Source organism: Streptomyces sp. NPDC003691 (genome assembly GCF_053981115.1).
Genome location: NZ_JBSFNQ010000036.1, coordinates 1 through 57671, shown reverse-complemented (window position 1 = coordinate 57671; position 57671 = coordinate 1). Strand labels below are relative to the sequence as shown.

Annotated in this window: 37 protein-coding genes and 1 pseudogene (1 of these 38 running past the window's edge); 9 read left to right on the top strand and 29 right to left on the bottom strand. The window is 71.9% G+C overall.

Annotated features, from left to right (window positions below):
* From ACWDR0_RS18625 to ACWDR0_RS18600, 6 genes are all read right to left on the bottom strand, one after another.
* Nucleotides 1–2670: the 5' portion of a TIGR02680 family protein gene (locus tag ACWDR0_RS18625; protein ID WP_456352771.1), read on the bottom strand. Its footprint begins 1482 nt before the window's first position; the window shows 2670 of its 4152 coding nt (coding positions 1–2670); the start codon lies at nucleotides 2668–2670; its stop codon lies off the left edge, out of view.
* A 61-nt stretch (nucleotides 2671–2731) separates the two neighbouring features.
* The gene (locus ACWDR0_RS18620) at nucleotides 2732–3952 is read right to left on the bottom strand and encodes a TIGR02678 family protein (protein ID WP_456352770.1); all 1221 of its coding nucleotides are present in this window, start codon (nucleotides 3950–3952) and stop codon (nucleotides 2732–2734) included.
* Nucleotides 3945–5582: a TIGR02677 family protein gene (locus ACWDR0_RS18615; protein ID WP_456352769.1), complete on the bottom strand. Its 1638-nt coding sequence runs from the start codon at nucleotides 5580–5582 to the stop codon at nucleotides 3945–3947. Before ACWDR0_RS18615 ends, ACWDR0_RS18620 begins: the two co-directional genes overlap by 8 nt.
* 112 nt (nucleotides 5583–5694) lie before the next feature.
* Nucleotides 5695–7140 (bottom strand): McrC family protein, encoded by a 1446-nt coding sequence (locus ACWDR0_RS18610; protein ID WP_456352768.1) that lies wholly within the window; start codon nucleotides 7138–7140, stop codon nucleotides 5695–5697.
* Nucleotides 7141–7184: 44 nt separating this feature from the next.
* Entirely contained in the window at nucleotides 7185–9491 is a 2307-nt protein-coding gene (locus ACWDR0_RS18605; RefSeq protein WP_456352767.1) for an McrB family protein, read from the bottom strand.
* Between the two features lie 173 nt (nucleotides 9492–9664).
* Entirely contained in the window at nucleotides 9665–9841 is a 177-nt protein-coding gene (locus ACWDR0_RS18600; RefSeq protein WP_456352766.1) for a hypothetical protein, read from the bottom strand.
* Between ACWDR0_RS18600 and ACWDR0_RS18595 the strand changes: the two genes are divergently transcribed.
* On the top strand, nucleotides 9836–9970 hold the full coding sequence (locus tag ACWDR0_RS18595) for a DUF397 domain-containing protein (protein ID WP_456352765.1): 135 nt from the start codon (nucleotides 9836–9838) through the stop codon (nucleotides 9968–9970). The two genes, ACWDR0_RS18600 and ACWDR0_RS18595, sit on opposite strands and share 6 nt — an antisense overlap.
* 31 nt (nucleotides 9971–10001) lie before the next feature.
* Here the strand turns inward: ACWDR0_RS18595 and ACWDR0_RS18590 are convergent, their stop codons facing one another.
* From ACWDR0_RS18590 to ACWDR0_RS18570, 5 genes are all read right to left on the bottom strand, one after another.
* The gene (locus tag ACWDR0_RS18590; protein ID WP_456352764.1) at nucleotides 10002–14423 is read right to left on the bottom strand and encodes an Eco57I restriction-modification methylase domain-containing protein; all 4422 of its coding nucleotides are present in this window, start codon (nucleotides 14421–14423) and stop codon (nucleotides 10002–10004) included.
* A complete protein-coding gene (locus tag ACWDR0_RS18585) occupies nucleotides 14420–17524 on the bottom strand; it encodes a helicase-related protein (protein WP_456352763.1) in 3105 nt (1034 codons plus the stop codon). The genes ACWDR0_RS18590 and ACWDR0_RS18585 overlap by 4 nt, the downstream gene beginning before the upstream one ends.
* The gene (locus ACWDR0_RS18580; protein WP_456352762.1) at nucleotides 17521–22839 is read right to left on the bottom strand and encodes a DEAD/DEAH box helicase; all 5319 of its coding nucleotides are present in this window, start codon (nucleotides 22837–22839) and stop codon (nucleotides 17521–17523) included. Before ACWDR0_RS18580 ends, ACWDR0_RS18585 begins: the two co-directional genes overlap by 4 nt.
* 505 nt (nucleotides 22840–23344) lie before the next feature.
* Nucleotides 23345–24694: a class I SAM-dependent RNA methyltransferase gene (locus ACWDR0_RS18575; RefSeq protein ID WP_456352761.1), complete on the bottom strand. Its 1350-nt coding sequence runs from the start codon at nucleotides 24692–24694 to the stop codon at nucleotides 23345–23347.
* A gap of 253 nt (nucleotides 24695–24947) precedes the next feature.
* Entirely contained in the window at nucleotides 24948–26987 is a 2040-nt protein-coding gene (locus ACWDR0_RS18570; protein WP_456352760.1) for an APC family permease, read from the bottom strand.
* Nucleotides 26988–27242: 255 nt separating this feature from the next.
* Between ACWDR0_RS18570 and ACWDR0_RS18565 the strand changes: the two genes are divergently transcribed.
* On the top strand, nucleotides 27243–27911 hold the full coding sequence (locus tag ACWDR0_RS18565; RefSeq protein WP_456352759.1) for a potassium channel family protein: 669 nt from the start codon (nucleotides 27243–27245) through the stop codon (nucleotides 27909–27911).
* On the top strand, nucleotides 27911–28579 hold the full coding sequence (locus ACWDR0_RS18560) for a potassium channel family protein (RefSeq protein WP_366264459.1): 669 nt from the start codon (nucleotides 27911–27913) through the stop codon (nucleotides 28577–28579). Before ACWDR0_RS18565 ends, ACWDR0_RS18560 begins: the two co-directional genes overlap by 1 nt.
* Nucleotides 28580–28745: 166 nt before the next feature.
* Here the strand turns inward: ACWDR0_RS18560 and ACWDR0_RS18555 are convergent, their stop codons facing one another.
* The 11 genes from ACWDR0_RS18555 to ACWDR0_RS18505 all read right to left on the bottom strand — a co-directional run bounded on the left by ACWDR0_RS18555 (nucleotide 28746) and on the right by ACWDR0_RS18505 (nucleotide 44583).
* On the bottom strand, nucleotides 28746–29732 hold the full coding sequence (locus ACWDR0_RS18555; protein ID WP_456352758.1) for an ABC transporter ATP-binding protein: 987 nt from the start codon (nucleotides 29730–29732) through the stop codon (nucleotides 28746–28748).
* The gene (locus tag ACWDR0_RS18550) at nucleotides 29729–32473 is read right to left on the bottom strand and encodes an FtsX-like permease family protein (RefSeq protein ID WP_456352757.1); all 2745 of its coding nucleotides are present in this window, start codon (nucleotides 32471–32473) and stop codon (nucleotides 29729–29731) included. The genes ACWDR0_RS18555 and ACWDR0_RS18550 overlap by 4 nt, the downstream gene beginning before the upstream one ends.
* Nucleotides 32474–32822: 349 nt before the next feature.
* Entirely contained in the window at nucleotides 32823–36338 is a 3516-nt protein-coding gene (locus ACWDR0_RS18545) for an FtsX-like permease family protein (protein WP_456352756.1), read from the bottom strand.
* Between the two features lie 283 nt (nucleotides 36339–36621).
* Nucleotides 36622–37446, bottom strand: a complete 825-nt coding sequence (locus ACWDR0_RS18540; RefSeq protein WP_456352755.1) for a DUF3159 domain-containing protein — start codon at nucleotides 37444–37446, stop codon at nucleotides 36622–36624.
* A gap of 3 nt (nucleotides 37447–37449) precedes the next feature.
* The gene (locus ACWDR0_RS18535; RefSeq protein ID WP_456352754.1) at nucleotides 37450–37800 is read right to left on the bottom strand and encodes an OB-fold nucleic acid binding domain-containing protein; all 351 of its coding nucleotides are present in this window, start codon (nucleotides 37798–37800) and stop codon (nucleotides 37450–37452) included.
* A 235-nt stretch (nucleotides 37801–38035) separates the two neighbouring features.
* Complete coding sequence (locus ACWDR0_RS18530; protein WP_384717271.1) at nucleotides 38036–38722, bottom strand: response regulator; 687 nt, start codon at nucleotides 38720–38722, stop codon at nucleotides 38036–38038.
* A 172-nt stretch (nucleotides 38723–38894) separates the two neighbouring features.
* On the bottom strand, nucleotides 38895–41438 hold the full coding sequence (locus ACWDR0_RS18525) for an ATP-binding protein (RefSeq protein ID WP_456352753.1): 2544 nt from the start codon (nucleotides 41436–41438) through the stop codon (nucleotides 38895–38897).
* A 291-nt stretch (nucleotides 41439–41729) separates the two neighbouring features.
* Nucleotides 41730–42470 (bottom strand): ABC transporter ATP-binding protein, encoded by a 741-nt coding sequence (locus ACWDR0_RS18520; RefSeq protein ID WP_456352752.1) that lies wholly within the window; start codon nucleotides 42468–42470, stop codon nucleotides 41730–41732.
* A 211-nt stretch (nucleotides 42471–42681) separates the two neighbouring features.
* The gene (locus tag ACWDR0_RS18515) at nucleotides 42682–43467 is read right to left on the bottom strand and encodes a DUF3710 domain-containing protein (RefSeq protein WP_456352751.1); all 786 of its coding nucleotides are present in this window, start codon (nucleotides 43465–43467) and stop codon (nucleotides 42682–42684) included.
* Nucleotide 43468: 1 nt separating this feature from the next.
* The gene (dut, locus tag ACWDR0_RS18510; RefSeq protein WP_456352750.1) at nucleotides 43469–44020 is read right to left on the bottom strand and encodes a dUTP diphosphatase; all 552 of its coding nucleotides are present in this window, start codon (nucleotides 44018–44020) and stop codon (nucleotides 43469–43471) included.
* Nucleotides 44020–44583 (bottom strand): PaaI family thioesterase, encoded by a 564-nt coding sequence (locus ACWDR0_RS18505; protein ID WP_456352788.1) that lies wholly within the window; start codon nucleotides 44581–44583, stop codon nucleotides 44020–44022. Before ACWDR0_RS18505 ends, dut begins: the two co-directional genes overlap by 1 nt.
* A gap of 456 nt (nucleotides 44584–45039) precedes the next feature.
* On the opposite strand from ACWDR0_RS18505, the gene ACWDR0_RS18500 reads away from it, so the two are divergent.
* On the top strand, nucleotides 45040–45513 hold the full coding sequence (locus tag ACWDR0_RS18500; protein ID WP_456352749.1) for a DUF3093 domain-containing protein: 474 nt from the start codon (nucleotides 45040–45042) through the stop codon (nucleotides 45511–45513).
* A 334-nt stretch (nucleotides 45514–45847) separates the two neighbouring features.
* Here the strand turns inward: ACWDR0_RS18500 and ACWDR0_RS18495 are convergent, their stop codons facing one another.
* From ACWDR0_RS18495 to ACWDR0_RS18480, 4 genes are all read right to left on the bottom strand, one after another.
* Nucleotides 45848–46828, bottom strand: coding sequence for a hypothetical protein (locus ACWDR0_RS18495; RefSeq protein WP_456352748.1), 981 nt, complete (start codon nucleotides 46826–46828; stop codon nucleotides 45848–45850).
* Between the two features lie 13 nt (nucleotides 46829–46841).
* Nucleotides 46842–47138, bottom strand: a complete 297-nt coding sequence (locus tag ACWDR0_RS18490) for a DUF4193 domain-containing protein (RefSeq protein ID WP_006345898.1) — start codon at nucleotides 47136–47138, stop codon at nucleotides 46842–46844.
* 409 nt (nucleotides 47139–47547) lie between these two features.
* Nucleotides 47548–48780, bottom strand: coding sequence for a sensor histidine kinase (locus ACWDR0_RS18485; protein WP_456352747.1), 1233 nt, complete (start codon nucleotides 48778–48780; stop codon nucleotides 47548–47550).
* A gap of 3 nt (nucleotides 48781–48783) precedes the next feature.
* Nucleotides 48784–49437, bottom strand: a complete 654-nt coding sequence (locus ACWDR0_RS18480; RefSeq protein WP_146482805.1) for a response regulator transcription factor — start codon at nucleotides 49435–49437, stop codon at nucleotides 48784–48786.
* 370 nt (nucleotides 49438–49807) lie between these two features.
* Here ACWDR0_RS18480 and ACWDR0_RS18475 point away from each other — a divergent pair, with 370 nt between their 5' ends.
* Nucleotides 49808–49975: a hypothetical protein gene (locus ACWDR0_RS18475; protein WP_456352746.1), complete on the top strand. Its 168-nt coding sequence runs from the start codon at nucleotides 49808–49810 to the stop codon at nucleotides 49973–49975.
* A 152-nt stretch (nucleotides 49976–50127) separates the two neighbouring features.
* On the opposite strand, the gene ACWDR0_RS18470 is transcribed toward ACWDR0_RS18475, so the two are convergent.
* Nucleotides 50128–50937: an inositol monophosphatase family protein gene (locus ACWDR0_RS18470; RefSeq protein ID WP_456352745.1), complete on the bottom strand. Its 810-nt coding sequence runs from the start codon at nucleotides 50935–50937 to the stop codon at nucleotides 50128–50130.
* A 171-nt stretch (nucleotides 50938–51108) separates the two neighbouring features.
* Nucleotides 51109–52236, bottom strand: a complete 1128-nt coding sequence (locus tag ACWDR0_RS18465; protein ID WP_456352744.1) for a ferrochelatase — start codon at nucleotides 52234–52236, stop codon at nucleotides 51109–51111.
* 217 nt (nucleotides 52237–52453) lie between these two features.
* Between ACWDR0_RS18465 and ACWDR0_RS18460 the strand changes: the two genes are divergently transcribed.
* The gene (locus ACWDR0_RS18460; RefSeq protein ID WP_456352743.1) at nucleotides 52454–53701 is read left to right on the top strand and encodes an MFS transporter; all 1248 of its coding nucleotides are present in this window, start codon (nucleotides 52454–52456) and stop codon (nucleotides 53699–53701) included.
* Nucleotides 53658–54980, top strand: coding sequence for a D-arabinono-1,4-lactone oxidase (locus tag ACWDR0_RS18455; protein ID WP_456352742.1), 1323 nt, complete (start codon nucleotides 53658–53660; stop codon nucleotides 54978–54980). Before ACWDR0_RS18460 ends, ACWDR0_RS18455 begins: the two co-directional genes overlap by 44 nt.
* A 198-nt stretch (nucleotides 54981–55178) precedes the next feature.
* On the opposite strand, the gene ACWDR0_RS18450 is transcribed toward ACWDR0_RS18455, so the two are convergent.
* On the bottom strand, nucleotides 55179–56057 hold the full coding sequence (locus ACWDR0_RS18450) for a hypothetical protein (protein ID WP_456352741.1): 879 nt from the start codon (nucleotides 56055–56057) through the stop codon (nucleotides 55179–55181).
* Nucleotides 56058–56523: 466 nt separating this feature from the next.
* Here ACWDR0_RS18450 and sepH point away from each other — a divergent pair.
* Together sepH and ACWDR0_RS18440 are read left to right on the top strand one after the other, a co-directional pair.
* Nucleotides 56524–57597, top strand: a pseudogene (sepH, locus tag ACWDR0_RS18445) (septation protein SepH); the annotation flags it as partial.
* A gap of 6 nt (nucleotides 57598–57603) precedes the next feature.
* Nucleotides 57604–57671: molybdopterin-dependent oxidoreductase (locus ACWDR0_RS18440; RefSeq protein WP_456352787.1), on the top strand; the 68-nt coding region annotated here is incomplete at its 3' end.

The following is a 57671-nucleotide window of genomic DNA, read 5'->3' as shown; positions in this document are numbered from 1 at the left end:
CCGTTCCGCGGCCCGGTCGCTCTCCACTCGCTCGGCGGCGACGGCCCCCTCGGCTTCGGCCCCCTCCCGCAGCGCGGGCCAGAGCGTGGCCAGCTGCGTGGTGAGTTCGGTGAGGGATCGTCGTACGACGGCCAGGGCCTCCCGGTCGGCGGGGAGCCCGACTTCCGAGGCGGTGTCGGTCAGTTCCGCCGTCGCCGCGTCCGCGACACGGATGGCCTCGGCCAGGTCCCGGGTCCGTGCCTCGTGCCGCGCGCGGGCCCGGTGTGTGGCGTCCACGGCCGCCGCGACGAGCGCGTGGGCGGTGCGTAGGGTGTCGTCGTCGGGGAAGGACGCCAGTTCGTCGTCGAGGGTACGGCGGAGCAGGACCGTCGCCCGCAGGGCATCCAGTACCGCCTCCGTCCGCTCGCTCAGAGCAGCGAGTTCCACGTGCAGTTCCTCGATACGTGACCGGCGGGCCGCCTCCCGCGCACCCTCGCCCACGTACTCGGCGGCGGGCTTGGTCCAGCTTCCGGTCAGCGCGCCGGACCGGAAGCGGCCGTCGCCGGACACCCAGGTTCCCGCGACGCGGGCTTCGGGTGGTTCGCCACCACTCGGCACCAGGCCGATTGCGGCGAGCAGGCGTCGCACCACCGACTCGCCCACGGTGGCCGTCGGCCCCTCGTCATGATCCACCATCGGACGCAATGCATCCGCGAGGCTCGGTCCGAAGACGGCTGCGTTCGGCTCCAGGAGAATGTCGTGGCCGTCCGCCGCCTCCGCCGTGCCGTCCGGCCGAACCCATGCGTCGAGCAGGCCGGACGCCTCCAACGCGGCTTCCAAGCCTGCTCGCTCGCGGTCGTCGACGGTGTCGTGGAACTCGACGAGCCGCCACAGCGGTGCTCCGTCCAGCCGGTCCCGCACACCCGGTGTGCGGGTGTGAGGCGGTTCGGGAACAGGCTGTCCGCCCTGCTCAAGGGAGGCCAGCTCACGCTCGAACAGCGCCTGTCGGTCTGCGAGTTCGGCGCGCTGGCGGCTCAGTTCGGCGCTGTGGTCAGCCAGTTCCGCGGCACGGGTCCGGTGGGCTCCGGCCGCGGTGGCACGGGCGGGGTTGGGCCCGTCCAGGGTGACCACCCAGTCCTGGAGGCCGTCCAGCAGCCCAGGAAGATCGGGGAGCGGCAGTTCCCGGCAACCGGTGAGGTGGGCCCGGACCCGGTCGATCAGGGCCTGTCCCTGGCCGACGGCGTTCTCCTCGGCCTCGGCCTGTCGGAAGCCGCTGTGCACGACCTCCTCCTGCGCTTCGTCGGCCCGCCGCACAGCCGCCCGGCGTTCGCCTTCCGCCTGCTCCACGCGGACTGTGAGCTGCTCCAGGTGTTCGACCGTACGGCGTCGGCGGTCGGCCGACTCCCCGGTCGTGCGGCGCAGTTCGGCCTCGGTAACACCGTCCGGCACGAGCGGGCCGTCGATGCGGGCGGCTCTGGCGGTCTCCTCGATCAGGTCCCGCAGGCCGGTCAGCGCCCGCTCGGCGGCGGCCTGCCGGTTCCCGGCGGCGGCCAGCCGGCCCGCGGCCCGGCTCTGCGCGGCCTCGGCCTGCCCGAGGTCCTCGTCGGCCCGGACCCGCTCGGCGGCGGTACGCGAGGCGTCGGCCGCCGCCTGTTCGAGTGCTCGCGCGTCACGCATCTCCGGTCCGGCCCGCAGTGCCGCTTCCTGCGCGGCGAGACGGGCGATGCGCTCCTCCAGCGCCCCGGACCTCTCCTCGGTCGCCGCCCGGTCCGCCACGGCACGTTCATGGTCGGCGTGCGCGTGCGTGAGGTCGCGTTGCAGTTGCTCGTACCGGGCGTGCTCGCTGCGGGGCAGCCGGGCTCGCCTGCGGGCGGCGACGCGCGCGTAACGCCGATAGTGGTCGAGGAAGGCGGTGGCCGCCCGCTCCGCCTCGCTCGCCGCCCGCAGCTCCCCCTTCTCCTCGTCCAGGGACCGGAACGCCTCGGCCACGTCGGCGATCACCGCCTGGTCCATGGGCGGGAGCGCCTCCGTGAGCGCGCGGGAGAGTGCCGCCTCGTTGGGCCGCTTGGACAGCTGCGGCTGACGCAGTTGGATCAGCAGGTCCACCAGCGCACCGTAGCGCCGCTCGCCCAGGCCGAAGAGAGCCTCGTCGACGGCCCTGCGGTACGCCTTGGCCGTGTCGTAGACCATGCCGTGCGCGCCGATGGCCTCGGCGAGCCGATCCCGGGACAGCGCGGTTCCCGTGGCGTCCAGGAGACCGAGCCCGGGGCCCACGCGCTGGTCGGTGACGGCGAACCAGTGCCGGGCGATACCCCGCCCGCTCACCGCCTTCATTCCGCACAGCAGAGTGCAGAAGTGTTCCTCTCCGGTCGTGTCGTCCCGGCGCCCGAACTCGATCCAGGTGTAACCGAGCCGCTCGGGGTGCGGATGCTCCCCGCCGAGCAGCAGGTTCCATTCCATGCGTTTGGCCGGATCGCCGTCGGGTTCCACCCGGCGGGCCGAGAGGTCACCGTCGAGGAGGAAGGGGAGGGTCAGCGCGAGCACCTTCGACTTGCCGGTGCCGTTGTTGCCGCGCAGCAGGAGTCTGCCGTCGTGGAACCAGAACTCTTCGACGTCGTAGTGGAAGAGGTCGACGAGCCCGATACGCAGGGGGCGCCACCGGCCGGGGGCTGGGGTGGGCAGGGCGGTCACCGGCGGGCCTTTCGTCGTACGTCTCGTTGTGCGGGGATGGGGTGAATGGTCGGTCGAGGAGTCACCGGCGGCCTCCACTGTCACGGTTTCCGCTATCCCGGATCTGCGGGGCGCCGACCGCGTAGCGGGCCAGGGCGGGCCGGGCCAGGATTCCGTCGGCCGTCCGGGTCACCAGCCCGAGGGCCACGAGCCGTTCCACGGCCCACGCGACCGACTCGGACTCGGCCCCGGGCTCCTTGGCCGACTTCGACCAGAAACTCCCGTACTCCACGGCCAGTTCGCGCACCTTGTGCTCCAGTTCCTCCAGGCCGACGCGTCCCTCGCGTGCGGCCAGCTGTCCGGCGAGCAGCAGGGTGATGTGACCGCGGGTGCCCTGTTCCGGCATGCGTACGTCGGTGAGGTCGTCCAGCGGGTCGACCATGGCGATGCCCTCGGCGCGCACCTCGGGGACGAGTCCGGTCATCTGGGTGACGCGTGCGGTGAGGAATCCGCGCTGCCGGGTGAGGTAGGAGAGCTCGTCCTCGGTCAGCTCGTCGTAGTAGAGCACGGGGTCGTCGAGCAGGCGGCGGGTCAGCTTCCAGCGGATCGCCCGGAACCGGAGTTCGTCACTGTCCAGCGCGGCCTCGGCGGTCAGTTCCGTCAGCCGGTCGTCGAGGCTGGTGGCGGTTACCATGGACGGCCCCCGGCGGGTCGCGAGCAGCCCGGCCAGCACTCTGCGCTGCACGTCGTAGAGCACGTCGCCCGCCCCGTTGACGTACGCCTCCTCGTCGCCGGCCACCCGGCGCAGCACTCCGAACCGCAGCAGCAGCCGTACGACGGCCGCCAGGTCGAGGCGTTCGTCCCGGCGCTCCAGGGTGAACGTGATCCCCGCGGCGGCCAGATGAGGGTCGGCGGCGGCCAGCACCACCTGCTCGGCGAGCCTGCCCAGGGCGACCTGTGTCTCGCCGCGTTCGAGCGAGGCCAGGGTGAGGCAGAGCAGCACATAGCGGCGGCGGGTGAAGGGCAGCGCCGCACGGCTCGGCTCGCGGGCCGGGTGGGTGGCGTCGGTGAGGGTCCCCGGGTTCTTGCGCAGCCGGGCGGCCTCCGCGTCCACGCGCAGGGACCAGCCGACGTTACGGTCGAACCACTCGCGCAGCTCCGTCTCGTACCGGCGGACCAGGCGGAACTCGTCCGGATACGGGCCGTCGACGGTCAGCAGTGGTTCCTTCAGCAGCGCGCGGGTCGCCCTCTGGAGGTCGGCGGCGCGCTGGCCTTCCAGTACCTCGCCGAGCTGCTCAGCCATGGCCGTCCTCCCGGTCGTGCCGGTCTTCCGGGTCACGGTCGCCCTGCCGTTCCTCGGCCAGGTCGATGATCTCCACGAGGTGGTCCGGCCCCCGGAACACCCCGACCGGGGTACGGATCTCGGCCCGGCTCCCGTCGTCGAGGGCGGTCAACCGGATCTCCATCGAGCCGTCGCCGCTGGTGGCCACCGTCCGGGTCATACCGGGCCGCCAAGTCGAGAGCGCGTCGCCCAGCAGCCGCAGGAACAGGGCGAAGGCCGTCGGGTCCAGTTCGCCGAGCCGGGACAGCCGGGTCTCGCCGCCGGTGGCGAGGGCCGCGCGGGCCTCGGCCGTCTGCCGGGTCTGCCGCGCGGCGAGTTCGGCCAGTTGCCGTCGAGCCTCGGAACGGTCGGCCACCCGGCGCGGCTTGCCCCGGCGTTCGTAGCTGCCGGTGCGGCGCAACTGCGGGCTGATACGGACCGGTTCGGCCTCCCGCCAAGGGGTGGCGGCGGGCACCGGTCCGTCCGCGCGGGCCGCCAGGGTATCGCCGTCCACGGTCAGGTGCCGCGCGGGATGCAGTCCGAAAGCCACCCGCCACAGACGGTGCCGCGCCTCGTCGTCAGGGGCTTCGGCGAACCATCGGGCCAGCTCCCGGAAGTCCGCCGAACGGTCCGTCCGCCCCGCCCGCCGGTCGTTCAACTGGCGTACGACGGACAGGAGCTGCGGAATCGACCCGAGCGCCCGTCTGCGCAGCAGGCCGGCCTGCGACTCCCTGCCCTCCTCCGACACGAACCACTCGGCGAGCCCGCGCCAGCGGACCCGCCAGCGCCGGTACGCCTCCTCCTCGGCCGCCTCAGCCTCACCGGGAGCCGCGTCGATGGCCTCCCGGGCCGCGGCCAGGCGCAACAGCGGCTCCACACCGCCCTGTTCGGCGAGCGTCCCGATGAGCGAGGCGATCCGGCCGCCCAGCGTGATCAGATCCTGGATGAACCGCTCCAGATACTGGATCAGGCGGTCCTTGTAGGCGAGGAAGGCGTCCACCTCGACGCCGTGCAGGTCGATGGTGCGTTGCAGGGAGCCCATGAAGGCGCGCGCGTTGTCGGCGAGGGCGGTGAAACGCTCCGTGAGCGCCACCAGGGTGAGATGGGTCTTCGCCGGGTCGGGTTCGTCCTGCGCGGCGATGAGGAGCAGGGCGTGCAATTGGCCGACGATGTCGTGCAGCGCCACAGCCTGGAGTTCGCCCCGCCTGCCGAGCGTCGTCTCGTACGTCCCCAGCGCGACCTCGGCGGCCTCCCCGGCCTGGGTGAGCTGGTAGATGAAGCGTTTGCGGTAGAAGTCCTCGGGGGTCGTGACCCGGGCCGTGTCCGGGTCGGCGCGGAGGTTGCCCCAGTCGGCCAGGCTGTCCAGCGCCTTGGTGAGGGCGTCGATGTCCGAGGGCCGCTCGGGCACCGCCAGCGCCGCGTACACGTCCTCCGGCCGCAGATGCACCGCGAAGCGCTCCTTGGCGTCCGTGAACACGCGCATCACACTGCGGTAGAGGGCGGTGTTGGGAACGGTCAGGTGCGCGAAGGGGCCGTAGTCGACACGCGCGGCGCCGTTCGTGCGATCCGCGTGATCGGCGTGTCCTTCGGAATCGGCTGCTGGGGACGTCATGGCGCCTCCATGCTCCTCGCGGCGAGGACGCGGCCACGCCCGAATGGCCAGATCCCACGGGTGGCTATCGGCGAGCTGTCCGGATTACGACCCCTGCACGCGCGTACGCCGGTCATGTCACCGCCCTCGCCCGGGGCCGCGGGGCGGTCGTCCGGGACGCGGCGATCGTCCGGGCCAGTTCCTGGACCCTGGAGGCGAGTTCGGGGTATGGCAGCCTCAGGTCGAGGACGTGCCGGTGCAGCGTGATCGCGCCCCCGGGGACGGGGACACGTATGGGGGTGGCGTCGAGATCGCCCGCCGCGGACACCAGGTGCCCCTCGGTCAGCCCGAAGCAGGTGCAGTACGCGAGCATCTGGTACAGATTCTCGCGTTTGATTCCCTCCTGGTACTTCGCGTCCACGACGATCGCGGGGTGAAGACCGCCGTCGGCTCCGGGAAGCCGGTGCACCAGGTCGGGCAGCAGGATGTGCTCGTTGCCGTCGTCGAGGTGGTGGGTGCGGGGATGGGGCTGACTGCGTCCGCCGATGTGCCGTTCGAGGGCCGCGCCGAGGGCGCTGGCGAGGAAGTCCTCGAAGACCTTCTCCATGTTGAACAACAGTCCGTCCACGCTGACGTGCCGCCCCTCCTCGTATTCGAACGAGGCCCCTCGCAGAACGATCTCCGCGAGCCGCAGCGCCGGAACGTAGTGGGCGTTGAGCCGGTTCGGCGTCCAGACGGCCACGGGGGCGCCGAGCGAAGGCGCGGTGACGCCTTCGAGCCGGGCGTCGAGCCGACGCAGCTTGGCGCGCAGGCCGGGTGGGACGTCCGCCCGGCGGGCGAGGCGGCGGGCGGCGCCGAGCAGGAGCTGGTTCTCGGGGATGTCGGGGGTGTGTTCGTCGTAGGCGATCTCCAGCGGCAGGGCGAGACCGGGGCGTCGACGGAGCTGGGCGGCGGCGCGGAGCCGGCCGCGCAGCATCATCGCGGTGTCCTCACGACTGCTGTAGCCGGAGAGCGGGCCGGTTCGGAGGGCCTGTTCGGCGGCGCGGGTGAAGAGGGTCGCGATCGCGGGGAAGAGCTGGTTCCGCACCGAGGCATCGACGGGGTCCGGCTGCCAGCGCAGTCGTCTGTCCTGGGCGTGGGCCAGCAGGTACAGCAGCCGGTCGATCGTGATCTTCGGGGCGATGCGCAGCATGACGGTCCCGTCGCCCTGGCCGAGTCTGACGGATCCGACGGTTCGTCTGGCCTGGACTTCCCAGCAGGCGCCGCCTTGTCGGTTTCGGACGGGACGGACATCGACGAGTTTCCGGGCCTCCTTCGTGCTGAGGGTGTCGACCTGGGCGTCGGTCAGCGGCCGGGCCTGCCAGCCCGCGCCTTCCCTGACGTCGACGGGCTGGAGGGCACGTCTTCGTGTCGGCCGTCCCGTACCCGCTGGGTGAGTCGGAGACGAGGAGGACGCAAGTGGCGCAGTGAGTGCTCGACTTGACGTGTCCAGCGGGCGACGCGGATCCGGTACGGCCGGGGTCCCGGAAGCGGCCGGAGGAGTCGTGGGCGGCGGCACGCCCGGTCGGACGATCGCCATCTCCGCGCCTCCTGAAGCGGCCTGCGTATCGTCTCCCGCAGCGGTCACTCGGCGGCTCCCGGCACCACCGGGGCACCGCTCAGCGGCGCGGCCCGCACCGCACTGTCCGTGTCACCGGCCTCCCCGGTCAAGCCTGTCTCAGCCCGCAGCACGTCCAGGCCGTACTCGGCCTTCACGTCCACATCGTCGCCCCAGTGGAGCTCCGCAAGAAGCGGGAGGATCTGGTGCTTCCAGACCCGCTCCAGCCCCTTGGGGTGGGTGTACACGGCTGGCCGCATGAAGTAGGAGGGGCCGATCCGGAATTCCCGGTCGTCCAGCCGGACCTGCTCGATACGGGCGTTGAGTGCGTCGAGCAGGACAGCGGCGTCGGGCGGGAGCTGCTTCCGCTCCAGCCACTCCGCCAGGAAGAGGCTGACCGGCTTCCGGGCCGGGTGGAGCTCCATGAAGGAGAAGCGTCGGCGCATGGCCGCGTCCATGAGGGCGATGGAGCGGTCGCTGGTGTTCATCGTGCCGATGATGACGAGATTGGGGGGCAGCCGGAAACGGTGACCCTTGTCCGAGCCGTAGAGCAACTGCACGAACTCCTTGCGGTATTCGAGCAGGAAGTACAGCTCGCCGAAGACCTTGGCGAGATGGCCTCGGTTGATCTCGTCGATGACCAGGACGAACGTCTCGCCCTTGCTCTTCTCGGCGTTCCTGGCGAGTGTTTTGAGAGGGCCCTCTACAAGGTCGAACACGATGCCCGAGCCGGCGTCGGACAGTCCCCGCCCATCGGCCGAACCACCCGGGGAGCGGTCATGCCCTGCACGTGGACCGGCTGCCCCTTTCTTACCCCCTTCCTCCGGGAGGGGAACGGCACGCGGCCGGAAGCCCTCGAAGAAGTCCTCGTAGGAATAGGCCGGGTGGAACTGCACCAACCGGATGTTGGCCTCACGTCCGCCGGTGAGATGGCGGGCCAGAGCGAGGGCTGTGTACGTCTTCCCGGTGCCGGGCGGGCCGTGGAGGATCAACTGGGGCCGGTCACGCAGCAGTTCCACGCACTCCTGGAGCCACTCGGTATCCGGCATGGTCAGCTTGTCGGCCAGCTCCTGTGTGGCGTCCGGGAGTTCGGCGTCGGCGACCGAGCCGGTCGGGGTCCGGTCGGGGTCCTCATCGAGGAAGACTTCGAGGTCCGCGGTGAACTCGGAGATCTCCAGCAGGCCGGCGTTGGGATTGCCCAGGGGGCCGGTGAGGTGCCGGGGCAGGTCGTCGAGGGTGAGTGGCTTTTCGTCGAGGTTCGCCCACTTCACGGGACGTTGCAGTACCGTCCCGTCGCCGGTGGCCGTCTGCGTCACCTTGCCTTCCCCGACCTCGCCGAGGTAGATGCGGTCGCCGTCGGTCGTGATGACGATGTCGTTCGGCCGCATCCGTGAGAGGAACGCCTGGAAGGAGGCGGCGGTCTCACTACGGCGGGCCTGACTCAGATCGAAGTAGTACGTGTCGACGATCTCGCGGATCTCCTCCGGATCCGTCACCTGCCCGAGGGTGGGGATACGCTCCGCGGAGAGGGTGCAGACCTCCTTCTCCCGCCAGAGAGAGCGGATCAGGGGCGCCCCGGCGAGGTCCATGCCACGGATCAGCCAGGCACGGCGCGGCGGTTCGGGCTTCGCGGGTGCGGTGCCTTGCTCGGCCACCAGCTCGCTCAGCTGATCGTTCGACAGCTCTCGGTCGAGCTTCGCCCGCACGGCACGGCCTCCGGAGGCCGTGATGTCGTAGACACGGCTCTCCTCCAGTAGCGTGCGCCACTCGTCGTACTCGTCGTCCGTCAGCTCAAGCTGCTCAGGTACCTCTCCGCCCTGCCCCAGGGCGAGATGCCAGCCGCGCATACGACCCGCCAGGATCCAGGACCGCAACGGCTCCTCTTCCAGGCCGACGGCTTCCGCGAGATGGGCCGTGGAGACCCATTGATTCGAGTCGGGCAGCATCTCCAGCACATCGGCCGCCTGGTTGAAGGCCGCACGCTCGGTACTCCAGTACCCGTACCGCTCGAAGGCGCGCGCCAGGAGAGCGTCCCTGTCCCCCTCGTACGCGGTGAACGCCTGGCGCCCCGGTCCGGTCAGTCGCCACTTCCGGCCCGTCTTGCGGAGCCAGCCCGCCTTCACGAGGTTGATGCTGTCGTACCGCAACTTCGTCCGGGCGTTGGTGGCGAGATCCGGGAACGCCTCGTCCCACTCCGCTTTGAGCGTGGGATCGTCCTCCTGCACCCGCTCCCACACCTCGGCGAACGACAGCCCGTGCCCGGCTGGCATCCGATGCAGGACCTGCATCGCGGCATGAACCGCCCGCGCGCTCAACTCCGTGACGGCACTCATGACATCCCCCTCCCCGTGGGCCACCAGCGATCACCCACGCGGCTCCCCGAACAGATCGACTCCAGCGCGTCCAACATAGCCGCCACCACTGACAACGCACGTCCGGTGTCAATGCCGCCCCGGGAGGAGCGGTGCGCTCCCGGACATCACCGTCGCGGGTCGGCCGGTTTCGGTCACGACTCCTCGGCGGGCACCCGGCAGCGCACCTGCTTCCCGGTCGTCGAGCACGCACATGCCACCCCCGGTGCGAGCAGGTCGACCAGCCCGAGCCCCCGCCCACTCTCCGGCTCCGCGCTGTCGAGCGGAATCGCGCACTGCCGTGGCAGTACGCCGGGGTCCGGGTCGTGCACATTCAGGGCGATCTTCCCGGCGAAGCAAGGGCCGTCCGGGACTCCAAGAACCCCGGCCGCGAACCCCCGCGCTTCACCGCCTCTGAGTGGGCTACCTTCCAGGACGGAATCGTCGCTGGTGTGCTGTGACCGGCATCGGGTCACAGCTCCGCCCCGGCCCTCAGCTCCAGAAGCCCAACTGTCCGTCCGGGTCCTCCCCTTCCGGCGCCCCCGGCTCCGGCGCTTCGGTCTGCGGCGGTTCCTCACCCGCAGCCTCCTCATCCACCTTGACCGGCAGCCTGGTCAGCGGGCTCCTGCCCGGCTCGTGGCGCTGCCCCAGGCCCGGCGCCGGGGTCAGCTCCGGGTGCGCGTACCGCACACCCGACTCGGCCGCCTTCGCCATCGCCCGGTAGATCGCCAGGATCTCCTCCTTGGTCCGCGCGAACAGCTCCGGCTTCTTGTTGCGGAACGCCCGGAAACTGTCCAGCACGAGCGCGACCTCCGCCTCGGACAGCCCGTACAGGTGGAAGTACGCGGCGTCCAGCTCCGCCCGCATGAGGAAGCGGCGCTCGTCGTCCCAGACGAACGGGGGTCCCTCGTCGCCGGAATGGCGGGCGAAGGGGGCCAGGTCGTGGGAGGTGTAGGTGAGTTCGAGCACTCTGGCGCGGATCCAGGTGGCCGGGGGGTCACCTGCGAGCCAGGGCGCGGGGGTGGCGTACTTGTCGGGGCTGAGGACGGGGAGTTGTTCGAGTACGAAGTACGTCAAGGACGCACCCGCATACTTCTGTCGTGCCGCGAAGTCGAGTGCCCGACTGGACAGGTTGGCCAGGAGCAACTCGGGCTTGTCCTTCGCCAACAGCAGTGGGAACTTGTGCCCCACCGCCGTCCTTGGCCCCACCGAAGCAATCACCGTCCGCTCGTCCGACGCCCGGCACACATCACGCCAGCCCATTAGCCAGTCGTACGGCCACTCCGTATCCGGCAGCGACGGGTGCTCAGCCGCCAGACGGGCGTCGACGAGTTCCTCCCGGACCCAGTAGCGGGGTAGCGGGACGGCATATGGGTCGCGGTGGGCGGCGGTGTCGAGGCGAGGCAGGGTGCCTTTGTTGATCTGGGCCTGCGTCGCGTTCTCGTACGTCGCGAAGCGGGCGTCGTAGTGGTGTAGGAACTTGCCCTCATAGAGCGGGAGAGCACGCGCGTCCCCGTTGACGAACGTCGTCCCCGCCCGCGTCCAGCCCTCGTCGTCCAAGAGGTCATCTGTCAGGAACCGCTTCGAGTCGCTGGCCATGTCGAACATCCGCATGAACCGCAACCCCCACTCATTCCGCTCACCCCCCGTCCCCTTCCCCTCCCACAACACCGGCACCCGCTCATGAATCCCCCGCAGCACCGCCAGATGCTCCGGGCTGTCACACACCGGCGAGGTCCGCGTGTTGGGGTTGATCGCCCGGAAACCGTCCGCGTCCAGCTCGAAGGTGCGGGCGTCGAGCTGGTCAGGTCTGCGGGCCCGGAAGGCGAGCCTGGCCCGCTCCTGCCGCCGCCCCGGCCCGGAGACCGTGAACAGGCAGAAGCTGTACCGGTTGGTGACGTCCGGGAACAGCTTCTCCTCGTTCTCCATGTCCAACACCGTCACCAACTCACGCCGCTCCACCAGCTCCCCGAAGAACCGCGCCGTCGTCAAATCCGTCGCGATCCCCGTCGGCAGCACCAGCCCAGACAGCCCCTTCGGCGCCAGCAACGTCCGCGCCCGCTCCGCGAACACCGCGTAGGTGTTCACATCGCCATGCCCGGTCAACGGGAAGATCCCGGACCCCCGGAGCATCAGCGTCGTACCGGCCGCCTCACGCAACGCGATCTGGAACTGCTCGTAGTGCTCACGGTCGACGTGATCCTCACTGGTCTCCAGCCCGGCGATGAGCTTCTTCCGCTCATGGGCGTTCAGGGCGTCGGCAACAGTCTCGTCGCGGGACGCGAACCACTCCTTCTCCTGGATCTTGACACGCTCCCAGGGCGGGTTGCCGAGGACGCAGTCGAAACCGCCCTGCCAGCCGGTGACGGGGTTGTGGTCCTTGTCCTCGTCGTTCTCGACGCGGAAGACGCGCGGGAATTCGAGGTGCCAGTGGAAGAACTGGTTACGCGAGGCGATGTTCCGCAGCGCCTCCTCACCGTCCGGGGGCAGGGCGCCACCCTCGGCGATGTGGACCAGCGTGCTGCTGGTGAGGGCGACCGGCGCGCCCACGTACTTGGGCCAGAGGAAGGCCGCGCACCAGGCGTCCGCGACCCGCTGGTGCCGTCGGCGCTCCTCCGACTCCGCGACGAACTTCTTGTAGCGGCGGGCCTGTTCGCGTACGGCCGCCAGGCTGCCGTCGGGCAGTTCGGCGAGTTCCTCGGCCTCCATGCGTAGCACAGCCGTGCCCATCCGCAGGGGGGTACTGCCGATGGATCCCTGCGTCCCCTGGCCTCCTGCCAGTTCCTTCTTGTTGGCGGACTTCAGCCGGGTGAGAATCTTGCTGTCGTCGCCCGCGAGCTTTTTGAACGCGCCGTCGGGAAGTCCGTCAGCGATCAGCTTCGGGGTTGTGCCGAGCAGGGCGTTGCCCGCCTTGACGCGGTCGTCGAGGTAGGCGAGGGGGCGGCCGGGTTCGAGGGATTCGAGCCAGAGGGAGACCTTGGCGATCTCCACGGCCATGGGGTTGATGTCCACGCCGTGCACGCAGTGGCGTACGACTTCGGCGAGTGCCGTCCGTACCCGCTCGGGTGCCGGTTCGGGGTCGCCGGTGTCGAGTTCCGCGTACCGGTGGGCGATACGGCGGGCGGCGGCGACCAGGACGTGTCCCGAGCCGCAGGCGGGGTCGACGAAGCGCAGGTCCAGGAGACGGCGCGGGTCGCCGGTCGCGAAACGCTCTATCACCGGGTCGAGCGCCTCGTCGAGGAGCTTCTCGATGACGGTGACAGGGGTGTAGTAGGCGCCCGTCGTCTTGCGCTTGTTGCCCGCGAGGGTCTGGACCCAGAAGCGTTCGGGCTGGGCGGTGCGCCGGGGGCGCAGCTCCAGCAGGGACTCGTAGACGCTGCCAAGTTCGTCCGCCCCCAGGTGCCGGTAGTCGACGCGCTGCCAGCGGAGCTGCTTGTCCTGGACCCGGCACAACAGCCGTACGGTCTCCAGGAGCGGTTCGTTGGCGAGGGTGGCCTTCCGCAGGGGCTCGACGGTACCGAGGCGGGTGTTGGTGACGGGGGCGGACTCGTCGGAATCGTCGTCGGCTCGGAAGTACAGGCCGCCCAGTTCGGGCAGGGCGAGGGCGGGGGCGCCGCCGTCCGTGCCCAGGGCGTTCAGGACGCGGCACAGCGCGGGCCACAGGTCGGTGTTGCGGTCACCGGGGCGACGGAAGGCGATGCGGCGCAGACGGCGGGTGGAGAAGTAGTCCCGGTAGCGTTTGCGGGCGTCGCTGACCTGCTGGGAGTCCGTCGGGTCGAGGAGGATGCCCCGGTCCTCGGCGACGAACAGGAAGATCAACTGGTAGACGAGGCGCAGGAGTTCGTGGTGGAACTCCTCAAGCGCCTCCTGGCCGCCCCGCGTGACCGTCTTCCGCAGCTCCTCGTTGCCGGAGAGGAATCCGGTGCCGAGCACACCCAGGGCTTCGGCGACCTGGTCCCGCAGGTGGTCGCGAGCACGCAGGCCGGTCTCTACGGAGTGCGCGCGCAGCCATTCGATACGGCAGTCGGCGGGGGTGAGGGCGGGGGCCTCGGGATCGTCGGTATCCTCACCGAGCTCGGGTTGCGCGGGCGTGTCGGCGACGTCACCGGGCTCTTCTTCGTCGTCCTCCGGCTCGGTCTCGCCCTCCGCCGCACCGTCGTCGGCGGTCTCCCGCGCCGTCTTCTCCTCGGCGTTGCGCGTGCGTCGCCTCTTGCGCGGCTTGGCCACCAGCTCGAAGCGCGTGGCGTGCAGCATGGAGTACAGCAGGACGAAGTCGGCGTACTGGTCGTTGTCGAAGATCGCCTCAAGGTCGAACTCCAGGTACGCCGAGCCGACGAGAGAGGTGGAGTCCCTTACGACACGCAGGAGTTGGCCGTTGGAGAGGATGCCCCACAGGTGGTCCGGGGAGACGTTGAGAAGTTCCTGGAGGACGGACTGCGGGGCACGTCGGTTGCCGACCTTGCGGTCGAGGGTCTTGCCCCAGGCCAGGAGGTGGACCGGGAGATGATCCTGCCAGCGGTGGCTGCTGTGCAGGCGCTCGCCCCTGGTGGGGTGTTCGATGGTGACGCCGTCGGTGTGCAGGGGGCCGTAACCGAGTTCCGTGAACAGGCGCAGCAGCCAAGCCCTGCGGGTCACGGTGGTGGCGGACTTCTCCCCGGGCAGCCGGGCCAGGTCGTCGCGGAAGGCCCGGTAGGCACCCGTGAGCGCGGCCCAGGCCCGCCCGGCCGCCTCGCCGATGCGCTCGCCCCGGTACAGGCCGTAGTCGGCCGGGGCGCAGCCGGGCAGTTCACGGTCGCCTGCGGTCACCCGGGCCAGCAGGTCGGCCGTGAACAGCCGGCCCTCGATCCGTACGGCGGACGTGGTTTGGGGCAGGGGGGCGAGGGCGGAGCGGAAGTCGGTCAGGATGGGGGTCAACGGCGGGCTCCGGCAGGGAGGAAGGCGTAGACACCGAGCTCGTCGGGGGGCCCGGCGGGGGTGACAGTGATGGTGCGGGCAGCAGCAGCGCCGAGTTGACGGCCCCGCTCGCCCGCGGCCTCGCGTACGCGTAGGTGCGCGTCGGTGAGCTGTTGGGCGAGTTGGTCGCCGTACTCGGTGAGATGTGTCCGTACCTCGGGCAGGCGCAGTTCGCCGAGTGCGCGGCGGATGGTGCCGAGCCGGTGTTCGGGGATCACGCTGCCCTGGGGCTCGGCGGTCAGCAGTGCGGCGGTCTCCTCATCGCTGAGCCATTCGATACCGTCGTCGTCGTCGGGGCGCCAGCCCAGGATGCGGGTGTCCTCGGCGACGAGTTCCTTGCGCTTTCCGCTGTTCTTCCGGGGGAGGCTCAGTTTGAGACGGTAGCGGGCCAGGAGGAGGACCGTGTAGATCTCCACGGACGGGGTCCGTACCACGCTCAGGCGGCGGGCGGGCCGCTCGTCGTGCGGTAGAGCCGGGTCGATGGCCGAGTCCAGCACATAGCGGGCGACGGCCCGGACCGCGGGGTCGGTGCGGACGAGTGCGTGCTCGTTCGGCGGCACCGGCAGATCACGGTGGAAGAGCAGCTCACGGGGGGTGGCGGGGGATGCCGTCGTCCGCCGGGTGGATTTCGCCGTACGCGTGCCCTTGACCGCGGTCCGGCGTGCCCTACGCCCCGTGCCAGCCGCAGCGGCGGCCTGGTCCTCCGTCTCGTACACGCCGAGGGCGTGCCGCAGACCGGCGGGCAACGGGCCCGGCTGGGCGGCGAAGCCGTGGGTGTCCGGCAGGTCGCGGACCGGGGCGTGCAGGGCGGCGAGCGACTCCCGGGTGAACTCCGTGATGTCGGCGGGGACTCCGAGGATCTGCCGGAGAGCGGTCAGTTCGTCCTCGACCTCCTGGGGCCGCATGCCGGAGTGGGAGAACTTGGTGGGTACCCTCGACTCCCGCTCGGCGGCGCTGTCCCAGGCGCGGTGGAGGGTGTCACGGGCCACGGCGATCTGCTCGTCCGACCCGAAGTCGAACGACAGCTGGCCGGTGCCGGCGGCCTGCTCGGGACGGCCCCTCAGCAGCAGGCTGTTGGTCAGGGCTTCGAGTACGCCTTCGCCCGCCTTCGGCACGGGCAGGGCGACCCCTGTCTGCTGGGCGATGTCACGGTGCTTGCGGATCAGGACGTCGAGAACCAGGCCGTCGATGCCCGTGTCGGTCTCGTAGAGGGTGACGGCCATCACGCGTTCGCTGCGCTGCCCGAAGCGGTCCACTCGGCCTTCGCGCTGCTCGTGGCGCGTCGGGTTCCAGGAGAGGTCGTAGTGGAGGACAGCGCTGAAGCGCTCCTGGAGGTTGACGCCTTCGGAGAGACAGTCGGTGGCGACCAGGATCTGGCGTCCGGGGCGCGAGGTGAGCTGTGCGATCCGTTCCTCGCGGGCCTCGGGCGGCAGGTCGCCGGTGATGGCCTCGACATGGGCCCGGCCGCCGAGCGCGTCGTGGAGGTGGGTGCGGACGTACTTCGCCGTGGGGATGTAGCGGCAGAACACGATCGGATCGTGGCCGTCGGCGATGAGGGCCTTGACCTCGTCGATCAGTAGTCGCAGTTTCGCGTCGTTCTCCGGTCCGGCCAGGGCGGCGGCGCGGAGCGCGAACTCCTTCAGCTTCGGATCCGGCTTGCGGGGCCGGGGGGCCGTCTCCCCTTCCGTCTCGGGCGCCTCCTCCAGCTCTGGAGTGGCAACCGCCCCCGCCCCGTCGAGCAGTGCTCCCGGCACCGTGTCCAGCCCCTCCGCCGCCTCCGCGTCGGATCCTTCCAGGACGGTGTCACGAGCGATGCGGTCGGCCTCCTCCGGGGTGCGGGCGGCCGCGACGGCGGAACGGGTGGTGAGTGTCGCCTTCCCCGCGTCCGGGGAGGAGAGGACACAGCGCAGCAGCGCGAGCACCGACCACCAGCTCATCCGCTGCCCCAGCTCCCCGCCGGGGCGGCGGACCTGCTCCCGGGCGTACCCGATGACATCCGTGACGAACTGGGCGTACTCGGGGTCGAGACGGTAGGGGACCTCGCGCAGCATGCGGTCGGCAGGGAAGGGGGTGTCCTCATCGAGGAAGTGACGGATGTCGCGGCGGCGCCGCTGCACCAGGTGCCGGGCGATACGGTCCCGGTGCGCCGGAACCGTGGGGTCCAGCAGGGCCAGGGCGGGGTCGAGCAGGCCGGTGAGCTTGGCGAAGGCGTCGCGGTCGCCGCTGTGCGGGGTCGCGGTGATCAGGATCAGATGGCGATCCCGCTTCGCGGACAGTTCCTTCAGCAGGTCGTAACGCTGCTGTCGGCCCGATCCGGCACCGATGCAGGTGTGCGCCTCGTCGACGATGAGAAGGTCCGGGCAGGTGCGCAGGAAGGCGTCGCGGCGCTCCCGTTGTTTGATGAAGTCGGTGGAGACGACGGTGTACGGGTAGCGGTCAAAGATCGTCTGATCATTCTCGATGATCGACCGTTCCAGCTTCTTCGCGGTGGACGGTAGCACCAGTTCGGCATCGAGGCTGAACTTGTCGCGCAGCTCGCGCTGCCATTGCTCGGCCAGTGCCGGGGAGCACAGCACGGCCAGGTTCGTCGCGGAGCCCTGTTCCAGGAGTTCCTTGGCGATCAGCGCGGCCTCGACCGTCTTGCCGATGCCGACGTCGTCACCGATGAGGAGCCGTACGGTGTCCATGCGCAGGGCGGCCATGAGCGGTACGAGCTGGTACTGGCGCGGCTGGACCGCGATCCCGGAGAGGCAGCGGAAGGGGCCGGCGCCGCTGGACGCGGAGATCCGCAAGGCGGTGCGCAGGAGGGAGGCGGAGGCGAAGTCGCCGATGTCCTCGCTGTCGACGAGAACGGAGCGGCCCGTCGCCTCGTCCGTCTCGTAGCGCAGTTCCGGAGCGGTGAAGCGCGGATCCTCAGTCTCCTCCGGGAACAGCAGGGTGTCGAACTCGCTGTCCCCGTCCAGGGAGCGGGCCAGCACGAACTCCGGGGTGCTTTCCGGCAGCACCACCCAGTCCCGGCCCCGGGCATGGACCAGTGCGCCGGGCGCGTAACCGCCGCTCATCGTGGAGTCCGTCCCGGGCCGAAGACGTTGGGGTACGCGCGCACGGTGCTGTGCCACTCCTCTTCGCTGTCGTCACTTATCTCGATCACCAGCCAGCCGCGGTTCCCCAGCCAGGTCCTGGCCTTGGTGTCACGCGACTCGTCGGGGACGCCGTGGCGGGGCAGGTCGAGGAAGACCGCCACGTCTGCGTCGGGTAGACGGTAGACGAAATCGGGCACCGCCCGTGCCGTTCCGAGGCCCTCGCCCGTCTCGTCGGGCAGCCGGTAGCCGTGTTCGGTGAGCCACTCCACGAATCCGCCGCCCTCAGCGTGCGAGGTACGGGAGGCCAGCGCGGCGGCCTGCTCCGCCGGGCTCGCCGCCTGCGGCCGGTCCTTCACCGCCTCGCACTCCGCGAGCTGGATCAGCAGTGCGACGGCCGTCTGGCGGCGGATCATGGGGTGGAAGGGCTGGTTGTGGTAGGTGAGCAGACAATCGTAGCAGCCGAACTCACATACTTCGTGCGCTCCCTTGGCGTGCCCCCGGTCTCTCCACTCCCCGTCCACCTTCTCGTAGTGGATGATCTCCAGGGCCTTGGCGGCCACCTTGGCGATCACGTCCTCATCGTCGTGCAGCAGCCGCAGCACACCGGCGCCGCCTTCCGCGCCCTCGACGAACAGCATGCGCGCCCGGTACTCCGGATCGGGGAGGTCCTCGCTCTGCAGTTCGGCGTCCTCCAGCTGGAAGTGCGCCTCGATACCCCGCTCCAGGGCGTAGCGGAGGGTCGCGGCCGTGTAGGGGTCGACCGGGACGGCAAGCCGCAGGACGGCGATGTTCTTGGTGTCGTCGGCGTACGGAACCACCTTCTCCGTCCGCGTCGTGCGCCGGAAGGTACCGAGCGCCTCCTGCTCGGCCGAGGTCTCGGCGCGCTCGGCGACCTTGCTGTCGCTGAGCCAGCGTCCGGTCACAGGGTCGAGCCAGAAGCCCTCGTCGCCCCGGGTACGGCGTCCGCGCCGGCCCAAGTTGATGACGTAGACGGCGGCGTCTCCGTAGGCGATCTCGGCCACTTCCGAGCCGCCGTTCTCCGGCCGGAAACGGGCGGTGAGCTTCCCGTGGTGGAAGCGGTAGGCGGTCTTCAGGTCGAAGGGCTCCCTGAGGCGCTCCTCCTCGTCGGAGGAGATACGGCGCCGGGGCTCGGCGTACACGGTGGTCAGCTGCATCAGTCTGCGCAGAACGGGCACGAGCCGGGCCCGGCAGTGCAGGCAGTCCTCCCGCTTCTCCCGGTTGTCGTGCCAGTAGCCGCACTCACCGCACACCTTGGCGTCGACCGTGGCGATGCTCCCCGGGGTCTCGCCCATGGGCACCTGCACGTTGGAGACGGTGTAGCGGCGGCCCTCGTGGTAGATGAGCGCGCCGGGACCGAATTCGCCGATGGCGATGAACCGCGGCCGTTGGATGTAGGCGCCGTGCTTCTGGCCGTACCTGCTCTCGCCGGGTTCTCCGGGGACGTACGCGGCCAGCGGAAGCCTCGGGAACGAGTACCCGGGCAGGAAGCCCTCGGAGGCGAAGTAGCGGTACGAGTAGAAGTCGGAGCGCACTCCGTCCGTGGCGTCCGTGTCGTTGCACAGCAGGTCCAGCTGCTGCTCCGCCTGGATACGGCGGGCCCGGGCGCGTCGGCGCTCCTGCAGCGTGACGGAGGAGTCGTTGGCGCGGCGGTCCTGTTCGTCCCGCTCGTCGTGGGCGTTGCGGTAGAGGCGGCGCCAGCGGTCGCATGCCTCGTCGAAGACGCGCAGGGCTCCTCGAACCTGGTCCTCGATCCACCCCTCGTACCACCAGGAGGTGGCGGCCAGGTCATCGCGCAGTGGGGCCAGGATCCGGGTGCAGCGGGTGATGGCGTTGCGCCGGTGTGCGTCACGCTCCAGCCCCTGCCGGAGTTTGCCCGCGAGGGGCAGCGGCAACGGACCGCCGGGCTCCCGGGGCGGGGCGGCGACATCCAGGATGTCGGTCATCCGGTGCCCCAGACCCGCCCCGGTCTCGGCCAGCCACACCGCGTGGATGTGGGAGCGCAGGAGGTCCTCGTTGGTCAGGTCGATACGCGGCGGCACGACACTGCCCGACACCATGAGCTGGGGACGCCGGAAGTAGTACTGGTCGTGGGCGCTGCCCGTGGAACAGTACGTGGTCACCAGTGCGGGTTGGCCCGAGCGTCCGGCCCGGCCCGAGCGCTGGGCGTAGTTGGCCGGGGTCGGCGGGACGTTGCGCATGGTGACGGCGTTGAGTTCGGCGATGTCGACGCCGAGTTCCATCGTCGGTGAGCAGAAGAGCAGCGGGAGGTCTCCGCTGCGGAACCCCTTCTCTCGCGCGATTCTGAGGTCCGTCTCGACCTGTGCCGTGTGTTCCCGGGCCTCAAGGTCGCGCAGTTCCCCGGCGGCATCGCGGTACAGATCGCGGAAGAAACGGTTGACCCGGCCGCCGGCACCGGGGTCGAAGGTCTTGCGCACCGGGTCCGGTTCCGCCGTCTCGCCGTCCCCGGGCAGCCAGATCAGGGAGGAGACCTTGAGCTGGTAGCCCAGGGCGCCGTCCGGTCGTTCTTCGACGATCTTGAGCAGTCCGGCCGTGTGCAGTACGCGCAGCAGGTCGCAGATGACCGCGTTGGCATCCGCCTCAGCCATCTTGCCGCCGGCGAGCTGCGGAAGCGCCGCGAACGCGTCGGGTCTGCGCAGATAACGCCCGTATCCGCCGCGGGCACTGAAGTGAACGGTCTCCGCGGAAGAGGAACGCTTCGGCCGTGGTCCGGCGTAGGCGACCCGGGCCGGGCTGCGCGGGTCGGCCTCCGGTACCGCCCAGAGACCCACCAGATGTTCCTTGCTCTGGGCGACGAGCTGTTCGTGCCCCAGCTTGGTCAGGCGCGTCTCGTTAACTGCGAGGGCCCGCCGGAGTTCGTCGAGCAGGGTCCGGGCGAGTTCCTCCCGGTGCGCAGGTTCGTCGTTTTCCAGCGCCCAGTGCGTGCCCTGCCACAGTTCGGTATCGGCGGCGACGTCGGACAGCGAGGTGTAGTCGAACCGGAGCAGGCCGGTCTGGGACAGGTTCGGCATGGTCAGCCGCCAACCGCGTTCCAGGTCGGCGTAGACGCGGTAGGTGAGTGCCGCGCGTAGGGCGGCCTTGGTGTCCTCCAGCTGCCCGTACTTCACTCCGGCGCCGCCTTGGGCATAAGCGGAGAGCGGCAGGTCCAGTGCCTCGGCCACGGCTTGCGGCAGCATGTCGTGACGCAGGCCGGTCTCTCCCGCCTTCTCCAGCGCCCGGTACAGGGCTCCCCTGATCTGGGTGACCTGGACGAAGTCGTTGAAATGGCCTGCCTGGAGGCTGGCGTCCTGCCGGTTGTCGACAAACGTCAGCAACTTCTGGGCCCGCTTCTTCAGCTCAGGCTGGCCGCGCAGCGACCGCACCACGCTGGAGGCGACGAGGGACACGGCGGAGCTGCGCCCCTCGGCGGAGAAGGTGGCGAGCTTGGCGAAGTCCCGGACGCGCAGTTGCTCGTATCCGACTCGGCAGCGCGGGCAGAAGCGGAAGGGGGCGCGGATCCACCAGGCCTGCAGGCCCGTTCCGGGTGTCGTCGGCCGTCCCTGCGGGGAGAGCCAGACTTCGACCGGGAGGTCGTCCTTGCGGGCCTTCACGACGGCGCGCTGGCCCTTGTCGTCGGTCTCGATCCAGCTGGCGGGAAGGCGGTCGAGTACTTCTTCGGGATCGCTGGGCCAGGGCCTTTCCTCGTCCACGAAGAGGTATCCGTCGCCCGCCTCCGCCGGGGCCTCGGGGTCCTTGCGCGCGAAGTAGCGTTCCTGGCGGCTGTCGTAGGTAACGGCCGGGTAGTCGTGGCCGCATTCGCGGCAGAAGTGCAGGGGTACCAGCGGCTGGTCCTGATGGCCGGGTACCCGGAGCTGGTACTGGCTGGTGAGGTGGCGAGGGGCCGAGACCGGTTCGAGGCTGGCGTAGACCGTGTCGCCCTTGGAGAGGAACTGGTGGAGGCGGAAGGCGAAGAGAGGACGCGTCGTACCAGGAACCTTGGTCCGGGCCCCTGCTTCGAGCATCGTCCGGATCGCCGCCCCGCAGTCGTCCACTGAAGGAGGTTCCGCACCGCAAGCCGCACGCAGTTGCCGTGCGGCCTCCGGGATCTGGATGGGAGCACGCCGACGCAGGCGACGGTTGGTCGCGGTGTCAGAACCGGGTTCCGGTTCCAGGCCGAAGGCGTCCTCGACCCAGACGGCGAACGGGTCGGACTTGAGCTCTTGGTACGTCGTCGGCAGCGCGTCCGGCCCGGAGAGTGCCCTGCGTACGGCTGCGAGCAGAGCGGCCCGGTGCTCCTCGGGCGGAAGCGGACGGCCCGGGTCCGTCGCCCGCTCGAGCGTCTCGCCGATCACGTTGTCCGGTTCGACCGTAGTGCCGAACAGCCGGGTCGCGACGTCGGCGACCTCCTCACGTGCCTTCTCGAAGGTCTCCGCAGTGGCCATGGTCGCCGAGGTGCCGATGCACCGCATGTCCGGGGCCTCGCAGGCATCCCGGAGCCGACGCACCAGAACACCCACGTCGGCACCCTGACGGCCACGGTAGGTGTGGAGTTCGTCCAGGACCAGGAAACGCAGCCCCTTCGCCGCCGCGATGAGTTCCTTGCGTTCGTCGGGGCGGGTGAGCAGGTACTCCAGCATCATGTAGTTGGTCAGCAGGATGTCCGGCTTGCTCGCCAGCACCGACTTCTTGTCCTTGAGCTTCTCCTGCCCCGTGTAGCGGGCGAAGGTGACCTTGCGGTCCGCGTCCGGCACACCGTCCTCAAGGTAGCGTTTGAGCTCCTCCATCTGGCTGTTCGCCAGCGCGTTCATGGGATAGACGATGATCGCGGAAATAGTGCCTGGCCGCGGATTTTTGAGGACCTCGTTCACGATGGGCAGCAGGTAGGACAGGCTCTTGCCGGACCCTGTTCCCGTCGTGAGCACATAGGAACTGTTGGACGCCGCGATCTCGACGGCCTGTTTCTGGTGGTAGTGGAGGGTGAGGGTGACGTTCTTGCGGCCGTCCACGTCCTCCACCGCTTGCTTGTCCCGGAAGTACTGGGCGCACCGCGAGGCCAGCACCGGAGGCTCGCCGTCCCGCGGCTCGGTGAGTTCCGCCACCGTGCCGCCCTTGCGGAACATCGGATTGAGCGAGATCCAGGGGGAGGGCCAGCGGGTCTTGCGGTCGCGCTCCTCTTTGAGGTGGGCACGGATGGCGGGATCGCGTACCCAGACCAGCGAACGCGTGAACTCGTCGTAGTCCTCGATGAGCTGTTCATGCGCCCTGAACACGTCCACGGTGCCCCGCCCCCTTGTCATGCCATGCGTGGAGACCCGCGCCCGCGTTGCCGAACCACTTCGTGACGGCCTCCAGCCGATCAACCCATCTACCCTAACCATGCTGTCGCCCAGGCAGCGGCCAGAGCGGGGAGAAACGGAGGATTCGGGGCTGATGGTGCGCGCCGACGACTCCTCTTGCAAGCGACGTGATCAACTAGGTCGCCACGCCGAAGTGTGGAGCACCGCGGTACGCGAGCTCACCGGCGTCCGGGATACCGGCATCGCTGTCCCCGCCGACGACACCAGCAACACCTACGGTGCATCCCTGTGGAACACTGACCGGGAATCGCACCAAGAGACAGCAAAGTGAGACCTCCTGCGGAGTGCGCCCACCCCGGCGCCAGCTGCAGGAACAACTGCCTGACACCCCATCAGAACGAGCGTCAAATGAGCGTCTCGAGCGTCATTTCAGCGTCAAGATATCGCCCGTAACGCCCACACCGCACACACGCGAAATCGCAGGTCAGGAGCCCTTTGCCGTCGGTTCAAGGATCGCCACGCACTCCACATGGTGCGTCATCGGGAAGAGGTCGAACGCCCGCAGCGTCCGGGTCCGGTAGCCCACCTCGCGGAAGTAGGCCAGGTCGCGCGCGAGGGCCGCCGGGTCGCAGGCGACGTAGGCGATACGGCGGGGGGCGAGGGACGCCAGCCGGCGGACCGTCTGCTTGCCCGCGCCCGCGCGCGGCGGGTCGAGGACGATCAGGTCCGTCTCGGTGATGCCGGTACGGGGGAGGACCCGGTCCACGCGGCCGTGCTCGACCCGGACCCGGGGCAGGTCGTCCAGGTTGTGGCGGGCGTCCTCGACGGCGCGCTTGGAGGACTCGATGCCCAGCACCGCGCCCTGGTCGCCGACGCGTTCGGCGATGGCGCCCGCGAAGAGGCCGACGCCGCAGTAGAGGTCGAGCGCGGTCTCGCCCTTACGGGGCATCAGACCCTGCATGACCGCCTTCACCAGGGTGTCCGCGGCCTGCGGGTGGACCTGCCAGAAGCCGCCGTTGCCGACGCGGTAGGTCCGGCCGTCGGCACGCTCGCGGACGAACGCGCGGCCGTGGACCCGGTGGACGGCGCCGTCGCGCTCGTCGACACGGAGTACGGAGACCGGGCGGTCCAGCTCCACCAGCGGCAGCCGGCCGCCGGGGCGCGGGGTGAGGACCACCTGCCGGTCGTGGGAGCCGGTGGCGGAGATCGCCTCCACCGAGGCCATCCCCGGCCACTCGCGCTTCTCCACGCCCAGCTCGCTGACCCCGGGCGCGGCGATCAGGCAGTGGTCGATCCGCTCGATGTCGTGGGAGCGGTGGCGGCGCAGCCCCGCATGGCCCTCGGCGTCGACCGCGTACTGGACCCGGGTGCGCCAGGCGGGGACCTGGCCGGGCGGCAGCTTGTCGCCCTCCACGGGCACCACCGTGCCGTCCCAGCCCGCTTCCTCCGGCGTCAGACCCGCGAGCCGCAACAGCTGCTCGGCGATCACCTCGCCCTTGAAACGCCGCTGCGCACCCGGCTTCACATGCTGCCAGTCGCAGCCGCCGCACCTGCCGGGGCCGGAGAACGGGCACGGTGCCTCGACCCGGTCCTTGGCGGCATCCAGGATGCGTACCGCGTCCGCACGCAGGAAACGCGACTCCTCGTCACCCTCCGTGACCTTGGCGATCACCTTCTCGCCGGGCAGGGAGTGCCGGACGAAGAGCACCCGGCCCTCGTCCGTACGGGCGATGCAGTGGCCGCCGTGGGCGACGGGACCGACCTCGACCTCGTACTCCGTGCCCACCAGGGAGGCGGGGGAGACGGACGGGGCGTCGGACGTGTCGTGCGGCATGCGGTCGGCTCCAGGGGTTTACGCGCTTCACTGCGGGGCAGCCCACCAGTCTACGCGGGCGGGGAGGGCCCGGCGCACCCGCGCCGGGCAGTCCGGACCGCCCTCGGGGCCGGTGTGGACGCGGGATGGCGCATCCGCACGGCCGTGGATCCGCGGGGTGGTGCGTACGCGAGATGGTGCGTACGCAGGCTGGTGCGCCGAGGCGGCTGAACCCCACCCGGACCGGTGCCCGCCCCCGCCCGCCCCCGTACTCCTACTTCCGTGTGCTCGGCTCCCGGTCCACCGGCCCCCGCCGCACCGATCCCGGCGCGTTCCAGTCCTGCCGCTTGCTGGCCCGTTCCTTCGCCGCCTCGGAGGAGACGAGCTGGTACGGCACCGAGGTCACCATCACGCCCGGCGTGAACAGCAGCCGGCCCTTCAGTCGCAGCGCGCTCTGGTTGTGGAGCAGATGCTCGTACCAGTGGCCCACCACGTACTCCGGGATGATCACGCTGACCACGTCCCGCGGGCTCTCCCGCCGCAGCCCCTTCACGTATTCGATGACGGGGCGGGTGATCTCCCGGTACGGGGAGTCGAGGATCTTCAGCGGCACGTTGATGTTCCGCCGCTCCCACTCCTCGCGCAGTGCCCTGGTCTCCTGCGGGTCGACGTTGATGCTGAGCGCCTCCAGCTTGTCGACGCGCATCAGCTTGGCGTAGGCCAGCGCCCGCAGGGTCGGCCGGTGGACCTTGGACACCAGGACGATGGCATGCACGCGCGACGGCCGTACGCTGTCGTCGCTCGGCCCCTCGGCCGCCGCGATCTCCTCCGCCACCCGGTCGTAGTGGCGCCGGATCGCGCTCATCACCCCGTAGAAGAAGACCATCCCCAGCAGCGCCACCCACGCCCCGTGCGTGAACTTGGTCGCCAGGACCACCACCAGCACCAGGCCCGTGAAGAACGCGCCGAAGGCGTTGATCGCCCGCGAGCGGATCATCCGGCGGCGGCGCGCCGGGTTCTTCTCGGTCTTCAGATGGCGGTTCCAGTGCCGCACCATGCCGGTCTGGCTGAGGGTGAAGGAGACGAACACCCCGACGATGTACAGCTGGATGAGCTTGGTGGAGTCGGCCCCGTACACCCACACCAGCAGCGCCGCCGCGCCCGCCAGGGCCACGATGCCGTTGGAGAAGGCGAGCCGGTCGCCGCGGGTGTGGAGCTGGCGCGGCAGATAGCGGTCCTGGGCCAGTATCGAACCGAGCAGCGGGAAGCCGTTGTACGCGGTGTTCGCGGCCAGGAAGAGCACCAGCGCGGTGGCCGCGGCGAGCAGCACGAAGAAGAACGTCCCGTCCCCGAAGACCGCAGCCGCGACCTGCGAGATCACCGGGTTCTGCACATAGTCGCCGCCGACCGGGACGCCGTCGCGCAGCAGTTCGTGGGCCGGGTCCTCCGCCATCCGTACGTCGGACACCAGCGCCAGCCCGATGATCCCGCAGAACATCGTCACGGCCAGTGCGCCCATCAGTGCCAGGGTCGACGCGGCGTTCTTCGACTTCGGCCTGCGGAATGCGGGTACGCCATTGCTGATCGCCTCGACACCGGTCAGCGCCGCACAACCGGAGGAGAAGGCCCGGAGCAGCAGAAAGACCAGCGCGAATCCGGCGAGCCCCGCCTCCTCGGCCTTCAGTTCCAGACCTGCGGTGGGCGCCTTCATCGTCTCGTCGAGTACGAGTCCCCGGTACGCGCCCCAGGCGATCATCCCGAACACCCCGGCGACGAAGACATAGGTGGGGATCGCGAAGAGCTTGCCGGATTCCCGGACACCGCGGAGATTCATCAGAGTGAGCAGCACGATGATCGCGATCGCGCAGAGGACCTTGTTCTCCACGACGAACGGGACCGCGGAGCCCAGGTTCTCCACTCCGGAGGAGATCGACACGGCGACGGTGAGGACGTAGTCCACCAGCAGTGCGCTGGCGACGGTCAGTCCGGCCTTGGGACCGAGATTGGTGTTCGCCACCTCGTAGTCGCCGCCGCCGCTGGGGTAGGCGTGCACGTTCTGCCGGTAGGAGGCGACGACGGTGAACATCAGGACGACGACCGCCGCCGCGATCCACGGGCTGTAGCTGTACGCCGCCACACCCGCGATGGAGAGCACCAGCAGCACTTCGCCCGGTGCGTACGCCACCGAGGACAGCGGGTCGGAGGCGAAGACGGGCAGCGCGATGCGCTTGGGGAGGAGCGTTTCCCCCAGGCGGTCGCTGCGAAGGGCCCTGCCGATGAGGATCCGTTTGGGCAGGTCGGTCAGTTTGGACACGGAGAGGATCGTAAGCGTTCGAATGGGCGCTCCCCACCCGCCGCCCGGAGAGTGGGCCGGAATCTGTGGTTCCTGGGGCACCGGGGGTCCCTTGGGGCACCGTGCGTGTGTAGCTTTGGGCGCGGTCTGAGACCCTTTAATCCCGGGGACCTTTAAGTCTCGGTAAAAACTGGAAGGCCGCTCCGGGGGAATGTGCGGGAAAGCACATAAAGTCCAAAAAACGAGTAAAGAATATGGACGGGTGGAAGGACGGTCGTGCACATCGTCATCATGGGTTGTGGGCGAGTGGGAGCCGCTCTCGCACAGACCCTGGAGCATCAGGGACACACGGTCGCGGTGATCGACCGCGATCCCACGGCCTTCCGCCGCCTGGGCTCCGGTTTCGGCGGCCGCCGGGTCACCGGTGTCGGGTTCGACCAGGACACCCTGCGCGAGGCGGGTATCGAGGAAGCCGGTGCGTTCGCCGCCGTCAGCAGCGGTGACAACTCCAACATCATCGCGGCCCGGGTCGCCCGCGAGATGTTCGGCATCGAGAACGTCGCGGCCCGTATCTACGACCCCCGGCGCGCCGAGGTCTACCAGCGCCTGGGGATCCCGACGGTCGCCACCGTCCGCTGGACGGCCGACCAGATGCTGCGGCGGCTGCTGCCGTCCGGCGCCGAACCGCTCTGGCGCGATCCCAGCGGCGGGGTGCAGCTCGCCGAGGTGCACACCTCGTCCGCGTGGATCGGTCACAAGATCAGCCGGCTCCAGGACGAGACCGGGGTGCGCGTCGCGTTCCTCACCCGGCTGGGCGAGGCGGTGCTGCCGAGCTCGCAGACCGTGCTGCAGGAGGGCGACCTCGTCCACGTGATGATGCGTACGGATGAGATCGAGAAGGTCGAGGCGGCCTTCGCGGAGGGCCCAGAGGAGGGCGGTCACTGATGCGGGTCGCAATCGCCGGTGCCGGCGCGGTGGGCCGTTCCATCGCGGGTGAGCTGCTGGAGAACGGACACGAGGTACTCCTCGTCGACAAGGCGCCGACCGCGATCTCCGTGGAGCGGGTGCCGCAGGCGGAGTGGCTGCTCGCCGACGCCTGCGAGATCACCTCGCTCGACGAGGCGGCGCTCCAGCGCTGCAACGTGGTCATCGCGGCGACCGGCGACGACAAGGTCAACCTGGTCGTCTCGCTGCTGGCCAAGACGGAGTACGCGGTACCCCGCGTCGTCGCCCGGGTGAACAACCCCAAGAACGAGTGGCTCTTCAACGAGTCCTGGGGCGTCGATGTCGCCGTCTCCACCCCGCGGCTGATGTCGGCCCTGGTGGAGGAGGCGGTCAGCGTCGGCGACCTGGTCCGGCTGCTGCGCTTCAGCCACGGCGACGCCAACCTGGTCGAGCTGACCCTGCCGCCGGAGTCCACGCTCGCGGGCACCCGGATCGGCGATGTCGCCTGGCCCGAGGACACCTCGCTGGTCACTATCATCCGCGGCTCCCGGGTGCTGACCCCGAGCCCGGAGGAGACCCTGGAGGCGGGCGACGAACTGCTCTTCGTCGCCGCTCCGGCGCGCGAGGAGCAGTTGGAGGACCTGCTCTCGCCGCGCAACGAGGTCTGACGGCAGAGGAATGGAACCGGCCCGGGGCCCTGTCCCGGGCCGGACGCCCACCGGATCCCCGGCCCGGGGCGCGGACGCCGGATCCCCGGCCCCGTGCCGCGGCCGCCGCGATCGACGGCCCCGGCCACCCCGCCCGGCCCGCGACCCGCCCCGTACAGCTCCAGGGCTACTCGTCGTCCGGCCACACCCCGATGTGGTCCCGCTCCAGCTCCAGCATCACCCGGTCCCGCATCCCCAGCGCCTCCGTGTACTCCGCGGGCAACTGGAGCCGGCCCGCCCGGTCGAGCATCGCGTACTCCCGGGCCACCAGGGACTCCTGGCCGGTCGCCGAGTCGACCTCGGTCCGTCGCAGGATCTCCGTCGAGGTGCGGCCGTCCCTGATCGCGACCGTACGGCGGACCTCGGAGGCCACCGACTGGTCATGCGTGACGATCACAACCGTCGTTCCCAGCTCCTCGTTCGCCCGCCGGAAGGCCGCGAAGATCTGCTCCGCCGTATGCGAGTCCAGCTCACCGGTCGGCTCGTCCGCCAGCAGCACCGACGGCTCGTTCGCCAGCGCCACCGCGATCGCCACCCGCTGCTGCTGACCGCCCGACATCTGGTGCGGCCGCCGGTCCCGGCACTCCGCCACCCCCATCAGCCCCAGCAGCAACTCCACCCGGGCAGCCTTGGCCGCCCGGCCCCGCATCTCCCGGGGGCCGGTGCGCCCCCGCAACTGGAGTGGCAGCGCCACGTTCTGTGCCGCCGTCAGATAGGGGAGGAGATTCCGCGCCGTCTGCTGCCAGACGAAGCCCACCACATCCCTGCGGTAGCTCAGCCGTTCCTTCGCCCCCATGGTCAGCAGATCGAAGCCCGCCACGGCCGCGGCGCCCGCGGTCGGCACGTCGAGGCCCGCGAGGATGTTCATCAGGGTCGACTTCCCGCTGCCCGACGCGCCCACCAGGGCCATCAGCTCGCCCTCCCGGACCAGCAGGTCGAGCCCCTGGAGGGCCTGCACCTCGACGCCGTCCGCGGTGAAGATACGGACCAGCCGGTCGCAGGTGATCAGCGCGTCGTGCCCGTAGCGGGGCCCCTCGCGCCGGGCCGCGACCCGCTCCTCCAACTGCTCCAGTGTGGCCGCGGAGGCGGCGGCCGTGGTCGTCGGATCCGTCATCGTGAATCTCCCACCCTCAGTTCGGTCGTCGAGGAACGCCGGGTGGTCAGCCAGGCCTGGACCGCGGCCACCCCCGCCGCGAGCACCACCACACCCGCTCCCGGCAGCAGCAGGCTCCAGACGTCGACGGTCAGCTGCACCGGCACCCGGTCCACCGCCGTCCCGCCCGAGGCGTGCGCCAGCCTGCTCAGGTCGATCCCGGGGGAGAGGACCAGTACCACGGCCCACCCCACGAGCACGCCCCCGGCGCCCGCCAGTACGGATCCCGGCAGATTCTCCAGCACCAGCAGCCGACGGCCCTGACGCCGGGTCAGCCCCATGGTCCGCAGCCGGGCGAGCAGCGCGACGCGCTCCGGAGCGGCCTGGAGCAGCGCCAGCAGCAGGGCCAGTACGGCATACCCGGCCGCCGCCGCCACCGCGACCGCGTAGACCCGCTCGGCCCCGGTCTGCACCGGCGACTCCGCGAACTCCGCCCGCACCTCGGACCTGAGCGCCACCCGGGCGTCCCCGGCCGGGTCCGTCTTCCGGACCGCCGCCCGCAGTTGGTCACCGGCCACCGAGCCACCGCCGATCAGCAGGGTCGTCGGTGCCTTCGGACCGGTCAGCGCGGCCATGTCGACCAGGACGAATTCGCCGTCCGACAGTGCGGGCGTCAGCTTCCGCACCGCCTCTACCCGGATGGTGAGCGCGGCGCTCAGCGGGCCGATGGTCCTGGGCCCGCCGCCGAGCCGCTCCGCCGCACCCGGCGAGGCGATCGCGGGCACCGGCCCGGAGGCCCCGCCGCGCAGCGCGCCCGCCGGGAAACCGCCGAGCCCGGTGGAGCGGGCCAGCCGGGCGTACGCCTCCGGCTCGACGGCCAGCAGGGTCACGCCCCGGGCGTCGTCCCCGTCCCGCAGGCTCAGATCCGTCTCCCGGTACACCTCCACCACATCCGTCACTCCGGACACCTTCCGTACGGCGTCCGGGAGCCCCTTCGGCAGCGGGACGGCCGACTCGACCCGGGCATCGGACCCGACCGACAGCACGGCCGCCCGGTCCCGGGCGCCCTCGACCCCGGCGACCACCGACCCTCCGAACGCCGTTGTCACCAGTGCCAGCAGCAGCGCGAGCAGCGGCAGTACCGTGGTCGACGGCGCCCGCCCGGCCCGGGTCAGGGCCAGAAAGCCGATCGCGCCCCGCCGCCGCGCCACCGGCAGCGCCGCGAGCCGCAACGGCAGCGGATACAGCCGGACGAGGACCAGCGCGGCCACCACGCCCAGCAGCACCGGAGCGGCGCTGACCAACTGGTCCACGCCCTGCTCGGCCCCGTCCGCGGTACCGCGTCTGCGGACCGTCACCGCGGCGGCCACGGCCAGCGCGAGCAGCGTCAGCTCGGCCACCGTACGGCGGCGGGAGGGACGCGCCCGGACCATATCGTCGCGGCCGCCCGACGCCCGCGGCCTGCGGTGCGCCAGTACGGCCCGCAACGGCAGCGCGGCACAGGCCGTGACGGTCACCAGAACCGTCGCCAGCACCGAGGGCCACAGCCGCCCGCCGGGCACCAGCCATATCGCGAGCGCCCCTCCGGCGAGCGCGGCCGGTACCGCCGGAACCGCGGTCTCCGCGAGCAGCCGGCCCGCCATGCCCGGCATGGAACCGCCCCGCGCCCGCAGCAGCGCCAGTTCGGAGCGTCGGCGGGCGGCGGCCAGACCGCCGGCCGTCAGCAGCACCACCGCGATCACCCCGCCCACACCGAACGCGGCCACCGACACCACCGGGCCGATGGCGCCCCGGACCGCCGCGTACTCCTCGAAGATCCCGGAGAGCCCCGACATCACCTGGAGCCCGGGGGAGACCGCCTCCCGCAGTTCCGAGAGGACCGGGCCGCTCTCCACCGACGCCACCGCGCGCCGCGCGGCGTCGAGATCGTGGGCGCCGAAGCCCCGCGGATCGACGGCGACGTTCCAGTACGGCTCCGCCTCGTTCTCCAGCCCCAGCAGCGCCGGGGCGGCGCCGGGTGCCAGCAGCAGGGCGCCGTGCCAGTAGGGCGCGGGCGGCATGTCGTCCGTATGGCGGAGCGAGGGCGTCCGCAGTACCGGGTCGACCGACCAGTAGGCCCCGGCGGGGCGCACCGGATCCACGATCCCGGTCACCGCCACCGCCAGCGGCCCACCGCCGGCCCGGGGCACCCGGACGACCGTCCCCACCTTGATCCCGAGCGCCTTCGCGGTCGCCGAGGTCACCACGGCTTCGGTGGCCGGGGCTCCGGACGCGGCGGCCCCGGGTTCCGGCAGCCGCCCCGAGCGCAGGACCGAGTGCCCGGCCAGCCCGGCGGGCGCGACCAGCGTGAACACCGGAAGCCCGCCGTCCAGTTCGGTCAGCCCGGGGGCCCGCCCGCGCATCGGGCGCTGGCTCCGCACCCCGTACGACGACTCCCGGACGTCCGCGCGCAGTGGCTCCGGCAGCTTCCGCAGGATCCGCCGCTGACTCTCCGCCATCCCCTGCGGACTCACGGCCCGGACCAGCGCCGGGTCCGTGGTGTCGTACGGCGCCTCCGGCGCGGCCGAGAACCTGAGCGTGCTCTGGTCGGCCACGGCGACCTCGAGCCCGTGGCGCAGCCCCTCGCCCTCGTAGGCGTCGACGGCGCGGGGGAAGGCCGCGCAGAGGAACGCGGTGACCGCGACGAGCACGAAGACCGCGAAGGCGGGCACCGGAGCGGTCCGCAGACGCGTCCGCACCCAGGGCGCGACGATCCTCACCATGCCCACCACCCCCGGACACCCGCGCTGTGGGCCGCGGGGCCCGGCGCATGGTGCTGCCGCCGGGTGACCGCGGTGCCGTGGGCCACCGGTCGTGGTGTTGTGGTGCGGTACGAGGCCGTGCATCCGCATCGGGCGAGCGCGCCGCCGTACGCCGACCGCCCCGGTATCGCGGTCCGGCGCACCGCAGGATCCCCTGGCGCCGCGGCGCCGTACGACGCCCGGCCCGTTACCCCGGTGCCGTACGCAACCGGCCCCGCCCCCGAGCACCGCCGGGCGCCCCGCGAACACCCGTCCGCCCGCTGCCCGCCGACGCCCCGGAGCCACTGCCCCGTCACCGTCGCCCTCACCGTCACTCGCCTCCTTGCGCCCGCAGCGACGCCGCCGGGTCGGTCCTGCGCAGCATCAGGGCGCCAACGATCAGTACGGGCGCCGCCGCGACGCCCACCACCAGCAGCGCCACCCGGCCCAGGGGCAGCTCCACCAGAACTTCCGGAACGGGCCTGGCCGCTCCGCCCGTCAGCACGATCAGCGGCACGATCGCCCGGGTGAGCACCGCGCCCAGGGCCACCCCGATCAGCAGGCCCAGACCGATCAGCAGGGACTGCTCGACCGCGAGCAGCCGGGCGGACAACCGCCGGGGCGCGCCCAGCGCCCGCAGCACCGCGAACTCCGCCGAACGCTCCCGCAGCGCTCCCACCGTGCCCACCGCGAAACCGACCGCCGCCAGCAGAGCGGCGGCCGCCGCCGTCGCCAGCAGCGCCGACTGCGGGCCCGCGCCGAGCGGATCCTCGTGCAACTCCCGGGCGATCTCGTCCCGTACCAGGATCTGCGAGGGGTCGACCTCGGCCCGCTCGCGCAGCGCGGCCGCGACCCGCGCCGCCTGCCCCGGTTCGGTGAACAGCCACCACTCACCGGGCGGGAGGGACGCGGCGGGCCGTTCGGCGAGCACCCGGTTGACCGCGGGGAGATCGAGCAGCAGCGAGCCGCCGTCCAGTTCGGGCCGTACGGCCGAGGCGTCGATCGCGCCGGGACCGGTCGTCGGTACGGCCTCCAGCACCCCGGCGATCCGCACGGTGATGTCACCGCCCGGCATCGGGACCTGGATCCGGGAGCCGACCTTCGCGTCCCGGGCGGCCAGGAAGGACTCCGTGGCCAGGGCGAGCGGCTCGGGAGCCGGCGGCCGTACGGCCGTGACCCGGACCGTCACCGAACGCGTCTCGCCCCAGCCGTCGCCGTACTCACCGGTGCCCGTGTGGTACCGCAGGTCGAGCGGCACGCCGGGCGAGACGGTCACCCCGGTGACGGCGGGCCGCTTCGCCGCCGGGTCCTCGTCGCCCGCCGTGACGGTGGCGGTGGCCTTCCAGGAGAGCCCGGCGGCCGGGGCGACCGGCCGTGCGGTTCCGTCGGCGCCCACCGACCGGACCGCGACCTTCAGCCACTTGGGCGCGATCCGGTCCGGGAAGCCCTCCTCGTCGAACTCGACCGCGGTCAGCGCCAGCGGCCCCGCCGGACGGCCGACGGGCGCCTCCGCGGCCTTCGCCAGGTCCAGTACCACCCGGTGCCGCTTGCCGTCGGGGAACAGATTGCCCAGCGGCAGGCGGTACGGCACGCCGTAACGATCCTCCACGGTGACCGAGGCGCTCAGCCCGGGCTCACTGATGCTCCGGACGTCGAAGCCGGCGGTGCCCCAAGGCCCGTCGTACGCGCCCCCCAGGGTGACGTCCAGCTCCAGCCGGTGGGCGTCGGCGGGCAGCACCAGCCCGGCGCGGGGTTCGCCGCGCGGCCGCAGGGAAGCCACCGACCGCTCGGGGTTCCCGCCCGCCGCGAGATCGTCCCGCAGCCGGAGACCGGCCCCGGTGGCATCTCCGCCGACGGCGCGCGCCGCGCCCGCGGCCCCTCCGGCCGGGGAACCTCCGGCCGGGGAACCTCCGGTTGTGGAGCCTGCGGCTTTGGAACCTGCGGCTGTGGAGTCTCCGGCGCCCGCGGCTCCGGGAACCCCCGCCCCGTCCGGGTTCAGCGCCCGCCGGGTGTCCAGGGCCAGCACCGTCGCCTGGCGGCCGCCGGTCAGCGCCATCGTCTGCCGGGCGGCGGGAACGGCGGCCCGGACCCCGGGCATACCGTCGTAGACACCGCCCTGCCCGAACGGGACCGTGGGGGCGCTCAGCACCCGTACCGGGGCGCCCGCCCGGAAGTCCGCCTGATCGTCCTGCGAACGGTCCCACGAAGCGCTCTGACCGACCGCCAGCATGCCCAGCGCGACCGCCAGCACCAGCAGCAGCGCCGGCCCCGCGCCACGGCCCGGACGGCGGCTGAGCTGCCAGCCCGCCAGCGCGGACGCCAGCCCCCGGCCGCGTACGGCCCACCGCTCGGCCAGCCGTGCGGCGGGCGGCAGCAGCCGCAGCGTCAGTACGGTCCCGGCGAGCAGCGCCAGCGCCGGTGCCACCACCAGCAGCGGGTCGATGCCCAGCTCGCCGCCGCGGTCGCCGGTGAGCGCACCGCTGCCCGACGTCCGCCGCTCCAGCTGCCAGTACGCCACCCCCGCCACCGCGACCAGCGCGATATCGGCGCCCGCCCGCACCGGGCCGGGCAGGGTGCCGGTACGGCCCCGGGCCGACCGGCGGGCCGCGCCGATCGCCGGAGCCACCACCGCCGCCGCGCAGGCCAGCGCGGTCGCCGCGCCCACCAGCCAGACGGCGGCCGTCGGCGCGGTCTCCACCTTCAGCCCGATCCTGGCCAGCAGCCCCTGACCGGCGAGCAGCGCGGTCAGCGGCCCGGCGAGCAGCGGCGCGCACACCACGGCGGGCAGCGCGAGAATCAGCGCCTCCAGGGCCGACAGGGCGGCGATCCGGCGCCGGGAGGCACCACGGGCCAGCAGGACCCGGGTCTCGGACTCCCGCTCGGTGCTCAGCAGCCGGGCCACCATCAGCAGCGCGTAACCGGCGAGCAGGACCAGCTGGAGCGAGACGATCAGCAGGGTCGCCCGGGCCACCAGGAGGGCCCGCTCCATCCGGTCCAGGACCTCCGGCAGGGAGGTCTTCGCGACCACCCCGCCCTTGAGACCGGGCTGTGCGGACAGCAGCTTCTGGCTCGCGCGGGCGGACGAGCGGAGCGAGTCGATCCGCTCCCCGGTCAGAGCGCCGAAATCGGCGGTCGCCAGCCAGGCCGGGCCGCCCTTGGCGATCCGTTCCGAGGCGAAGGCCCGGGGATCGGCCAGCAGGGGGCCGTAGGTGGTGAAGACGTCCGCGCGCACCCCGCGGCCGCGCAGCTCGTCCAGTTGCCAGTACGGGTCGTCGCGGTCGGTGACCCGGTAGACGCCGACCACCCGGACCTGGACCGCGGGTCCGCCGAGCCGGCTGGCGAGCGTCAGCACGCGCGGCCCGGCGGCCGCCTTCAGGGCCCGCGCCGCCGGCTCCGGCAGGGCAACCTCCACGACCGGCCCGGCGGCGGGGGAGGGCCAGGCACCGGAGGCCAGCTGCACCTTGGAGCGGTCCACGACCGCCAGCATGGTGAGATCGGGCTCGCCCTGGCGGGCGGCGGGCGGCTGGAGCGCGCGGGGGAGGGAGTACGGCGCCGAGCGTTCGAACGGCCGCAGGGTGACGGGCAGACCGTCGAAGGCGCGCTCGGAACCGCGCCGGGCCCCCTCGGCTGCGGCGCTCCGGTCGGCGGAGGAGTCGTCCGAGGTGATGATCAGCGAGGCCGCGGCCGCGTCCCGGGTACCGAGCGCATGGCGCAGCCCGGCATCCCCCACGGATCCGGCGAAGGCGGCGAGCGCCGCCAGCACCGACGCGGTGAGCAGCACGGCAAGCAGTGCGGCGGCCAGCAGAAGCCGGTGACCGCGCGCACGGTGGAACAGAAAGGCCGTCACCGGTCATCCCCCTGTGGCCCCACGGGCCGCCCCCGAAACATCTTTCGCGTTCGGATCGTTGCAGAGGGCACCGGCCGAGGGCACGTCCTGACCCGGGAGTTGATCAGATCGTGACCGTCGGGAGAGGTACGGAGCGGCCGGAACGGGTCACGGTCCGGCGGGCCGGGAAACCGGCCGCCGCCCCGCCGCTCCGGGGGCGGCCGGGGCCGGTCACCGCCGGACGGATACCGGGCCGGTCAGGTGCGACGGGAAGCCGCCCCGGACGGCACCGGTCACCGCCGGATCAGCTCTCGCCCTGCTCCGCGGTCTGCCGGGCCTTGCGCTCCCGCTCGGCCCGCTCCTCCGCCTCCATCTCCGCGAAGACGTCGATCGGCGGCGGCGCCTTCGCCAGGAACACCCAGGTCAGATAGACGGCCAGCAGGAAGGGCGGGATCTTGAGCGACACCAGCACCCACCCCAGCTCCTCCGTATCGGCCCACAAGTAGAGCGGGAAGAGGATGGCGCACTTGGCGAGCAGGATCGCGCCCCAGGCGTAGCTGGCCTTGGTGTACGCCTTCTTGCGGCCGGGGTTACGGGTCCGCCAGGAGAGGTTCTCCTTGAAGACGGGGCCCAGCATCAGCCCGATCAGCGGCACACCGGCCGCCGCGGTCGCGACATACGCGACACCGAGTCCCAGGGTGTAGAGCATGCCCGGCAGATAGAAGTCCTTGGCGTTGCCGGTCATCATCGCGAAGACCACACCGAAGGCGACACCGAAGACACCGCTGAACGCGTGCTTCACGGTGCCCTTGAGGACCAGCCGGGCGGCGACCAGCACCAGGGCGACGGCCAGCGCGGCGATCGCGGAGGCATGGAGGTCCTGGTTGATCGTGTAGATCGTGACGAACAGCAGACCGGGGACGACCGTCTCCACCATGCCGCGGATGCCGCCGAAGGCGTCGAAGAGCGCGGCTTCGGTGACCGCCCTGACATCGGCCGGATCGGGGGCGGTGCCCGCCGGAGCGCCGTCGGGGCCCCGCTCTCCGGGCGCCGTGGAGCCCGTGGCGGAGGCGTCCGGCGAGGAGGCCGAGGGGGCGGGGGTGGTGGTCGGCTTGTCGAAAGACGTCACCGGCTACTCCTGTCCGAGCGGTCGGAGTTCGTATTTGGGGTTGAACAGCACACGGCGGCCGTGGCTCATGGAGATACGGCCGGAGGCTATGAGCCTGCGGCCCGGCTCTATGCCCACGATGGAGCGGCGGCCGAGCCAGACGATGTCCAGCGGGGCCGTACCGTCGAACAGCTCGGCCTCCAGGGCGGGCACCCCGGCCCTGGGACGCAGGGTCACCGTGCGCAACGTACCAGTCACCCGGACGATCTGGCGATCCGTGCATTCGGCGATCCGGGTGCACCCGGACACCTGTGCGTCCTCCCGCAGCTCCTCCGACTCCAGGTCCTGGCGCGAGCTGGCCAGACGGTCGAACATGCGGCGGAGCCGGCCGGCCGGTCTCGGCGCCGGACCGGCCGGTCCGGAACCGGGCCCGGAACCGCTTCCGGGCGCCCCGGAGGGAGGTGCACTCATGCAGCAAGCGTACCGGCCGTGCCCCGGAGTCCACCCGGCCGGACGGGACCCTGTGGACAACCGCCGCGACGGCCCGGGCAACCGGCCCGCCGGGCGCCCGTTCCCGTGGCCGGGGCCGTCACCTGCGGCGACCGGGGGACTACCGCTCGAAGCGGTAGCCCATGCCCGGCTCGGTGACGAAGTGCCTCGGGTGGGAGGGGTCGGTCTCCAGCTTCCGCCGCAGCTGCGCCATATAGACACGGAGGTAGTTGGTCTCGGTCCCGTAGGAGGGCCCCCAGACCTCCTGGAGCAACTGCTTCTGGCTGACCAGCCGGCCCGTGTTCCGGACCAGGACCTCCAGCAGATGCCATTCGGTCGGCGTCAGCCGGACGTCCCGGCCGTCGCGGTTGACCTTCTTCGCGGCCAGATCGACGGTGAAGCCCTCGGTCTCGACCACGACGACATCGTCGTCGCCGCCGCCCACCGGCTCGGCCCGGCGGACCGCGGCCCGCAGCCGGGCCAGCAGTTCGTCCATACCGAACGGCTTGGTGACGTAGTCGTCGGCGCCGGCGTCCAGCGCCTCCACCTTCTCGTCGGAGGTGTGCCGCGCGGAGAGCACCAGGATCGGCACCCGCGTCCAGCCCCGCAGCCCCTTGATCACCTCGACCCCGTCCATATCGGGCAGGCCCAGGTCGAGGACGACCACATCGGGGTGGCGCGCCGCGGCGAGCTGGAGCGCGGTCGCCCCGTCGGGGGCCGCGTCCACCTCGTACTTGCGCGCCTTCAGATTGATCACGAGGGCGCGTACGATCTGCGGCTCGTCGTCGACCACCAGCACCCTGGTCATTCCCGGCCTGCCTTTCCGTCCTTCGGTTGCTGCTGTGTTCACGGCCTTCACGGCCCGCGCTGCCTGTACTGCCTCAGCGGTGTTCGCGGTGCTCACGGCCCTCACCGGGTCCCGCGGGACAGGTACCGGCGGTGTCGCTCCCGGTCCCGGGCGGCGGCCCGTGGGCCGCGGCTCACGAGGTGACCTGTGCGGGGAGATCGGCCTTCGCGGGTTCGGTGCCGGGAGCCGCCGTCAGGGTCAGGACCATGGTCATTCCGCCGCCCGGGGTGTCCTCCGCGGTCAGCGTGCCGCCCATGGCCTCCACGAAGCCGCGGGCCACCGCGAGCCCCAGCCCCACCCCCGCGCCGCGCGGCGCGTCCCCGGACCGCTGGAACGGCTCGAAGATCCGCTCCTTCTCCTCGTCCGGCACCCCGGGGCCCCGGTCGACCACCCGGACCTCGACCCGCGCGCCGAGCGCGCTCGCCGCCACGGTCACCGGAGTCCCCTCGGGGCTGTACTTGACGGCGTTCTCGACGATGTTGGCCACCGCCCGTTCCAGCAGCCCGCGGTCGACGGTGACCATCGGCAGGGTCTCGGGCACGTCCAGCTCGACACTGTCGTCCGGCACACCGACCAGGGCCATGGGAACCACCTCGTCGAGATCGGTCACCCGCATCAACGGGGTGACCGTACCCGTCTGGAGACGGGACATGTCGAGAAGGTTCCCCACAAGCTGGTCAAGTCTGTCGGCACCGTCCTCGATGCCCTCCAGCAACTCCGCCTCGTCCTCGTCGGACCAGGCCACGTCGTCCGACCGGAGCGAGGTGACGGCCGCCTTGATGGCCGCCAGCGGAGTCCGCAGATCGTGGCTGACGGCGGCCAGCAGAGCCGTCCGGATGCGGTTGCCCTCGGCCAGCCTGCGGGCCTCCTCCGCCTCCCCGACCAGCCGCTGGCGGTCGAGGACCACGGCGGCCTGGGCCGCGAAGGCGGCCAGCACCCGGCGGTCCTCGGCGGGCAGCACCCGCCCCGACAGCGCCAGCGCCATATGGTCCCCGACGGGCATGTCCACATCGGCGTCCTCGGGCCGGACGACGGAGCGCGGCCCGACACTGCCCGCCGTGGTCCACGGATCGACGTCGCTCCTCCGCTCCAGCAGGGCCACCGACTCCATGCCGAAGGTCTCCCGGACCCGCTGGAGCAGCGCGTCCAGCGAGGTCTCCCCGCGCAGCACGCTCCCGGCGAGGAACGACAGGATCTCCGACTCGGCCCGCAGCCGGGCCGCCTGATGGGTGCGGCGCGCCGCCAGGTCCACCACGGACGCCACCGCCACCGCGACGGCGAAGAAGATCACGATCGCGACGATGTTCTTGGGGTCGTACACGGTCAGGGTGTGCACGGGCGGTGTGAAGTAGTAGTTCAGCAGCAGGGAACCGACCGCGGCCGACGCCAGCGCCGGCAGCAGCCCGCCCAGCAGCGCCGCCATCACGGTGGCGAAGAGGAACAGCAGTACGTCGTTGGCCAGCCCGAGCGAGTCGTCCAGGGCCGTCAGCAGCAGCGCCAGCAGCACCGGCGCGGCGACGCCCACCAGCCAGCCCGCGATGATCCGCGACCGGCCCAGCCGGGCGCCGCGGGCCACCGGCAGCCCCCGGCCCTTGCCCGCCTCGTCGTGGGTGACGATATGGACGTCCAGATCGGGGCCCGAGTCCCGGGCCACGGTCGCTCCCACCCCGGGACCGAAGATGTACTGCCAGGTCTTGCGGCGGCTGGACCCCAGCACGATCTGGGTGGCGTTGACGCCCCGCGCGAACTCCAGCAGCGAGGACGGGATGTCGTCGCCGACGACATGGTGGAACGTCCCCCCGAGGTCCTCGACCAGGGTCCGCTGGACCGCCAGCTCCTTCGGCGAGGCCGAGGTCAGACCGTCGCTGCGGGCGATGTAGACCGCGAGGATCTCACTGCCCGAACCCTTGGCCGCCATCCGGGCCGCCCGGCGGATCAGGGTGCGCCCTTCGGGCCCGCCGGTCAGTCCGACGACGATCCGCTCCCGGGCCTGCCAGGTCGAACGGATGTTGTGCTCGCCCCGGTACTGCTGGAGGTACTCGTCCACCCGGTCCGCGACCCACAGCAGCGCCAGCTCCCGCAGCGCGGTCAGATTCCCGGGCCGGAAGTAGTTCGACAGGGCGGCGTCGACCTTGTCGGGCTTGTAGATGTTCCCGTGCGCCATCCGGCGGCGCAGCGCCTGCGGAGCCATGTCGACCAGTTCGATCTGATCGGCCCGCCGCACCACCTCGTCCGGCACGGTCTCCCGCTGCCGGACCCCGGTGATCGACTCCACGACGTCACCGAGTGATTCGAAGTGCTGGATGTTGACGGTCGATATCACGTCGATCCCGGCCGCCAGCAGCTCCTCCACGTCCTGCCAGCGCTTGGCGTTCCGCGAGCCCGGCACATTGGTGTGCGCCAGCTCGTCCACCAGGGCCACCGCGGGGCGCCGCGCCAGGACGGCGTCCACGTCCATCTCCGTGAAGACCCCGCCGCGGTACTCCAGCTCACGGCGGTGTATCTGCTCCAGACCGTGCAGCATCACCTCGGTCCGCGGCCGGTCGTGGTGCTCCACGAAGGCCACCACGCAGTCGGTGCCGCGCTCCACCCGGCGATGGGCCTCGGAGAGCATGGAGTACGTCTTGCCCACGCCCGGTGCCGCGCCGAGGTAGATCCGAAGCTTGCCGCGTCCCATGGCCCCATTGTCTTTCAGAAAGGCGGCCGGGCGTTTCCGCCGTTCCGCTCGTGCGCTCCGACGATACGGCGGGGGAACCGGGCAAAACGGGTGGGGTGGCGGCACCGGAGACGGTATTGACGCGATTCTGATGCGGACCGGGCCCCGGGCGGCCTCCGCCGGCCGGACCCCGCCCCCGGGGACGGGACTCCCGGGCCGGGTGACCCCGCCGACCTGCGGCGGGACACTCCGGAACGATCCGGGCCCGGTCCGGCCGCCGGGCGGCGGCAGCGGCCCGTACGGCAGCCGGGATCAGTGCTCGGTGATCTCGCCGTCGTGCAGCTCCAGCACCCGGTCCGCAAGGCCCAGGAGCTGGGCGTCGTGGGTGGCGACCAGCGCGGTGACCCCCTCGGCCCGGACGACCGCCCGCAGCAGCTCCATCACGGAGAGCCCGGTCTCCGCGTCGAGCTGTCCGGTCGGCTCGTCGGCTATCAGCAGGGCCGGGCGGTTGGCGAGGGCCCGGGCGATGGCCACCCGCTGCTGCTGCCCGCCGGACAGCTCCGTGGGGCGCTGGGCCGCGTGATCGGTCAGACCGACCAGTGCGAGCATCAGCTCCACCCGCTCGTCCCGCTCCTTCACCGGCGCCCTGCGCAGCCGCAGCGGTACACCCACGTTCTCCGCGGCGGTCAGGATCGGGATCAGCCCGAAGGACTGGAAGACGAAACCGATCCGGTCGCGCCGCAGCGCCAGCAGCCCGTCCTCGTCCAGTCCGGCCAGGTCGGTGCCGTCGATGACGATCCGCCCCTCGTCGGCCCCGTCCAGGCCGCCGACGAGATTGAGCAGCGTCGTCTTCCCCGACCCGGATCTGCCCTTCAGGGCCACCAGCTCGCCCCGGGGCACCTCGAAGGAGACCCCCCTCAGCGCATGTACGGCGCCCGCTCCGGAGCCGTAGGTGCGGTGCAGGTTCTCCACCCGTACCATCGGCCCGCCGCCGGAGCCGCCCTCCGGCCCGTCCAGCACGGCCGCCGTGCCGGTGCGCCCGTCCCCGCTCATCACTGCCCCCCGGTCGTTCCCGTTCGTCCGTCCGGATCCGCGTTCTGGATCCGGGTGCCGGCTGCCGCGGCGCGGCCGGGTACCGCCCCGGCCCCACCGTTCACCCGGTGTTTTCGGCACAGTACGGCGAAACGGCGACGGGCCGCACCCCCTGTGGACAACCAGGGGGCGCGGCCCGTCGGACACGGCTGCGGCGCCGCTGCCGGCGCGGTCAGCGGACCTCGGTGATCTCCGGGCCGCGCTGGAGCTGTCCCATACCGCCGGAGAAGCGGGAACCGGCCTGCTCCTCCTGCTGGACGCCCTCGGGCACCATCTGCGCGTCCTCGGGCAGCTTGAGGACGATCGGGTCACGGGGGGCCATCGGGCCGTCACCGCGGACCACGACCGTGTCACGGAAGATCTGCTCCAGCAGACCGGCCGCCTCCGGCTGGACCGCGCCCTGGCCGGAGATCACTCCGCGCAGGAACCAGCGGGGGCCGTCGACGCCGACGAAGCGCACCAGCTGCACCCCGCCCGTGCCGTCCGGCAGCTGCACCGGGACCTGGGCCCGCAGCTCCCAGCCGAGCGGACCCTCGACCTCGTCGATCACACCGCCCTGCTGGGTGATGCCACCGGCGATCTCCTCGCGGACCTCGCCCCAGATGCCTTCCTTCTTCGGCGCGGCAAACGCCTGGAGCTGGACGGCGCTGTCCCGGAGGACGACCGTCGCGGCGACGATCGCGTCACCGGCGACCTCGACGCGCAGTTCCATGCCCTCGACTCCGGGCACGAACAGACCGCCCAGGTCGACCCGGCCCTCGGCGGGCTTGGACACCTCGGACAGGTCCCAGGGGCCGTCGGGCCGCGGGGCCGGAGGAAGGTTCACCCGCCGGGGTGCGACGTCGTCGGCGTCCTCACCGGCTTCGTCCGGCCCGTCCAGGGCCGCGTCGACCTGCTCGGTCTCGCCCGCTGCGTCCGCGTCCTTCGCGGAACCACTCTTCTTGCGACGTCCGAACACGTCACTGTCCTTCCCGGTCGGATACGACGGAAGCGTATCGATTCCCACCCGCTGAACCATCCGCTGTGCCGCCCACGGCGGCATGACCGCCGGTGGACCCGAAGCCCCCCTCGGCCCGTGCCGAGCCGGGAAGCTCCGCCACCTCGTGGAAGCGCACCTTCTCGACCTTCTGGACGACAAGCTGGGCGACGCGGTCGAAGCGCTCGAACCGCACGCTCTCGCGCGGGTCGAGATTGACCACGATCACCTTGATTTCCCCACGGTACCCGGCGTCAATCGTCCCGGGGGCATTCACAAAGGCTACTCCGCAGCGGGCGGCGAGGCCCGAGCGCGGATGGACGAAGGCGGCGTACCCGTCGGGGAGCGCCAGGGAGATCCCCGTCGGCAGCACGGCCCGCTCCCCGGGCTCCAGCACGGCGGCCTCGCAGGTCACCAGGTCGGCTCCGGCGTCGCCCGGGTGCGCGTAGGACGGCAGCGGCACCTCGGGGTCGACCCGGCGGATCAGCACGTCGAGCAGGTCGTGGGGGCCGTGGGGGCCGGACACGGGGGACATCAGGGATTCACCTCGAAGGCGCGGGCGCGGCGGATCTGGTCGGGGTCGGCCATGGCGGCCTCGATCTCCTCGGCGCGGCCGTTGTCGATGAAATGATCGACTTTGACCTCGACGAAGAGGGCATTCGCACGGACGGCGAGCGGTCCCTCGGGGCCGCCGATCCGGCCCTCGGCCCGGGCGTAGATCTTCCGGCCCGCGACCGCGGTCACCTCGGCCCGGAGAAACAGCACGGTGCCGACCGGCACCGGACGCACGAAGTCGGTCTCCAGCCGCCCGGTCACCGCGATGGTCCGCAGCAGCCAGGTCAGCGAGCCCAGCGACTCGTCCAGGGCGGTGGCGAGCACCCCGCCGTGGGCCAGGCCCGGCGCACCCTGGTGCGCGGGCTTCACGGTGAACTCGGCGGTGATGCTCACGCCGTCACCGGCCCGGGCCGCCAGATGCAGACCGTGCGGCTGGTCGCGACCGCAGCCGAAACACTGCTCGTAGTGCGTTCCGAGCAGTTCGCCGGGCGCGGGGGCGTCCGGGTGGCGTACCGGGGGTACGGCATCGGCCGGAGGCGTCACGGTCGAGGGGCGGGCGGCCGCCGGGCCCGGTTCCGGCCCGGGGCCCGGCCCCGGTGGATGTGCAGTGCTCACAGGCGCAGACCTTACCCGCGGTCGGGCCGTTGCCTCACGCGAGCCTTGGGCGTCCGCCCGCGTGCGCCGGTGCGCACGGACGGCGGACCGCGGCGCCAGGACGATTCCCGTACGCATGCCCGACGGTTACTCGTATGCGTGTACGAGAGTCCGCGCGTGCAACGAGAGTCCGGACGCGGGCCGCGTCCGCCCGGCCGCGGGTGGCGTTCTGCATACCCGAGTACCCCCGCGTACCCGAGTACGAGGAGTCCGGCCGCTCTCCGGCGGTACGGCGGCGGCCGCCACCGGGCGCCCGCACCCGGGCCGCAAGGCCCGTACGCCGCCGGTGAACCGCGCCCGTACCCGCACGAGGGCCGCCCCGGCGCGCGTGCCAAGCTTGACGGCATGCAGCCCTCCGCACCGGCCGCCGCGCCGCGCTACGAAGAACGCCTGACCGCCCCCGCCCTCTGGTGGGTGATCTGCGGACTGCTGGGCCTCACCGGAGGGCTCACGGTCTTCCCGGTCGGCCTGCTTCCGGCGCTGGTCGCCGTGGTCCTGGTGGCGCTGCTGGCGGGCGCGGTGGTGAGTTCCTACGGCAGTGCCCGGATCAGGGTGGTCGCGGGGGCCCTGGTCGCCGGGGACGCCCGGATCCCGCTGACGGCGCTCGGTGAGCCCGAGGTGCTCGACCCGGAGGAGGCCCGCGCCTGGCGCTCGTACAAGGCCGACGCCCGGGCCTTCATGCTGCTCCGCAGCTATGTGCCGACGGCGGTCAGGATCCCGGTCACCGACCCGGCGGACCCGACCCCGTACGTCTATCTCTCGACGCGCGATCCGGAAGCCCTCTCCGCCGCGCTGTCCGGCCGTCCCGCGGCCGGGTGACCCGGAAGACCGGAACGGCCCGCCGAGGCCGCTCAGGGCCGCTCCGGCGGCCCTGAGACGGCCGTCGGGGCAGGGCGGAGCGCTCTGCGGGGTGCTAGGGCGTGTCCGCAAAGTAGCGTCGTCCGCCCGGAGGGCGGGGCCTGCGGCGTTCGGTGCGTGCAATCGCAAGGCGGAGGGTTTCGCTCGTACTGGACGTACTTGGGAAATCCCGACAACGCAGCGAGTGTGCGTGCCGGGCGTCGCGGGCCAGACGGGACTTTGCGGACACGACCTAGGGGAAGCGGGGGCCGCTGCGGGCCCCCGGCACGGTCGGTCACGGAGTGCGGAGGGAGCCTCAGCGCTCCAGCTCGCGGGCCCGGTCCGCCCAGGAGTCCGGCGACAGCTCCAGCGCCTGCTGCGGCTGCTCCAGCGGCGGAAGCGCCTCCAGCGCGTCCCACGGCACCTGGCCGGCCCGCAGGTCCTTGCGGATGCGCTCGGCGAGGTGGCGGGTGTCCCGGCGGTTGATCACGGCTCCGACGGCCGCACCGATCATGAACGGCAGCAGATTCGGCAGGTTCCGGATCATGCGCTTCATGATCTGCTGGCGCAGCTCGCGCTTGAGCCCGCTGCTGACCAGCGCGGCGTTCTTGTACGTCGACGGCTTGGTCACGTCGATACCGCGCTCCTCCGACCAGGTGGCCAGATAGAGGGTGCTGCGGTCCTTGAGCGTGCCCGGCGGCCGCAGGCCGTAGACCTCGTACAGCTCGGCGATCAGCTTGAGTTCTATCGCGGCCACACCGGTGATCTCGGTGGCCAGTTCGGCGGGCATCGCGGGCGGTACGGGCAGCATCGCCGCCGCTCCCACGCCCGCTCCCACGGTCGCCGTCCCGGCGGCCGCGCCCGCGACCAGCTTGTCGGCCAGTTGCTCGGGGCCCAGGCCGGGGAACTGCGCACGCAGGGTCGCCAGATCGCGCACCGGAATGCGCGGGGCGTTCTCGATGATCCGGTCGGCGAGATAGCCGACGGCCGCCTTGGCGCTCTGCCCGCTTCTGCGGACGCCCCGGCGTACGCCGGCCAGCTTGCCGGCCTTTCCCGGAACCTGCTCCGCCGCCGGATCCCCGACCGGGTCCACGGCCGGGGGCGGGGTCTGCGCGGGGAGTGCGTCAGGCGAGGCCGCAAGGCCTCGCCCGGCATCTCCCACGGCATGGGGCAGGAGGGCGGCCGAGTGCTCGCCCAGGGGCTCAGGAGCCCCGGACGGTCCCGTACCGCCCTGATGCGTCTCCGACGGCTTCAGAAGCCGGAAACGCCGCTTCCTCGACGGTGTCTCGCCTGCCACGGCCGACCGGACCTTACTCGCAGTCGCGGCAGATCGGCTGGCCGTTCTTCTCACGGGCCAGCTGGCTGCGGTGGTGGACCAGGAAGCAGCTCATGCAGGTGAACTCGTCGGCCTGCTTGGGCAGCACCCGGACGGCCAGCTCCTCGTTGGAGAGGTCCGCGCCGGGCAGCTCCATGCCCTCGGCGGCCTCGAACTCGTCGACGTCGACGGTCGAGGTCGACTTGTCGTTCCGCCTGGCCTTCAGTTCCTCAAGGCTGTCCGAATCGACGTCGTCGTCGGTCTTGCGTGGGGTGTCGTAGTCCGTTGCCATGTGTCGCTCTCCCCCTCTGGGTGTGATTGCGGTGTCTCCAGCGCACGTAACGCGTGAGAGGCCGGACTTGTGCCCGACCTGAGGCGGAGATTTTGCCTCACATCAAGGTCTGTTACTCAATCGACACCCAACCGGATCCCCCGGGAGTGATCGGGTTGGATGGCGATGGGGACCGTACACGATCCAAATGTTGCAGCTCACGGGCGCCACCCCGTGTACTTCCCGTGATTCGGACCCCCGGAAACCCGGACTTTTCCCGGCTTTCCGGAAGAACCGTGATCACGGAGAGTGGATGGTCCGAAAATCGTCCCTGTGATCGATCACACACGAACAACCTCGGAACAGGTCCTGAAAATTCCGCCTAAAGCGAACGGAATTTTCTTCCCCGGGGACCGGCCCCGAGTGGTCCTCAGAGCGGCAGAGTGACGCGCATCACGAGCCCACCGCCCTCACGGGGCTCCGCGATGATACGGCCCCCGTGGGCCCGGACCACCGAGCGGACGATCGACAGGCCGAGCCCGACGCCCTTGTCGCTGCCCGTCCGGTCCTGCCGCAGCCGCCGGAACGGCTCGAAGATGTTGTCGATCTCGTACGCCGGAACCACCGGACCGGTGTTCTCCACGACCAGCTCCGCGATGCCCGGCCCGGTCCGGGTGGTCACCTCCACCCAGCCCCCGTCCGGCACGTTGTACCGCACGGCGTTCTGGACCAGGTTCAGGGCCACCCGCTCCAGCAGCACCCCGTTGCCCGAGACCACCGCGGGCTCGCGCGCCCCGCGGACCTCCACGGACCGCTCGGCCGCCTCGCCGCGGGCCTGGTCGACCGCGCGGGCCGCCACCTCCGCGAGATCGACCGGTTTGCGGTCCACGATCTGGTTCTCGCTCCGGGCCAGCAGCAGCAGCCCCTCCACGAGCTGCTCGCTCCGCTCGTTCGTGGCGAGCAGGGTCCGGCCGAGCTGCTGGAGCTCCACCGGAGCCGCCGGGTCCGAGAGATGCACCTCCAGCAGGGTGCGGTTGATCGCCAGCGGGGTCCGCAGCTCGTGCGAGGCGTTGGCGACGAACCGCTGCTGGGCGGTGAAGGCCCGCTCCAGCCGGGCCAGCATCTCGTCGAAGGTGTCCGCCAGCTCCTTCAGCTCGTCCTCCGGGCCGTCCAGCTGGATCCGGCGCGACAGGTCGGATCCGGCCACCTGGCGGGCGGTACGGGTGATCCGGCCCAGCGGCGACAGCACCCGGCCCGCCATCGCGTACCCGAACGCGAAGGCGATGATGCTCAGCCCCAACAGCGCGAAGAGCGAACGGCGCAGCAGATCGTTGAGCGCCAGCTCGCGCTGGTGCGCGAAGCATTTGGCCAGCTCGGCGCTGAACTCCTCGCCCGAACCCTTGTCGGGCAGATCGCAGCCGCTGGTGGTCTCCTGGAAGCTCCCGGAGAGGATCTTGAAGGGCAGGGTGCTGCCCTCGTGCAGGGCCTGGGCGGCCAGCAGATAGATGATCGACAGCAGCAGGATGCCCGCGATCAGGAACATCCCGCCGTACAGCAGGGTCAGCCGTATCCGGATCGTGGGACGCAGCAGCGGCCGCACCGGGGTACGGGGATCCCAGGACGGCTTCGGCGGCACCTTCGGGGGTGCGGGGGCGGCGGCCACCGGTCAGATCCGGTAACCGGAGCCCGGCACGGTGACGATCACCGGCGGCTCCCCGAGCTTGCGCCGCAGGGTCATCACGGTCACCCGCACCACATTGGTGAACGGATCCGTGTTCTCGTCCCAGGCCTTCTCCAGCAACTGCTCCGCCGAGACCACCGCACCCTCGCTGCGCATCAGCACCTCCAGCACCGCGAACTCCTTCGGCGCGAGCTGGATCTCCCGGCCGTCCCGGAAGACCTCCCGGCGGTTCGGGTCCAGCTTGATCCCGGCGCGCTCCAGCACGGGCGGCAGCGGCACCGTGGTCCGCCGGCCCAGCGCCCGCACCCGGGCGGTCAGCTCGGTGAAGGCGAACGGCTTGGGCAGATAGTCGTCCGCGCCCAGCTCCAGGCCCTCGACCCGGTCCGAGACATCACCCGAGGCGGTCAGCATCAGCACCCGGGTCGGCACCCCCAGCTCGACGACCCTGCGGCACACGTCGTCGCCGTGGACCAGCGGAAGATCGCGGTCGAGCACCACCACGTCGTAGTCGTTGACGCCGATCCGCTCCAGCGCGGCGGCGCCGTCGTACACCACGTCGACCGCCATGGCCTCCCGGCGCAGTCCGGTGGCCACCGCATCGGCGAGCAGCTGCTCGTCCTCGACGACGAGTACGCGCACGTCGCGATCCTTCCCTTGGCCCCGTCGACCCGATCGGGGCATGTCCCTGCACTGTCTGTGCGCGTCCATCCTGCCCGTTACGCGCGTAAACCGGCTGTAAGGCGGGATGCTCCCGCCTTCGGAGCCGGAAACCCCCCGCCCGGCCGCCGGGGAATCAGAGGATTTCCGGCGGAGTTGAGGTTTCTCGTACGGAAGGCCGGGGGAGGACGAGAAGACACCCGAGATCACGCCCTGGACGGCGCATCCCCCGTATGCGCCCGCTCACCGCCCGGCCGGCGCCGGCGTGATCGAACCGCCCCCGCCCGCGGCTGCCCGCGGCGGAGGGCACCAGGCACACCCCCGTGCCACCACCCACGACGAGGGGGCGCATATGGACGCATTCACCGCAGGACTGCTACAGCGCATAAAGGCCACCGAAACCGACCTCACCCTGGCTCGCGAGACCGGAGACGACTTCCTCGCGGACGTCGAACTGGCCGAGCTGGAAGACCTCCGGCGGCTTGCCGCCGAGCACGGCGTGCAGGTCGAAGCGGCCTGACGCACCCCGACTGCCCCGCGGGCCGTCCGCCCCGGGGCCCGTGCCCGTCCGGGAGGACGGGGACGCACGTACCGCGCGGACGACGGCGGGCCCGGCCCCTCACGGGCGCCGGGCCCGCCGCCCGCCCACCGCGGCCCGTCCGCGGCGCCCGGTCAGTCGTGCCAGGCGCCGAACTCCTCCAGCAGCCCCTGGAGCGGTCCGAAGACCCCGGGGGCGGCCGCGACGGTCAGCTCGTACGAAGGCGCCTCACCCGGCCGGCCGCCGGTCTGCGCCCCGGCCTCGCGGGCGATCAGATCCCCCGCCGCCAGATCCCAGGGGTGCAGCCCCCGCTCGTAGTAGCCGTCCAGCCGGCCCGCCGCGACATCGCACAGGTCCACCGCCGCCGACCCGCTGCGCCGGATGTCCCGCAGCTTCGGGATCAGCCGCCCCGCCACCTCGGCCTGGTGGGCCCGTACCCCGGCGACATAGTTGAACCCGGTGGCCACCAGGGCCTGGTCCAGCGGGGGAGCGGGTCGGCAGTGCACCGGCCGGTCGTTGAGGAACGCGCCCCCGCCCAGCACCGCCCGGCTGGTCTCGCCGCGCATCGGGGCCGCCACCACCCCGACGAGCGTTTCGCCGCCGCGCCGGGCCGCGATCGACACCGCCCAGGTCGGCAGCCCGTAGAGATAGTTCACCGTGCCGTCCAGCGGGTCGACGACCCAGCGGATTCCGCTGGTCCCCTCGCTGGAGGCGCCCTCCTCGCCGAGGAAGCCGTCGTCGGGCCTGCGCTCCGCCAGAAAACCGGTGATCAGCTTCTCGGCCGCGATGTCCATCTCGGTGACCACGTCGATCGGACTGGACTTGGTCGCGGCGACCCCGAGATCGTCCGGCCGGCCGTCGCGGAGCAGCCGCCCGGCCCGGTCGGCGGCCTCCAGGGCCAGGTCGAGCAGTTCGGCCAGAAGCGGGTCACTGGTGGTGGTCACGGTCGTTCCTCACGGTCGGCACGGCTGGGTCGGCACGGCAAGGGCGGCGGAGCCCCGCGGCGGCGTAGGCGCGCGGCCACGGGCTCCGCGGACGGGCTCCGGAAGGAACCCGGGGCGTACGGGCTGTCGCCGCCGCCCGCAGCGGGCACCGGGACACCCACCGGGAAAACCCTAGGCGTACGGGCTGTCGGCCCCCGCCGCGGCGGGCCGGAGGGCGCGCGCCGGGCAGCAGCCCACGGGGCAGACGTCGTGCGAGGCGCCCAGCGACCCCAGCGCGCAGGGCCGCACCGGCTCGCCCCGCTCCGCCGCGGCCCGCTCCAGGACCAGCTCCCGGACGGCCGCCGCGAACCGCGGATCCGCGCCCACCGTCGCCGACCGCCGGACCGGCAGCCCCAGCTCGGCCGCCTTCGCCGCCGCCTCCGTGTCGAGGTCGTACAGCACCTCCATATGGTCCGAGACGAACCCGATGGGCACCATCACGGCCGCCGGAGCCCCCGCGCCGTGCAGCTCCTCCAGGTGGTCGCAGATATCGGGCTCCAGCCAGGGGATGTGCGGGGCGCCGCTGCGGGACTGGTAGACCAGCTCCCACGGGCGCTCGGTGCCGGTCTCCTCGCGCACCGCCTCCGCGATCACCCGGGCGAGGTCCCGGTGCTGCCGCAGATACGCCCCGCCGTCGCCGTGCTCCGCCACCGGACCGGAGGCGTCCGCCGCGGCTGTCGGAATGGAGTGGGTCGTGAACACCAGATGGGCGCCGCCGCGCACCTCCTCCGGCAGGTCCGCGAGGGACGCCAGCACCCCGTCGACCATGGGCCGGACGAACCCGGGGTGGTTGAAGTAGTGCCGGAGCTTGTCGACCCGCGGCACCTCCAGCCCCTCCGCCGCCAGCGCGGCGAGCGCGTCCGCGAGGTTCTCCCGGTACTGGCGGCACCCCGAGTACGAGGCATAGGCGCTGGTCGTGAGCACGGCGACCCGGCGGTGCCCGTCGCGCACCAGCTCCCGCAGCGTGTCCGTCAGATACGGAGCCCAGTTTCTGTTGCCCCAGTAGACCGGCAGCCCCAGCCCGTGGTCCGCGAAGTCCTTCCGGAGCGCGTCCAGCAGCGCGCGGTTCTGGTCGTTGATCGGACTGACGCCGCCGAACAGGAAGTAGTGCTGCCCGACCTCCTTCAGCCGCTCCTTGGGGATCCCCCGGCCGCGGGTCACGTTCTCCAGGAACGGGACCACGTCGTCGGGGCCCTCGGGGCCGCCGAAGGAGAGCAGGAGCAGGGCGTCGTACGGGGCGGGGTCACGCAGGTCGGACATGACTCGATCCTCCCACCCGGCACCGACAACACCGCACCCACCCGCCGTCGCGGCCCCCGTACGGGGCACCGGCCGCCCGGGAACGCGGGGCCGGCCGCGGTCGTTCCTGGTCATGGCCGGAGGGGACCGGAAACCCCCGTGCACCCGGCCGGATCCGGCGCGTAATCTGTCTTCGCCACTGATACGCCTTACCGGACCTGTACCACCGGAGCCCGTGTTGCCCAGTCCCTACCGCGTCATCTTCGCCACTCCCGGCACCAAGTCGTTCTCCGCCGCCGGACTCGTCGGGCGGCTGCCGCTGGCGATGACCGGCGTCGGCGTCCTCGCGATGATCTCCGAGCTGACCGGCCGCTACCGCCTGGCCGGACTCGTCACGGCGACCATTGCCCTTTCGGCCGCCGCCCTGGGCCCGCAGATCTCCCGGCTGGTCGACCGGCACGGACAGACGAAGGTGCTGCGCCCGGCGACCCTGGTGTCGGTGGCCTCCGGTACGGGGCTGATCGTCTGCGCCTCCGCGGGCGCGCCCGTGTGGACCCTGTTCCTGTTCGCGGCGGGCGTCGGCTGCGTACCCAGCGTCGGCTCCATGATCCGGGCCCGCTGGGCGGCGATCTACCAGGGGCGCGCGGAGCTGCACACCGCGTACTCCTGGGAATCCATCGTCGACGAACTCTGCTTTATCGCGGGCCCGCCGCTGGCGATCGGTCTCTCCACCGCCTGGTTCCCGGCCGCCGGTCCGCTGCTCTCCGGTCTCTTCCTGATGGCCGGTGTCTTCTGGCTGACCGCCCAGAAGGCCACCGAGCCGGTCCCCGTCCCGCGCGAGCAGCACACCCCGGGTTCGGCAATGGCCTCCCGCGCGCTCCAGGTCCTGGTGGTCACCTTCGTGGCCACCGGCGCCGTCTTCGGTTCGGTGGAGGTGGTCTCCCTGGCCTTCGCCGAGGAGCAGGGGAACAAGGCCGCGGCAAGCATCGCCCTGGCGATCTACGCGGCCGGTTCGTGTCTGGCCGGGCTGGTCTTCGGCATGCTCCGCCTCAAGGGCGCCGCGGACCGCCGGTGGCTGGTCGGCGTCTGCGCGATGGCCGTGAGCATGATCCCCCTCCAGTTCGTCGGCGATCTGATAGCCCTGAGCGTGGCGCTGTTCGTCGCGGGTATGGCCATCGCCCCGACGATGGTGACCACCATGGCCCTGGTCGGCTCGCATGTCCCGGTCGCCAAGCTGACCGAGGGGATGACCTGGGTCAGTACCGGGCTCGCGGTCGGTGTGGCGCTGGGCTCCGGTGCCGCGGGTGTCGCCGTCGACGAGTGGGGCGCCCGGGCCGCTTACGGCGTCCCGGGGGTTGCGGGGCTGCTCGCGGCCGTGGTGGCGTTCCTCGGGTACCGCCGGCTGCGCGAGCCGGTGCCGACGCGGGAGGGGCAGCGGGTCGATGAGCACGATCAGCACGGAGAACGGGACGCGAACCTGGCGTAACTGGGCGGGGACCGTCACCGCCCGCCCGGTACGGGAGGCGTCCCCGGCGTCGGCGGCCGAGGTGGCCGAGGAGATACGGCGGGCCGCCGCGGACGGCCTGCGGGTCAAGACGGTCGGTACGGGGCACTCGTTCACGGCCGTCGCGGCCACCGACGGACTGCTCATCCGCCCCGATCTGCTCACCGGTATCCGGCGCATCGACCGCGAAGCGATGACCGTGACCGTCGAGTCCGGCACCCCGCTCCGGCGGCTGAACCAGGCCCTCGCCCGTGAGGGCCTTTCCCTCACCAACATGGGCGACATCATGGCCCAGACCGTCGCCGGGGCGGTCAGTACCGGCACCCACGGCACCGGCCGGGACTCCGGCTCCCTGGCCGCCCAGATCCGCGGTCTGGAGCTGGTCACCGCGGACGGCACCCTGCTGACCTGCGACGCCGGGAACAACCCTGAGGTCTTCGCCGCCGCCAGGATCGGTCTGGGCGCCCTCGGGGTGCTCACGGCCGTCACTCTCGCCGTGGAACCGCTCTTTCTGCTGACCGCGCGGGAGGAGCCGATGTCCTTCGCCCGGGTGGTCGCCGATTTCGAGGCACTGCACGCGGAGAACGAGCACTTCGAGCTCTACTGGTTCCCCCACACGGACAACTGCAACACCAAGCGCAACAACCGCAGCGCGGGTCCGGCCGCTCCGCCCGGCGCGGTCAGCGCGTGGATCGACGACGAACTCCTCTCCAACGGACTCTTCCAGGCGGCCAACTCCCTCGGCCGTGCCGTCCCGGCCGCGATCCCGCCCATCGCCCGGGTCGCCAGCCGGGTGCTCTCCGCCCGTACGTACACCGACATCCCCTACAAGGTCTTCACCTCCCCGCGCCGGGTGCGTTTCGTGGAGATGGAGTACGCGCTGCCGCTCGCGGCCTGCACGGCGGCGCTGCGCGAGCTGCGGGCGATGATCGAACGCTCCCCGCTGAAGATCAGCTTCCCGGTCGAGGTACGGACCGCCCCCGCCGACGACATCACGCTCTCCACCGCCTCCGGGCGGGACAGCGCCTATATCGCCGTGCATCTGTACCGGGGGACGCCGCACCGGGCCTACTTCACCGCGGTGGAGCGCATCATGACCGCGCACGGCGGCCGGCCGCACTGGGGCAAGCTGCACACCCGGGACGCGGAGTACCTCGCCGCCGCCTACCCCCGGTTCGGCGAGTTCACCGCCCTCCGGGACCGGCTCGACCCGGAGCGGCGCTTCGGGAACGACTACCTGCGCCGGGTGCTGGGCGACTGAACGGGCCCGCGCCGGGGTGCTCGGGCGGCGGGCGGCCGCTCTTCGGCGGACGGGGCGCGGCGGGTGCCCCACCACGGCACCCGCCGCGCCCGGTGCGGGGCCGTCGGCGCCGAGAGTCCTGCGGCGAGGTCGGTGGGTTCGGCGAGGGCGGCTCGGCGGACGAGGGCGGTGACCGGTCCCGGCCCGCGCGGCGGGGGATCAGCCGCCGGTCCGGCCCGGTGCCGTACCGGAGCCCGGGTCCGTCCCCGTACGCGAACCGGCGTCCGCCCCGCTGCCTCCGGTGCCCGTCGCGGGACCGGAGGGCGTACCGCCCTCGCCCGGGGGCGACGGGGGCGGCGAAGCCGGTCCGGATTCCGCCGGATCCGGGGTGCCGGACGGTCCGGAGGAGGGGTCGCGGTCCGGGGGCGCCGACTCACCGGAGCCCTCCCCGGGCGGCGGTGTCCGCTCCGTACGGCCGTCGTTTCCGCCGTCCCCGTCCTGCCGCGGCGGCGAAGGGTCGCCGGGCGGCGGGGCGGTGTCGCTCGAGCCGCCCCGGACGACCGAGCCGACCGTGGTCCCGGGGCCGCCGTCCAGCCCCGAGCCGGAGACCAGTTCGTATCCGGTGATCCCGGCCATGGCGACGCCGAAGACCACGGCGGCCGCGGCGGCCGGGCGCTTCCACCCCCGCATCCGGGTGCCGTGGGTGGTGGCGGCGCCGAACTCGCCGGACGGCCGTGCGGGCGCCGGGTCCCGCCGCTTCCCCGGTCCGTTCCCCCGGCCGGGGGAACGGACCGGGGCACGGACGCCGCGGAGCTGGTCACCGGTCCGGCTGAAGAGGTGCTGGATGAGCGGACCGCCGCAGGTGGCGACGGCGCTGACGACACCGGCGCCGATGATCGTGCCGTAGACCCCGAGCCGGGAGGCGAGCACGGCCGCGGCAACCGTGGCCAGCACGCTCCCGGCCACCTGGGGCAGACTCAGATCGAGCCGCCGCTCCGGCCGTTGCCGGTCGCCCGACGGCTCCTCGGTGCCACCGGGACCGCCCGGCGCGGCCCGGCTTTCGCTCCGGTTTTCACTGGCCTCCGGCCGTTGGTGCATCGTCCGTCCCTGCTCGTCCTGCTGTGGAGTGCGTACGTATGTCCGTACGCATGAGGGACAGATGGGGCGGAGTGAATAGTTCCCTTTGGGGAGATTTTGTGAAGCAGGACACCCGTCCCGGTCGTTCGGAGCCGGACCGTGGTGCCCGGTGCGAACTTCGGTGGCGCGGCAGTCCACCCTGATGGCCCGAATGGAGTACTGTGGCGAGCCTTGGGCCTGGACTCCCTTATGGGTGCCCGGATCCCGGGAATGGGGGCCGAAAGCGGCGCTCGATCCGGCTGCGCCGCGATACCGCACGGAAATCTGCACTGAGAGTGATCTCGCGATCACGCTCAGTGGCCAACAGGTAACCGTGCCACAGCGGCGATCACGGGCCTGTGCCCGACACGCCGGAGCAACTCGGCAAGGTTGTGGCAGGCTGCACCCGGGCAGGCCACACTCGACTAGCGGAAGCAGCGACGCACAGGTGACGTCGGCAGGCACCACCCGGGAGGTCCCCATGCCCGAACTGCGTGTCGTGGCCGTCTCCAACGACGGCACACGACTGGTGCTCAAGGCTGCGGACAGCACGGAGTACACCCTTCCGATCGACGAGCGGCTGCGGGCCGCCGTACGCAACGACCGCGCCCGCCTCGGCCAGATCGAGATCGAGGTGGAGAGCCACCTCCGTCCCCGCGACATCCAGGCCCGGATACGCGCGGGAGCGACGGCCGAGGAAGTCGCCCAGATGGCGGGCATCCCGGTCGAACGGGTGCGCCGCTTCGAGGGTCCCGTGCTCGCCGAGCGTGCCTTCATGGCCGAACGCGCCCGCAAGACCCCCGTACGCCGCCCCGGGGAGAACTCGGGCCCTCCGCTCGGCGAGGCCGTCCAGGAACGCCTGGTGCTGCGCGGCGCCGAGAAGGAGACGGCCCTGTGGGACTCCTGGCGGCGTGACGACGGCACCTGGGAGGTGCTGCTCGTCTACCGGGTGGCGGGTGAACCCCACTCCGCGAGCTGGACCTACGACCCGCCGCGCCGGCTGGTGCAGGCCGTCGACGACGAGGCGCGTGCGCTGATCGGCGAGACGGACGACACCATCGCGGCGCACGAGGCCAGTGTTCCGTTCGTGCCCAGGATCGCCCGGCTGCCCCGGGACCGGCCGCTGGACCGCACCCTCGACCGGGCGCCGGACCGTTCCGCCGGACCGGGCGGTACCGGCCCCGCGGCCGACGAGACCGAACGTGACTCCCTGACGAGCCTTCTGGAGGCCGTGCCGAACTTCCGGGGCGACATGGTCGTCCCGGAGCGTCCGGCGCCCTCCGAGAGCGAGGAGAGCGCGGCGGAGCCCGAGGCCGAGGAGTCGGTCGCGCCGGCCGCCTCGGCGGGCGCGGGATCCGCGTACGCCGATGTCCTGATGCCGCGTTCGGTCGCGGGCCACCGGGACCGGCTGATCGGGACCACCGACCGTCAGGCCGAGGCGGACGGTGTCCGTCCGGGCCGCCGGGCCGCCGTTCCGAGCTGGGACGAAATCGTCTTCGGCACCCGCCGCAAGAAACAGGACGGTGAACTGCTCACCGCCGAGCACGGCTTCCCGCTCCGGCTGGTGGTGCCCCATCTCTATGCCTGGAAAGGGCC

Excerpts from the sequence above, each read along its gene's own strand:
- ACWDR0_RS18620 (WP_456352770.1), bottom strand. The coding sequence starts at position 3,952 with ATGGCTGAGCAGCTCGGCGAGGTACTGGAAGGCCAGCGCGCCGCCGAC.
- ACWDR0_RS18615 (WP_456352769.1), bottom strand. The coding sequence starts at position 5,582 with ATGACGTCCCCAGCAGCCGATTCCGAAGGACACGCCGATCACGCGGAT.
- ACWDR0_RS18610 (WP_456352768.1), bottom strand. The coding sequence starts at position 7,140 with ATGGCGATCGTCCGACCGGGCGTGCCGCCGCCCACGACTCCTCCGGCC.
- ACWDR0_RS18605 (WP_456352767.1), bottom strand. The coding sequence starts at position 9,491 with ATGAGTGCCGTCACGGAGTTGAGCGCGCGGGCGGTTCATGCCGCGATG.
- ACWDR0_RS18585 (WP_456352763.1), bottom strand. The coding sequence starts at position 17,524 with ATGAGCGGCGGTTACGCGCCCGGCGCACTGGTCCATGCCCGGGGCCGG.
- ACWDR0_RS18575 (WP_456352761.1), bottom strand. The coding sequence starts at position 24,694 with ATGCCGCACGACACGTCCGACGCCCCGTCCGTCTCCCCCGCCTCCCTG.
- ACWDR0_RS18560 (WP_366264459.1), top strand. The coding sequence starts at position 27,911 with ATGCGGGTCGCAATCGCCGGTGCCGGCGCGGTGGGCCGTTCCATCGCG.
- ACWDR0_RS18555 (WP_456352758.1), bottom strand. The coding sequence starts at position 29,732 with ATGACGGATCCGACGACCACGGCCGCCGCCTCCGCGGCCACACTGGAG.
- ACWDR0_RS18550 (WP_456352757.1), bottom strand. The coding sequence starts at position 32,473 with ATGGTGAGGATCGTCGCGCCCTGGGTGCGGACGCGTCTGCGGACCGCT.
- ACWDR0_RS18535 (WP_456352754.1), bottom strand. The coding sequence starts at position 37,800 with ATGTTCGACCGTCTGGCCAGCTCGCGCCAGGACCTGGAGTCGGAGGAG.
- ACWDR0_RS18530 (WP_384717271.1), bottom strand. The coding sequence starts at position 38,722 with ATGACCAGGGTGCTGGTGGTCGACGACGAGCCGCAGATCGTACGCGCC.
- ACWDR0_RS18525 (WP_456352753.1), bottom strand. The coding sequence starts at position 41,438 with ATGGGACGCGGCAAGCTTCGGATCTACCTCGGCGCGGCACCGGGCGTG.
- ACWDR0_RS18520 (WP_456352752.1), bottom strand. The coding sequence starts at position 42,470 with ATGAGCGGGGACGGGCGCACCGGCACGGCGGCCGTGCTGGACGGGCCG.
- dut (WP_456352750.1), bottom strand. The coding sequence starts at position 44,020 with ATGTCCCCCGTGTCCGGCCCCCACGGCCCCCACGACCTGCTCGACGTG.
- ACWDR0_RS18500 (WP_456352749.1), top strand. The coding sequence starts at position 45,040 with ATGCAGCCCTCCGCACCGGCCGCCGCGCCGCGCTACGAAGAACGCCTG.
- ACWDR0_RS18490 (WP_006345898.1), bottom strand. The coding sequence starts at position 47,138 with ATGGCAACGGACTACGACACCCCACGCAAGACCGACGACGACGTCGAT.
- ACWDR0_RS18475 (WP_456352746.1), top strand. The coding sequence starts at position 49,808 with ATGGACGCATTCACCGCAGGACTGCTACAGCGCATAAAGGCCACCGAA.
- ACWDR0_RS18465 (WP_456352744.1), bottom strand. The coding sequence starts at position 52,236 with ATGTCCGACCTGCGTGACCCCGCCCCGTACGACGCCCTGCTCCTGCTC.
- ACWDR0_RS18455 (WP_456352742.1), top strand. The coding sequence starts at position 53,658 with ATGAGCACGATCAGCACGGAGAACGGGACGCGAACCTGGCGTAACTGG.
- ACWDR0_RS18450 (WP_456352741.1), bottom strand. The coding sequence starts at position 56,057 with ATGCACCAACGGCCGGAGGCCAGTGAAAACCGGAGCGAAAGCCGGGCC.